The sequence below is a fragment of the Microcoleus asticus IPMA8 genome (assembly GCF_013179805.1).
GTDB classification, from domain to species: Bacteria; Cyanobacteriota; Cyanobacteriia; order Cyanobacteriales; family Microcoleaceae; genus Microcoleus; species Microcoleus asticus.
This window is the reverse complement of sequence record NZ_SRRZ01000024.1, coordinates 1-57,671: the sequence shown is the minus strand read 5'-3', so window position 1 is coordinate 57,671 and position 57,671 is coordinate 1. Positions and strand designations below refer to the sequence as shown.

At 45.0% G+C, this 57,671-nt stretch carries 37 protein-coding genes and 3 pseudogenes (1 of these 40 running past the window's edge); 23 read left to right on the top strand and 17 right to left on the bottom strand.

The window, feature by feature from the left end; all coding sequences use genetic code 11:
* The 6 genes and pseudogenes from E5S67_RS09015 to E5S67_RS08990 all read left to right on the top strand — a co-directional run.
* Nucleotides 1–3,922: the 3' portion of a CHAT domain-containing protein gene (locus tag E5S67_RS09015; RefSeq protein ID WP_172186706.1), read on the top strand. The gene continues 947 nt to the left of window position 1, outside the view; 3,922 of the gene's 4,869 nt are visible here — the last part of the coding sequence; the start codon falls outside the window, past its left edge; the stop codon is at nucleotides 3,920–3,922.
* 681 nt (nucleotides 3,923–4,603) lie between these two features.
* Entirely contained in the window at nucleotides 4,604–9,949 is a 5,346-nt protein-coding gene (locus tag E5S67_RS09010) for a trifunctional serine/threonine-protein kinase/ATP-binding protein/sensor histidine kinase (RefSeq protein ID WP_172186705.1), read from the top strand.
* Between the two features lie 43 nt (nucleotides 9,950–9,992).
* Entirely contained in the window at nucleotides 9,993–10,199 is a 207-nt protein-coding gene (locus E5S67_RS09005) for a hypothetical protein (protein ID WP_172186704.1), read from the top strand.
* A 170-nt stretch (nucleotides 10,200–10,369) separates the two neighbouring features.
* Entirely contained in the window at nucleotides 10,370–15,709 is a 5,340-nt protein-coding gene (locus E5S67_RS09000) for a trifunctional serine/threonine-protein kinase/ATP-binding protein/sensor histidine kinase (protein WP_172186703.1), read from the top strand.
* A gap of 43 nt (nucleotides 15,710–15,752) precedes the next feature.
* Nucleotides 15,753–17,291, top strand: a complete 1,539-nt coding sequence (locus E5S67_RS08995) for an ATP-binding protein (protein WP_172186702.1) — start codon at nucleotides 15,753–15,755, stop codon at nucleotides 17,289–17,291.
* 439 nt (nucleotides 17,292–17,730) lie between these two features.
* Nucleotides 17,731–18,430, top strand: a pseudogene (locus E5S67_RS08990) (IS1 family transposase).
* A gap of 92 nt (nucleotides 18,431–18,522) precedes the next feature.
* Here E5S67_RS08990 and E5S67_RS08985 read toward each other — a convergent pair.
* Nucleotides 18,523–19,215, bottom strand: a complete 693-nt coding sequence (locus tag E5S67_RS08985; RefSeq protein ID WP_172186701.1) for a hypothetical protein — start codon at nucleotides 19,213–19,215, stop codon at nucleotides 18,523–18,525.
* Nucleotides 19,216–19,244: 29 nt separating this feature from the next.
* Nucleotides 19,245–20,633: a GAF domain-containing sensor histidine kinase gene (locus E5S67_RS08980; RefSeq protein ID WP_246276695.1), complete on the bottom strand. Its 1,389-nt coding sequence runs from the start codon at nucleotides 20,631–20,633 to the stop codon at nucleotides 19,245–19,247.
* 121 nt (nucleotides 20,634–20,754) lie between these two features.
* On the opposite strand from E5S67_RS08980, the gene E5S67_RS08975 reads away from it, so the two are divergent.
* Both E5S67_RS08975 and E5S67_RS08970 read left to right on the top strand, forming a co-directional pair.
* The gene (locus E5S67_RS08975; protein WP_172186700.1) at nucleotides 20,755–20,922 is read left to right on the top strand and encodes a hypothetical protein; all 168 of its coding nucleotides are present in this window, start codon (nucleotides 20,755–20,757) and stop codon (nucleotides 20,920–20,922) included.
* Nucleotides 20,923–21,028: 106 nt separating this feature from the next.
* Nucleotides 21,029–21,352, top strand: a complete 324-nt coding sequence (locus tag E5S67_RS08970) for a DUF3155 domain-containing protein (protein ID WP_006635576.1) — start codon at nucleotides 21,029–21,031, stop codon at nucleotides 21,350–21,352.
* 326 nt (nucleotides 21,353–21,678) lie between these two features.
* Here E5S67_RS08970 and E5S67_RS08965 read toward each other — a convergent pair whose 3' ends face one another.
* From E5S67_RS08965 to E5S67_RS33975, 4 genes are all read right to left on the bottom strand, one after another.
* Nucleotides 21,679–22,212 carry a cofactor assembly of complex C subunit B gene (locus tag E5S67_RS08965; protein WP_172186699.1) on the bottom strand — a complete coding sequence of 178 codons (534 nt, stop codon included), beginning with the start codon at nucleotides 22,210–22,212 and terminating at the stop codon, nucleotides 21,679–21,681.
* Between the two features lie 312 nt (nucleotides 22,213–22,524).
* Nucleotides 22,525–22,917: a PadR family transcriptional regulator gene (locus E5S67_RS08960; RefSeq protein ID WP_172186698.1), complete on the bottom strand. Its 393-nt coding sequence runs from the start codon at nucleotides 22,915–22,917 to the stop codon at nucleotides 22,525–22,527.
* Nucleotides 22,918–23,326: 409 nt separating this feature from the next.
* Nucleotides 23,327–23,530, bottom strand: coding sequence for a DUF751 family protein (locus E5S67_RS08955; RefSeq protein ID WP_172186720.1), 204 nt, complete (start codon nucleotides 23,528–23,530; stop codon nucleotides 23,327–23,329).
* A gap of 59 nt (nucleotides 23,531–23,589) precedes the next feature.
* Nucleotides 23,590–23,718, bottom strand: a complete 129-nt coding sequence (locus E5S67_RS33975; RefSeq protein WP_281363527.1) for a hypothetical protein — start codon at nucleotides 23,716–23,718, stop codon at nucleotides 23,590–23,592.
* 82 nt (nucleotides 23,719–23,800) lie between these two features.
* Between E5S67_RS33975 and E5S67_RS08950 the strand changes: the two genes are divergently transcribed.
* A complete protein-coding gene (locus E5S67_RS08950; RefSeq protein ID WP_172186697.1) occupies nucleotides 23,801–24,676 on the top strand; it encodes a DNA adenine methylase in 876 nt (291 codons plus the stop codon).
* A gap of 88 nt (nucleotides 24,677–24,764) precedes the next feature.
* Here the strand turns inward: E5S67_RS08950 and E5S67_RS08945 are convergent, their stop codons facing one another.
* Nucleotides 24,765–25,247 (bottom strand): PD-(D/E)XK nuclease superfamily protein, encoded by a 483-nt coding sequence (locus tag E5S67_RS08945; RefSeq protein ID WP_172186696.1) that lies wholly within the window; start codon nucleotides 25,245–25,247, stop codon nucleotides 24,765–24,767.
* Nucleotides 25,248–25,274: 27 nt separating this feature from the next.
* A complete protein-coding gene (locus tag E5S67_RS08940) occupies nucleotides 25,275–26,210 on the bottom strand; it encodes a metallophosphoesterase family protein (protein WP_172186695.1) in 936 nt (311 codons plus the stop codon).
* 103 nt (nucleotides 26,211–26,313) lie between these two features.
* Between E5S67_RS08940 and E5S67_RS08935 the strand changes: the two genes are divergently transcribed.
* The 3 genes from E5S67_RS08935 (at nucleotide 26,314) to E5S67_RS08930 (ending at nucleotide 28,365) form a co-directional block, all read left to right on the top strand.
* A complete protein-coding gene (locus E5S67_RS08935) occupies nucleotides 26,314–27,345 on the top strand; it encodes a hypothetical protein (RefSeq protein WP_172186694.1) in 1,032 nt (343 codons plus the stop codon).
* A gap of 193 nt (nucleotides 27,346–27,538) precedes the next feature.
* Entirely contained in the window at nucleotides 27,539–27,841 is a 303-nt protein-coding gene (locus E5S67_RS33235) for a hypothetical protein (RefSeq protein ID WP_246276694.1), read from the top strand.
* Nucleotides 27,742–28,365: a Uma2 family endonuclease gene (locus E5S67_RS08930; protein WP_339382801.1), complete on the top strand. Its 624-nt coding sequence runs from the start codon at nucleotides 27,742–27,744 to the stop codon at nucleotides 28,363–28,365. The genes E5S67_RS33235 and E5S67_RS08930 overlap by 100 nt, the downstream gene beginning before the upstream one ends.
* Before the next feature lie 96 nt (nucleotides 28,366–28,461).
* On the opposite strand, the gene mrdA is transcribed toward E5S67_RS08930, so the two are convergent.
* Nucleotides 28,462–30,276: a penicillin-binding protein 2 gene (gene mrdA, locus E5S67_RS08925; protein ID WP_172186693.1), complete on the bottom strand. Its 1,815-nt coding sequence runs from the start codon at nucleotides 30,274–30,276 to the stop codon at nucleotides 28,462–28,464.
* A 214-nt stretch (nucleotides 30,277–30,490) separates the two neighbouring features.
* Here mrdA and E5S67_RS08920 point away from each other — a divergent pair, with 214 nt between their 5' ends.
* Nucleotides 30,491–30,850 carry a phage holin family protein gene (locus E5S67_RS08920; RefSeq protein WP_172186692.1) on the top strand — a complete coding sequence of 120 codons (360 nt, stop codon included), beginning with the start codon at nucleotides 30,491–30,493 and terminating at the stop codon, nucleotides 30,848–30,850.
* Between the two features lie 189 nt (nucleotides 30,851–31,039).
* Here E5S67_RS08920 and E5S67_RS08915 read toward each other — a convergent pair whose 3' ends face one another.
* The 3 genes from E5S67_RS08915 to E5S67_RS08905 all read right to left on the bottom strand — a co-directional run bounded on the left by E5S67_RS08915 (nucleotide 31,040) and on the right by E5S67_RS08905 (nucleotide 34,758).
* Nucleotides 31,040–31,717, bottom strand: coding sequence for an N-acetylmannosamine-6-phosphate 2-epimerase (locus E5S67_RS08915; RefSeq protein WP_172186719.1), 678 nt, complete (start codon nucleotides 31,715–31,717; stop codon nucleotides 31,040–31,042).
* A gap of 59 nt (nucleotides 31,718–31,776) precedes the next feature.
* On the bottom strand, nucleotides 31,777–32,142 hold the full coding sequence (locus tag E5S67_RS08910) for a four helix bundle protein (protein WP_172186718.1): 366 nt from the start codon (nucleotides 32,140–32,142) through the stop codon (nucleotides 31,777–31,779).
* Between the two features lie 66 nt (nucleotides 32,143–32,208).
* Complete coding sequence (locus E5S67_RS08905) at nucleotides 32,209–34,758, bottom strand: hybrid sensor histidine kinase/response regulator (protein ID WP_172186691.1); 2,550 nt, start codon at nucleotides 34,756–34,758, stop codon at nucleotides 32,209–32,211.
* A 636-nt stretch (nucleotides 34,759–35,394) separates the two neighbouring features.
* Between E5S67_RS08905 and E5S67_RS08900 the strand changes: the two genes are divergently transcribed.
* The 6 genes from E5S67_RS08900 to E5S67_RS08875 all read left to right on the top strand — a co-directional run bounded on the left by E5S67_RS08900 (nucleotide 35,395) and on the right by E5S67_RS08875 (nucleotide 44,917).
* The gene (locus E5S67_RS08900; protein ID WP_172186690.1) at nucleotides 35,395–36,681 is read left to right on the top strand and encodes a CBS domain-containing protein; all 1,287 of its coding nucleotides are present in this window, start codon (nucleotides 35,395–35,397) and stop codon (nucleotides 36,679–36,681) included.
* Between the two features lie 203 nt (nucleotides 36,682–36,884).
* Nucleotides 36,885–38,807 (top strand): response regulator, encoded by a 1,923-nt coding sequence (locus E5S67_RS08895; RefSeq protein ID WP_172186689.1) that lies wholly within the window; start codon nucleotides 36,885–36,887, stop codon nucleotides 38,805–38,807.
* 274 nt (nucleotides 38,808–39,081) lie between these two features.
* Nucleotides 39,082–42,522, top strand: coding sequence for a PAS domain S-box protein (locus E5S67_RS08890; RefSeq protein ID WP_172186688.1), 3,441 nt, complete (start codon nucleotides 39,082–39,084; stop codon nucleotides 42,520–42,522).
* A 309-nt stretch (nucleotides 42,523–42,831) separates the two neighbouring features.
* Nucleotides 42,832–43,218, top strand: coding sequence for a response regulator (locus tag E5S67_RS08885; RefSeq protein WP_172186687.1), 387 nt, complete (start codon nucleotides 42,832–42,834; stop codon nucleotides 43,216–43,218).
* 962 nt (nucleotides 43,219–44,180) lie between these two features.
* On the top strand, nucleotides 44,181–44,489 hold the full coding sequence (locus E5S67_RS08880; protein ID WP_172186686.1) for a DUF1830 domain-containing protein: 309 nt from the start codon (nucleotides 44,181–44,183) through the stop codon (nucleotides 44,487–44,489).
* Between the two features lie 77 nt (nucleotides 44,490–44,566).
* Nucleotides 44,567–44,917 (top strand): late competence development ComFB family protein, encoded by a 351-nt coding sequence (locus E5S67_RS08875; RefSeq protein WP_172186685.1) that lies wholly within the window; start codon nucleotides 44,567–44,569, stop codon nucleotides 44,915–44,917.
* Nucleotides 44,918–44,998: 81 nt separating this feature from the next.
* On the opposite strand, the gene E5S67_RS08870 is transcribed toward E5S67_RS08875, so the two are convergent.
* Both E5S67_RS08870 and E5S67_RS08865 read right to left on the bottom strand, forming a co-directional pair.
* Nucleotides 44,999–45,352 carry a DUF6464 family protein gene (locus E5S67_RS08870; RefSeq protein ID WP_172186684.1) on the bottom strand — a complete coding sequence of 118 codons (354 nt, stop codon included), beginning with the start codon at nucleotides 45,350–45,352 and terminating at the stop codon, nucleotides 44,999–45,001.
* A gap of 429 nt (nucleotides 45,353–45,781) precedes the next feature.
* Entirely contained in the window at nucleotides 45,782–46,513 is a 732-nt protein-coding gene (locus E5S67_RS08865) for a sucrose-phosphate phosphatase (RefSeq protein ID WP_172186683.1), read from the bottom strand.
* A gap of 167 nt (nucleotides 46,514–46,680) precedes the next feature.
* On the opposite strand from E5S67_RS08865, the gene E5S67_RS08860 reads away from it, so the two are divergent.
* Nucleotides 46,681–48,927 (top strand): iron uptake porin, encoded by a 2,247-nt coding sequence (locus E5S67_RS08860; protein ID WP_172186682.1) that lies wholly within the window; start codon nucleotides 46,681–46,683, stop codon nucleotides 48,925–48,927.
* Between the two features lie 266 nt (nucleotides 48,928–49,193).
* Here the strand turns inward: E5S67_RS08860 and E5S67_RS08855 are convergent, their stop codons facing one another.
* Together E5S67_RS08855 and E5S67_RS08850 are read right to left on the bottom strand one after the other, a co-directional pair.
* Complete coding sequence (locus tag E5S67_RS08855; RefSeq protein WP_172186681.1) at nucleotides 49,194–52,538, bottom strand: PAS domain S-box protein; 3,345 nt, start codon at nucleotides 52,536–52,538, stop codon at nucleotides 49,194–49,196.
* 404 nt (nucleotides 52,539–52,942) lie between these two features.
* Nucleotides 52,943–53,602: an HAD family hydrolase gene (locus tag E5S67_RS08850; protein WP_172186680.1), complete on the bottom strand. Its 660-nt coding sequence runs from the start codon at nucleotides 53,600–53,602 to the stop codon at nucleotides 52,943–52,945.
* A 111-nt stretch (nucleotides 53,603–53,713) separates the two neighbouring features.
* Here E5S67_RS08850 and E5S67_RS08845 point away from each other — a divergent pair.
* The 3 genes and pseudogenes from E5S67_RS08845 (at nucleotide 53,714) to E5S67_RS08835 (ending at nucleotide 57,249) form a co-directional block, all read left to right on the top strand.
* Nucleotides 53,714–54,477 (top strand): annotated as a pseudogene (locus E5S67_RS08845) (Uma2 family endonuclease).
* 285 nt (nucleotides 54,478–54,762) lie between these two features.
* Entirely contained in the window at nucleotides 54,763–56,571 is a 1,809-nt protein-coding gene (locus E5S67_RS08840; RefSeq protein WP_172186679.1) for an aspartate kinase, read from the top strand.
* Nucleotides 56,572–56,838: 267 nt separating this feature from the next.
* Complete coding sequence (locus E5S67_RS08835; RefSeq protein WP_172186678.1) at nucleotides 56,839–57,249, top strand: hypothetical protein; 411 nt, start codon at nucleotides 56,839–56,841, stop codon at nucleotides 57,247–57,249.
* Nucleotides 57,250–57,459: 210 nt separating this feature from the next.
* Here E5S67_RS08835 and E5S67_RS32330 read toward each other — a convergent pair.
* Nucleotides 57,460–57,671 (bottom strand): annotated as a pseudogene (locus E5S67_RS32330) (IS630 family transposase); the annotation flags it as partial.

The window sequence follows — 57,671 nt, the reverse complement described above, 5'->3', positions numbered from 1 at the left end:
TGCAAATATTGATGCTTCCGGGACGGACGGCGGAGGTACTGTGCGCGTCGGAGGCGGTTGGCGGGGGATGGAACCAGTGCCAAATGCCCAGGTAACTTATGTTAGTCCTGATTCTACGATCGCAGCAAACGCGATCGACCGCGGCAATGGCGGCACTGCGGTAATTTGGTCAGACAATATAACTCGCTTCTTGGGCAATATTACTGCTCGCGGGGGCACTGCCGCAGGTAACGGTGGCAGAGTAGAAGTTTCCGGCAAAAATGCTTTAACTTTCCAAGGAGAGGTCGATACCCGCGCGACTAACGGTGCGATCGGCAATTTGTGGCTCGATCCGGCAAATATTACAATCGTCAGCGGTAACGGCGACAGCAACGCGCGATCGACTGGCGGGGAACTCCAACCGGCACCAGCACCCAATGAAACATACATCCCAGAAGTGCAGTTGGAACAGATGACGGCCGGCAGCAACGTGGTTATAGATACCCCCGGCTACATCACCATCCAAAACTTGCCCGATAACAAACTTTCCCTGCAAGCGAGAACGGGAGACACAGTAACATTTAGATCGGGCGGAGTGTTTGTTGTCAATGACCCCAAGGACTCAATCGAGACTCAAGGTGGCAACATCAACATTTTCGCCAGCAGCCTCTCTGTTGGCGGACTTAATGCCAACAGCGGCAATATCGCTCTCACTGCTAACGGCATTGACTTGAGAGGCGGCAGCAATTCCGTTAGCAGTGCGGGGGGAACAATTCGCTTGCAGCCCAACGACAGCCGAGCAATTCGGATCGGTGGCACCGGCGATATTTTGGGCATTTTGGACTTGACGGCAACGGATCTCGGCGCTTTGGCAGGGGATTTTGGTTCGATCGCGATCGGGCGCGAAAACGGTAGCAGCGAGTCGATCGCGATCGTCGCACCCATTACCTTCAACAGCCCGCTAACACTTCAAGGCAGCTCAATCGCGATCGACAATCCCCTGAGCGCAAGCGGCAGCGCTAGCTTGACACTCGACGCGCCCCAAACCGATCTCAACGCCAACATTGCGACATCCGGCGGCGATCTCACTTTTACAGGAAACGCCTCCCTCAATGCTGACGTGGCTTTGAGCGCGGAAGCTAGGGGCAACATTCTGTTCTCCGGTAGCCTAGACGGAGATCGCGCCCTGAGACTCGACGCTCAGCGAGTGCTGTTCCGCGGTACAGTCGGTCAAGCTGCACCGCTGGCTAGTTTGAGTGTCAACGCCGGCAGTACCGAGGTTTCGGGCAATATTGCGACATCTGGCGACATGACTTTCAACAGTGCCGTCACAGTCAATCGCAGCGCCGCCCTAGCCGCCACTACCGGCAATATCGCTTTTGCCAATACCCTCGACAGCACGCCGGGCCGGGCTAATAATTTGACGCTGCGCGCTGGCGAGAACATTTCTTTTGGCGGCAGAGTCGGTCAAACTCAGAGGTTGGGCTGGCTCTCGGCTGACGCTGCTAGCGTGACGGCGGCTTCCACAATTGCAGCGCGCATTTTGAGCGTTAACGCCCGAGATTCCGCTACCTTCGGGGGGGACAGCAGGGCCGCTTTGGGAGCCAATATCAAGGCAGGGAATGTTCTCTTAGAGGGTAATTTAAGGACGGATGGCGGCAGCGTGAACCTGCAAGCAAGTCGCAAGGTTCGGACTGGCAATATTACCTCGAACGGTGGGAGCATTCGGGTTGAGGGAAATGCGATTGCTGCAGGTGCGATCGACTCGTCGTCAGTGTCGGGAACAGGAGGCGCGATCGCTCTCCAAACCAATGCCGGCTCTTTAACTGCGGGAGCTTTGAACGCTTCGGGGGCGATCGGCGGAAATATTGCTGTCACCTCGAAAGCGAGCATTTCGGCTCTCGATATCAATTCCAGCAGCACTTCAAACGGCAACGGCGGGGGCGTTTCCCTGAGCGCGACTGGTAACATTCAGTTGGGTTTTGTCAACGCTCAAGGTGGCACTGGCGGCACTGGCGGCAGCGTTGATGTTACAACCCTCGGTTTGTTTCGCTCGAACAGTGTTTTCAACGATATATCGGGCAATATTTCCAGTATTTCTACTGCCGGAGGTGCGGGGGCGGGCGCGATCGAAATTAGCCACGGAGGCGGTATCGGTCGACCTTTTGTAGTTGGCGGCGCGATCGACAATGGAACCACGGGAAGCATTAATGCTGGCGCGGGAAACGCCATTTTGCCCAGTCTTGCTTTTGGGCAAACTTACACCCAGGGAAGTTTACCAAATCAGATTTCCCTAATTACACCGGGCGCGCCCTCTGCTCCTGCACCAATTCCCGAACCAATTCCCGAACCAATTCCCGAACCAATTCCCGAACCAATTCCCGAACCAATTCCCGAACAGCCTCTAGTGACCGTAACTCCGGCTCCTGCGCTCTCACTTCCTGCGTCTTTGCAAGTAGAATTGCGATCGTCAAATCGACACAGAAATTCCCCAAATACCCAGAATATTTTCGTTCCATATCGCAGATTCGATTCGCTCGGCTCGGGAATTTTAGCATTTGAGCAAACCTTTAGTCGCGAGTACGAAAAATATCTCGACTTGCCGGCAAGAACGCCGATTAGTAATATGTCGGTAATTTACGAAACTCTTCGTAAAAATGAACAAATTACTGGGGTAAAATCTGCCATTATTTATCTTAATTGGGTCAGTGCCTCGGCAGCAGCCGCTGCCAAAGAAAATGGTTCGGTACTGGTGGCAAGTCAGGATTTATCTAATCTATTGCCTGTGAGAAAAAACCTCACCTCCGGGCCCCCTCACCCCTTAGAAGATAAGTTGGGGGAGAGGTTGTCGCCGGAGGGCAAAGAAGTTTCCGATGTTCCTAACGGGGAGCATTTAGAATTAGTGTTAGTAACAGCTAACGCTCAACCGATGCGCGTTTTAGTTCCGGCGACAACGCGGTGGCAGGTGTTGCAATTGGCTGACGCCCTGCAAACGGAAATAACTAATCCCAGAAGAAGAAGCAGCATTAGTTATTTGGATTCTGCTCAAAAACTTTATCGCTGGTTAATTGCGCCAATGACCGCAGAATTGGCAGCTTTAAATATTGACAATTTAATTGTAATTCCGGCAGCAGGTTTGCGGAGTGTGCCCTTTGCTGCTCTTCATGATGGCAAACAATTTTTAGTTGAGAAATACAGTCTTAGCGTGATGCCGAGTCTGAGTTTGACAGATATTCGCTACGACAATATTGCGGATGATGAAATTTTGGCAATGGGGGCGTCGGTATTTGAAGATAAAGCGCCATTACCAGCGGTACCGGTGGAGTTAGAGTCGATCGCGCCGCCCGATCGGGGAAAATCATTTTTGAATCAAGATTTTACTCTCGCGAATTTGCAAGCTCAGCGGGCAAATCGGCCTTTTGGAATCATTCACTTAGCAACTCACAGCGAATTCCAGCCTGGGGAACCGAAAAATTCTTACATTCAGTTGTGGGATACTAAATTGCGCATCGATCAAATGCGGCAGTTGCGATGGAATGAACCGCCGGTGAATCTGTTAGTTTTAAGCGCGTGCAGTACCGCTTTGGGCGACACAGAGGCGGAGTTAGGCTTTGCGGGTTTGGCGGTAGCTAGCGGTGCTAGATCCGCTTTGGCGAGTTTGTGGGAAGTCAGCGATGAGGGGACTTTGGGGCTGATGACTGGGTTTTACCGCCAGTTGCGGATGCCGAGAGGTGAGGGCAATTTGATGATTAAAGCCGAGGCTTTGCGGCGCGCGCAATTGGAGATGTTGCAGGGGCGCGTGCGGATTCAAGACGGGATGCTGCGAGTCGAGGGGCTTTCTATTAGTCTAACTTTGCCTCCGGAAATTGCGTCGCGGGGCGATCGAGTGCTTTCGCATCCTTATTATTGGGCCGCCTTCACAATGATTGGCAATCCTTGGTAATGGGGATGTTGAAGGAAGAAGGAAAAAGAGACATTGCTGAATCAAGGTATGAATAATGCAGGAATGGGAACATCCTGAAATTTTAGGTAATGTATTTAGGACTTATATCGTTTCCGATGCAACCGGAAATACTATCAAATGTCTCGAAACTACGATCGCCTAATACCCATCCTAAAACTCCTGACCCAAAGTGGTCAACGGCTATCCACAGCGAGATTTTGTCTGTGTTTTTTCACATAAGTCTGTAATTCATCGAGCTCACCGACTTGGGACTCATCATCAGCGATCGATTGACGATCGCATTTAACACAAATGTAGTTATGTTTTCCTTTTTTATTACCTTTTCTACGGCTATGGGTTGATTTGCACTCGCTTTCATTGCATGGTGATTCCACTTATTAATACTCTAATTATGCAACGCCCAAATCTCCTATGAAGACTAACGGCGATCGCAATTCACTCTGTCTTACCTGCTGTTGGAAGAAACTGTGGAGCGATCTGACTCCTAACCTAAATATTTATTTGTACTTTTTTGAAGAAATGTAAAAAATAATAATTTTTAGTTAAAAATTCTAATTTTGCTTAAAGTGCAGGCTAGTCTTTATATTAGAGGGTACATCTACTTAGAAAGTGATAATTGCTAAAAAAAATGTGTATTAATTATTAAAAGAGGCTGCAAGGATGATTAACTTAGCCGGCTACGAGATTACCAACCAAATTCATGAGAGTAACAATTCTTTAGTTTACCGAGGACTGAGAAAGCAAGACAACCAACCAGTCATTCTCAAATTCCTCAAGCAAGATTATCCGATGCCAGCTTCGTTAGTCAGATACAAGCAGGAATACGAAATTACACGCAATCTTAACCTAGAAAGTGTGCCTAAAACCTACAGCTTAGAAAGATATCAGAACAGTTTAGCTATTATTTTCGAGGATTGTGGTGGACAATCATTAAAGCAGGGGTTGGCTTCTCAAAAACTTACCTTAGAAGAGTTTTTGTTAACAGCTATCAAAATAACCAGAGCTTTAGCCCAAATCCATCAACATAACATTATTCATAAAGATATTAACCCCAGCAATATTATTATTAACTCGACAACAGGGCTAGTCCAAATCATAGATTTTGGCATCTCTACTGTCTTATCGCGTGAGAATCCTACCCTAAAAAATCCTAATGTTTTAGAAGGCACTCTGAGCTATATATCGCCGGAACAAACAGGTAGAATGAACCGAGCGATCGACTACCGCACGGATTTTTACTCGTTAGGAGTCACTTTTTACGAACTGCTAACGGGGCAACTGCCCTGCGATTACAGCGATGCAATGGAATTAGTCCACTGTCATATTGCTAAACAAGCAGTAGCGCCCCAGGAAATCAATCCAGAAATTCCTAAAGCGGTTTCTGATATTGTAATGAAACTGTTAGCAAAAACTGCTGAAGCCAGATACCAAAGTGCTTGGGGAATTATCGCAGATTTTGAAGAATGCCTGCAACAATTACAAACTCAGGGAAGTATTGCAGATTTTGCGATCGCCCAAAAAGATATTGCAGATAAGTTTCAAATCCCCCAAAAACTCTATGGTAGAGAACGCGAAATTGAAACCTTATTAGCAGCCTTCGGGCGCGTCAGCAATGGCACAACAGAAATTATGTTAGTGTCTGGTTACTCAGGCATTGGTAAATCAGCCTTAGTGCAAGAAATTTATAAACCGATTACTAAGGCAAGCGGTTATTTTATTGCCGGGAAATTCGACCAATTTCAACGAAATGTTCCTTATGCGGCTGTTGTCAAAGCTTTTGGGTCCTTAGTCAAGCAACTATTAACTGAAAGCGAAACGCAACTCACCACTTGGAAAGAAAAACTTTTAGCGGCGTTTGGTGATAACGGTCAAATCATTATAGATGTCATTCCCGACGTAGAACTCATTGTTGGCAAACAACCACCAGTCCAAGAATTAGGTGCTAGCGAAGCACAAAACCGCTTTAATTTAATATTTCAAAAATTTATCCGCGTGTTTTGCTCAGTTGAGCATCCTTTAGTCATCTTTTTGGACGATTTGCAATGGGCTGACTCCGCTACTCTGAAATTGCTGGAAATAATGATGGCGGATGAAGGAACAAAATATTTATTTTTAATCGGCGCGTATCGGGATAACGAAGTAAATACCAATCATCCATTAATTATAACGCTGGATTTGCTTCGGACTAAAAGTGCGATTATTAATAACATTACTCTAACTCCTTTAGCCCTGGAACACATTAGCAACCTAATTGCCGATACGCTACATACTAAGGCAGTAGGGCAGTTAGCAGAATTAGCCATCAAAAAAACTTCTGGCAATCCCTTCTTTGTCAATCAATTTTTCATAACCCTGTTTCAAGAAAACTTACTGAAGTTTATTCCTCCCTCTCAAGGCAGTCACGCCCAATGGCAATGGGACATCGATCAAATTGAGGCCATCGGAATTACTGATAATGTTGTGGAGTTAATGATTCGCAAGTTAAGAAAACTTTCTCCCGCAACCCAAAAGGTTTTGCAGTTAGCTGCTTGTGTCGGTAATACATTTAATTTACATACTCTTTCTATCATTCAAGAAACAACAGCAACCGTAACTTATTACGACCTTTTACCTGCGATTCAGGAAGGATTAGTATTGCCTATTTCTGAATGGGAAACTACACCCGAAGAAATAATAGAAGCTCGCTTAGTAATTCTTTCCTTTAAATTTCTTCATGACAGAGTGCAACAAGCGGCTTATGCCCTCATTCCCGAAGAGGAAAAAAAGGAAACTCATTTAAAAATAGGTCAATTAGTTCTCAAGGATACTGCCGAGAAAGAATTAGAAGAGAAAATCTTTGATATTATTAACCATTTGAATAGAGCTGCAGAACTCCTAACCAGTTCTAAATCAATTTATGAACTTGCAAAGTTGAATTTAATCGCTGGTAAAAAAGCTAAGGCTTCGGCAGCTTATGAACCCGCTTTAAAATATCTGACTGCGGCGATCGAAATATTGCCAGAAAATATTTGGGAGCAAGATTATCGGTTAATTTTTGAGTTATACCAAGAACAGGCAGAGTGCGAATATCTTTGTAGCAATTTTGAAAAAGCCGAAGAACTTTTCGATCTACTGTTAACTAAAGCTAAATCTAATTTAGATAAAGCAGCGATTCAAAATATGCGCTTAGTATTTTATGATAATACTGGCAAATATATAGCGAACCTTAAAGTAGGTTCAGAAGCCTTAAAAGATTTAGGGTTAAACTGGCCTAACAATAATGACGAACTGTTAGCGCAATTAGAATTAGAGTTACAGACCTATCGCACCCACCTCCAAACAATTAAAATAGCAGATTTAATTGATGCTTCTGCAATGCAAGACCTAGAAATTATGGCTTGTATGCAGATATTGATGAATATGACTGGGCCTGCTTATTTTACTGACCAAGACTTACTCGCTTTGACTACATTGAAGATGGTGAATCTCTCCATCCAATATGGCAATTCTAATGTATCTCCTCATGGCTATGCGTTCTGGGGAGTTTTAGCTGGATCGAGATTAGGGGATTATGAAGCGGGTTATCAGTTTGGTAAATTAGCGATAGAGTTGAATGAAAAACTTAATAATTTTAAGTTAATCTGTAAAGTTTCTAATTTATTTGCTGGGTTAATCGGTCACTGGCGCAGCCATTTGCAAACGAATGTATCTATTTTTAGAAAAGGTTATCAAGCCGGGATTGAAACAGGGGATATTTATGCTTGCTATATTGCGTACAATTCTATTTTGCAAAAAATTTTAATGGGAGAAGAATTAACGAGCGTTCTGGAAGAATCTTATAAATATACCGAATATTTACTAAAGATCAAAAATCAAGTCTTTGTAGAGGCACAAATGATGTGCCAGCATTTTGTCTTTAATCTACAAGGTTTGACAGCAGATAAATTCTCCTTGAGCAGCGATCGCTTTAATGAAGATGGCTGTATGCAAATGGGGCAGGAAAGTCAGTTTTCCCCCGGCATAGCATTGTACAGGACATTGAAAGCTCAACTTTTTTTCCTGTATGGAAACTATGCTGAAGGGTTGAACGCAGCTAAATTAACTGAAGAAATGCTCCCCTTTACAATCGGACTCGCTAACGAATCAGAACATTATTTTTACCATTCTTTGATTCTATTGAATGTTATTCTTCAAGCCAGCCCTATAGAAAAAGCAGAGTATTATTCAAAGCTGGCAATAAATCAAGAAAAAATGAAAATTTGGGCGGATAATTGTCCGGAGAACTATTTACATAAGTATCTGCTCGTTGAAGCAGAAATAGCGCGGGTAGCTGGGAAAGATTTAGAAGCCTTTGATTTATACGACAAAGCGATCGCTTCGGCTAGAGAAAACGACTATATCCAAAACGAAGCTTTGGCGAACGAACTAGCGGCTAAATTCTGGTTAGCTAAAGGCAAAGAAGATTTTGCCCAACTTTATATCCAAAAAGCTCACTATGGCTACCAGCTTTGGGGTGCTAAACGCAAAGTAGAGGATTTAGAGGAAAAATACCCCCAATTACTAGCTAGAACATCAGCCAAAACCATTACTAAAACAACAGTTACCCAAACAACTCAGCCTACTACCACTAGCACTAATTTAGGAGATACACTAGATTTAGCCACAGTAATGAAAGCTTCTCAAGCAATTTCAGGTGAAATAGTTTTGAGTAAGTTGCTGGAAAGGTTGATGAAGATTGCGATCGAAAATGCAGGCGCCCAAAAAGGCTTTTTAATTTTAGAAAAAGCGGGAAACTGGGCGATCGAGGCAGAAGGTTCGGTGAAGGAGGATGAAGTTAGCGTGCTGCGATCGCTTCCCCTGAATGTAGAAGCAGCTTCTGAGGAAACGCCAAAACTGGCAAGTGCGATCGCCCACTACGTCATCCGCACCCAGGAAAACGTGGTATTAAATAACGCCACCCAAGAGGGACAATTTACCCGCGATCCTTATATTGCAGCCACTCAACCGAAATCGATTCTCTGCACTCCTCTGCTGCACCAAGGCAAACTGACAGGCATTCTTTACCTAGAAAATAACTTGACAGAAGGAGCTTTTACTACAGATAGACTAGAACTGTTAAAATTGTTATCGGCCCAAATAGCCATTTCCATTGAAAATGCCCAACTCTACAATAACTTGCAGGAGTTCAATCAAAACTTAGAGCAATTAGTGAGCGATCGCACCCACGAATTATCCAACACGCTGGATGCTTTAAAAGCGACTCAAAGTAAGCTAGTGGAATCTGAAAAAATGGCCTCGCTGGGAGGATTAGTTGCTGGGGTAGCCCACGAAATTAATACTCCCATCGGCGTTGGTGTCACCGTTGCCTCAGCTTTGGCAGAACACACCACAGAATTTGCTTCTACTTATAACAGTGGCAAAATGAAGCGCTCCGAGCTAGAAGAATTTTTGGATATAGCCACCCAAAGCAGTAACGCCCTTTTAACTAATCTAAATCAGGCTGCGGCATTGATTCAGAGCTTTAAAGAAGTGGCAGTCGATCGATCGAGCGAAGAACGACGAACTTTCTTGGTAAGAGATTATCTCGATGAAATTTTAATCCAATTAAAACCCAAATTGAGAAATAGCAAACATTCGATCGAAATTAAGGGAGACACCAAAATTGCCCTAGATTCTTATCCAGGTGCATTATCACAAGTTGTCACAAATTTGCTGATGAACTCTCTGATTCACGCTTACGAACCGGGCGTTACTGGAAAGCTGGCTTTTGATTGGCAGCAAGAGGGCGATCGGCTTAGATTTGAATATTCCGATGATGGTCAAGGAATTCCCCCAGAAAATTTGAGTAAAATTTTCGAGCCCTTCTTTACTACCAAACGCGGTCAGGGTGGTAGCGGGTTGGGATTGCATATTGTCTACAATTTAGTTACCCAAAAACTTCTGGGTGAAATAGAATGTAAAAGTGAGGTCGGAGTAGGCACAAAATTTATTATTAAGCTACCCGTCCAAATCGATTCAAAACCGTAGTTTCCTAAATCTAAACATCAGTATTAAACATAGGTAAGCAGCAATGGACAATATTTACGGTTTTTCAACTAAAGAATCCTCTCAAAAAATGCTATTGGTTGAAGGATTTAACTCAGATGCGGGTATAGGCATATCTGACGATCGATCTAGTAACTATAACAAGCCGTACAAATCTCCTCTGAAGACCAAGGGCGATCGCCCTTCACTCTGTTCTGCCTGGTTTTGGAGGATGCTGCGATCGCCCTCCTAAAATGAATCTTTATTTGTATTCTTTTTAAGAAATGTTAAGAATTTTTTTTTTAGTAAATCTTAAGTTTTTCTGAAAGTGCAGAGTAAAATTAGGTATCAGAGCATACATCTACTTATAAATTGACACTTCCTCAAAAACTTGTGTATTAATTATTAAAAGAGGCTGCAAGGATGATTAACTTAGCCGGCTACGAGATTACCAACCAAATTCATGAAAGTAACAATTCTTTAGTTTACCGAGGACTGAGAAAGCAAGACAACCAACCGGTCATTCTCAAATTCCTCAAGCAAGATTATCCGATGCCAGCTTCGTTAGTCAGATACAAGCAGGAATATGAAATTACACGCAATTTTAACCTAGAAAGTGTACCTAAAACCTACAGCTTAGAAAGATATCAAAACAGTTTAGTTATTATTTTCGAGGATAGTGGTGGAGAATCACTAAAGCAGGGGTTTGCTTCTCACAAAATTACCTTAGAAGAGTTTTTGTTAACAGCTATTAAAATAACCAGGGCTTTAGGCCAAATCCATCAACATAACATTATTCATAAAGATATCAATCCCAGCAATATTATTATTAACTCGACAACAGGGGTAGTCCAAATCATAGATTTTGGCATCTCTACTGTTTTAAATCGCGAGAATCCTACCCTAAAAAATCCTAATGTTTTAGAAGGCACTCTCAGCTATATATCGCCAGAACAAACAGGCAGAATGAACCGAGCGATCGACTACCGCACTGATTTTTACTCGTTAGGAGTCACTTTTTACGAACTGCTAACGGGGCAACTGCCCTGCGATTACAGCGATGCAATGGAATTAGTGCACTGTCATATTGCTAAACAAGCAGTACCGCCTCATGAAATCAATGCAGAAATTCCTAAAGCGGTTTCTGATATTGTAGTGAAACTGTTAGAAAAAACGGCAGAAAAAAGATACCAAATTGCTTGGGGAATTATCGCAGATTTAGAAGAATGTCTGGAACAACTACAGGCTAAAGGAAGGATTGTAGATTTTGCGATCGCTCAAAAAGATATTACAGATAAGTTTCAAATACCTCAAAAACTTTATGGTAGAGAACGCGAAATAGAAACCTTATTAGCAGCCTTCGGGCGCGTCAGCAATGGCACAACAGAAATTATGTTAGTGTCGGGTTACTCTGGCATTGGCAAATCAGCCTTAGTGCAAGAAGTTTATAAACCGATTACTAAGGCAAGCGGTTATTTTATTGCCGGGAAATTCGACCAATTTCAACGCAATATTCCTTACTCAGCTATTGTTAAAGCTTTTGGGTCCTTAGTCAAGCAACTCTTAACTGAAAGCGAAACGCAACTGGGCGCCTGGAAAGAAAAACTTTTAGCGGCGTTTGGTGATAACGGTCAAATCATTATAGATGTCATTCCCGACGTAGAATTCATTGTTGGCAAACAGCCACCAGTCCAAGAGTTAAGTGCTACAGAATCGCAAAACCGTTTTAATTTAGTATTTCAAAAATTTATTCGGGTGTTTTGTTCAGTCGAACATCCCTTAGTCATTTTTCTAGACGATTTGCAATGGGCTGACTCCGCTACTCTGAAACTGCTGCAAGTAATGATGGCAGATGAGGAAACGAAATATTTATTTCTAATGGGTGCTTATCGAGATAACGAAGTGGGCCCGACGCATCCCTTAATCATGACTCTGGAGGCGCTGCAAAATCAAGGCGCGACTATTAACCACATTACCTTAACTCCCTTAGATATCGAACATATTACTAACTTGATAGCTGATACTGTACGGAGGGATAGAGGCTCAGTCATCCTCCTAGCTGAGTTAGTCGTCGGTAAAACTCAAGGCAATCCTTTTTTTGTCAATCAGTTTCTCAGAACTCTCTATGAAGAAAACCTCCTGCTTTTTAATTCTGAGCAAAGAAACTGGGATTGGAATATTTCAGAAATTGAAGCCGTAGGGATTACCGATAACGTCGTTGAGTTGATGGTCGGTAAATTGAGAAAAATGCCAGCTTCCACTCAGCAGGTTTTACGGTTAGCCGCTTGTGTGGGCAATAGTTTTGACGTAAATACTCTCTCGATTGTCAACGAAAAATCTACCGCGGAAACCTTTCAACAGCTATTGCCAGCCATCCAAGATGGATTAATTATAGCCACTTCTGAACTCGGGGTAACAGAAGAAGAAATTGTTCACTCTCATCTGGTCATTACTACTTATAAGTTTTTGCACGATCGCGTGCAACAAGCAGCTTATGCTTTGATTGAGCCAAATTCTAAAAAAACAGTTCACTTGCAAATTGGTCGCTTGCTTTGGCAAAACACCTCCTCAGAGAAACGAGCGGAAGAAATATTTGCGATCGTCGATCATTTGAATTTAGGAATTGAACTGGTTAGCGATGAATCCGAACGCACTGAAATTGCAAAACTCAATTTAATCGGAGGTCAAAAAGCCAAAGCTGCAACGGCTTATGCTGCGGCTACCGAATATTTGCAAGCAGGGCTGAGACTGTTAGTAGAAAATAGCTGGACTCATCATTACGAACTGACATTAGCGTTGCACGAGGGAGCAGCAGAGGTAGCTTTTTTGAGAGGTGATTTTGAAGGAATGCAGAGAGTTGTTGAGATAGTCCAAAACTTCGCCAAAACGCTGCTGGACAAAATAAAAGTGTACGAAGTCCAAATTCAAGCTTATATAGCTCAGAACAAGTTACTAGAAGCAGTTAATACGGCGCTACAAGTCTTAAAGCTGTTGGGAGTAGAATTTCCTTCTAAAGCGAACCCGTCAGATATTGGGCAAGCACTAGGAGAAACAGCGGCAATTTTGAACGGGAAGCGAATTGAGGATTTAGTTGACCTGCCTCAAATGATCGAGCCCTATAAATTAGCAGCCATGAGACTTATGTCAAGTATCTTTGCTGCTGCATACGTTGCTGCGCCCGAACTATTGCTTTTGACGGTGTGCAAACAAGTAAATTTATCCGTTCAATATGGTAATGCTTCCGTGTCGGCCTTTGCTTATGCCAATTATGGTTTTTTTCTTTGTGGCATTGTTGGAGATATTGATTCTGGTTATCAGTTCGGTCAATTGGCTTTAAGTCTAGTGTCCAAGTTAAATGCTAAAGAAATCCAAGCTAAGACAGTTGGCATAGTAAATATATTCATCCGACCTTGGAAAGAGCATCTTAGAGAAACCTTAGAACCTGTCGTGTCAGCTTACGCTAGCGGCATGGAGACGGGAGATTTAGAATGGGCTGCCAATAATCTACTCTTGTATTCCTATTGCGCTTACTTGAGCGGCAAAGAACTGACTACCCTGGAAAGAGAGATGGCAATCAACAGAGATGCTATTCATAAAATTAAGCAAAAAGTAGCGCTTAATTATATAGAAATCTATTGGCAGGCTACCTTAAATTTGCTCGGAAAAAGTGAAAATCCCTGTTTTCTAAAGGGTGAAGTCTGCAATGAGCTGATCAGGTTGCCATTGTACCAGCAAGCCAACGACAAAACGGGAGTTGCCTATATATATTGGAACAAACTTTTACTTAGTTACTGGTTTGAAAATTACTCAGAAGCGATTAAAAATACTGCCATAGCAGAGAAGTATTTAGACGTAGTGGTAGGATTGCCTCTTGTTCCTCTCTTCCATTTTTACGATTCTCTGGTGCGGTTGGCGGTGTATTCTGATACTCCACCGTCAGAACACCAAGGCATTCTTGACAGAGTACAAGCCAATCAAGAAAAAATGCAGAAATGGGCGCATCATGCTCCTATGAATCATCTGCATAAATTATATCTAGTAGAGGCAGAACGGCATCGCGTTTTAGACGAAAAAATAGAAGCGATTGAGATGTACGACAAGGCTATTGCCCTTGCAAAAGAAAACGAGTACATCAACGAGGAAGCACTTGCTCACGAACTCGCCGCTAAATTCTACCTCTCATGGGGTAAAGAAACGATCGCCCAAGTTTATATGCAAAACGCTCATTACAGCTACCAGGTCTGGGGCGCTATAGCTAAAGTTGAAGATTTAGAAAAGAAATACCCCCAATTACTAGCTAGAACATCAGCCAAGACAACAACTCAAACAAAAGTTAACCGAAAAACTACCACGCCTACTACCACTAGCACTAATTTGGGAGATACACTAGATTTAGCCACAGTAATGAAAGCTTCTCAAGCAATTTCAGGTGAAATCGTTTTGAGTAAGTTGCTAGAAAGATTGATGAAGATTGCGATCGAAAATGCAGGCGCCCAAAAAGGCTTTTTAATTTTAGAAAAAGCGGGAAACTGGGCGATCGAGGCAGAAGGTTCGGTGAAGGAGGATGAAGTTAGCGTGCTGCGATCGCTTCCCCTGAATGTAGAAGCAGCTTCTGAGGAAACGCCAAAACTGGCAAGTGCGATCGCCCACTACGTCATCCGCACCCAGGAAAACGTGGTATTAAATAACGCCACCCAAGAGGGACAATTTACCCGCGATCCTTATATTGCAGCCACTCAACCGAAATCGATTCTCTGCACTCCTCTGCTGCACCAAGGCAAACTGACAGGCATTCTTTACCTAGAAAATAACTTGACAGAAGGAGCTTTTACTACAGATAGACTAGAACTGTTAAAATTGTTATCGGCCCAAATAGCCATTTCCATTGAAAATGCCCAACTCTACAATAACTTGCAGGAGTTCAATCAAAACTTAGAGCAATTAGTGAGCGATCGCACCCACGAATTATCCAACACGCTGGATGCTTTAAAAGCGACTCAAAGTAAGCTAGTGGAATCTGAAAAAATGGCCTCGCTGGGAGGATTAGTTGCTGGGGTAGCCCACGAAATTAATACTCCCATCGGCGTTGGTGTCACCGTTGCCTCAGCTTTGGCAGAACACACCACAGAATTTGCTTCTACTTATAACAGTGGCAAAATGAAGCGCTCCGAGCTAGAAGAATTTTTGGATATAGCCACCCAAAGCAGTAACGCCCTTTTAACTAATCTAAATCAGGCTGCGGCATTGATTCAGAGCTTTAAAGAAGTGGCAGTCGATCGATCGAGCGAAGAACGACGAACTTTCTTGGTAAGAGATTATCTCGATGAAATTTTAATCCAATTAAAACCCAAATTGAGAAATAGCAAACATTCGATCGAAATTAAGGGAGACACCAAAATTGCCCTAGATTCTTATCCAGGTGCATTATCACAAGTTGTCACAAATTTGCTGATGAACTCTCTGATTCACGCTTACGAACCGGGCGTTACTGGAAAGCTGGCTTTTGATTGGCAGCAAGAGGGCGATCGGCTTAGATTTGAATATTCCGATGATGGTCAAGGAATTCCCCCAGAAAATTTGAGTAAAATTTTCGAGCCCTTCTTTACTACCAAACGCGGTCAGGGTGGTAGCGGGTTGGGATTGCATATTGTCTACAATTTAGTTACCCAAAAACTTCTGGGTGAAATAGAATGTAAAAGTGAGGTCGGAGTAGGCACAAAATTTATTATTAAGCTACCCGTCCAAATTGATTCAAAACCCTAGTTTCCTAAATCTAAACATCAGTAACGCAGAAAGGTGAGCAGCAATGGACAAGAATATTTACGGCTTTGTAAGTGAAAAGTCATCTGAAGAAGTCTTATTTGCGGAAGAAGTTAACTCAGATGAGGAGTTATTTTTTGCCGATGAAGTATCTGAAGAGTCCCAGACTGAAAGCTGGAAAATTTTGATTGTCGATGATGAGGCTCAAGTTCACACAGCTACTGATATTGCCTTAAGAAAGTTTGTTTATGAAAATAAACCTTTAAAAATTTTTAGTGCTTATTCCGCTAAGGAAGCTAAACAGTTAATCCAAGAACATTCTGATGTCGCTATCATCCTGCTTGATGTAATCATGGAAACGGATGATGCTGGCTTGGAGTTTGTGAAATATGTCCGCGAAGTGTTAGGCAATCAGTTAGTGCGAATTATTTTACGCACGGGTCAACCCGGTCAAGTACCAGAAAAAAGTATTATTATCAATTACGATATTAATGACTATAAAACTAAAACTGAATTAACGAGTTCAAAGCTATATACTACAGTGCTAACAGCTTTGAGAAGTTTTTGTCTGGGTCAGAAATTGCAGTCAGAAATAGAGCGGCGCGAACAAGTAGAACAAGCACTTCGTATCAGTGAAGAAAAAGAACACCAAAAAGCTCTTGCCTTAGAGCATTTTGTCAAAGAGCTGCAAGAAACACAACTCCAGCTAGTTCAAAGTGAAAAAATGTCTAGTCTCGGTCAATTAGTCGCAGGTGTAGCTCATGAAATTAACAATCCGGTTAACTTTATTTACGGCAATATCTCCTATGCTAAAGATTATATTAAAGAACTCATCTATGTGTTGAATCTCTACCAACAGCATTACCCACAACCAGAAGCAGAAATTCTCCAGGCAATAGAAGATGGAGAGTTGTCATTTATCATGGACGATTTGCCAAAATTGCTTTCTTCCATGCAGTTAGGCATTGACCGCATTCGTATGATTGTGCAGTCTCTACGCAATTTCTCGCGGGTGGATGAAACTGAAATCAAGTCAGTAGATATCCACGAAGGGATTAATAGCAGTTTGATGATCTTACAGCACCGACTAAAAGCTAGGTCAGATCGCCCTGCTATTGATGTCGTTAAAGACTATGGTCCATTGCCGCTTGTGAAGTGTTATGCAGGTCAGCTCAATCAGGTGTTTATGAACCTTTTAGCGAATGCTATAGATGCTTTAGAAGAGCGGGTAAGTAGAGAAGATGGTGCAGTTTTCCATCCCGAAATTTTGATTCGTACTGAAGTTGTACCGGGCAATTCGCATGATGGGGACAACATTAACTCTGGTTCAGGCATTCGGGTAACAATTGCTGATAATGGTGTTGGCATGACTGAGAAAGTTCGTTTAAAACTTTTCACTCCCTTTTTTACTACTAAGCCAATCGGAAAAGGTACAGGGATGGGATTGTCAATCAGCAAAAAAATTCTGCTAGAAAAACACTGCGGTCAATTGCAGTGTTTTTCTACGCCTGAGCACGGAACGCAGTTTATTATTGAGATGCCTACTATCTGTATAGCAACCAATGTCGCCGTAGTTATGCCTTAGAGAACTCATCTGGTTGAATTGATCGTATAGCGCTTTTCCGTTGCATGAAAACAGGGTAATTGCTAATTGCTAATTAATCTGAATTCTGACAGACTTTTTTCGCGCAGCACGCCCACCACCCCTTTAGGGGTTGGGATAGGCGCTGCGGCTTTAGCCACATTCTTCTAACTTAATTGTGTTGGTTTTCAATATATTTTTTAACAATCTCTTCCGAGGCATTACCAACTGTGCCGTAAAATACAGCAGATTCCATGTATAAATAGCACACTGCATTCAGTAGATCAGCGGAAAAAATGAAACTTTATTCGATCGAGTTTCGTAAAAAAATAGTTAAAGCCTATGAACCCGATGATACATCAATTAGGGCGTTGCTGAATTAGCGTATGATAAAGTTATAGTGCGATCGCCACAAAATAACACTTCACAAAACGTAGAGCTTATGCAATATCCTGAATATCAGTCAACTCATGTTAATAAAAATGGTCATAAAAAAGGTAAACAAAATTATATTTGTGTCGGTTGTGGCAGACAATTTATAGATTGCTCTCAACCTCATAAAGGTTACTCTGAAAATGTTAAATGTTAATGTCTCAAATGTAGACCAATGGTAGGGATTATTAAGCAATTGAGAGAGTCAAAAAGGTGCCTCATACAACAATAATTAATTGGCTCAAACAAGTAGGAAAACTCTTCCCATATTTTTAGCACACAGAGACAAATCCACAAGTAGGTGAATGGAATGAATGATAAACATTTGTCGGCTAAAAAATGTTTTATCTGGTTATGAACAGTAGTAGACCACTTTCAACCAGGTATTTTAGGATAGGTATTAGGCGCTCATAGTGGCTAAACTTTGAACCAATTGGTACTATTGTTAATAAATAGAAATGCTCTTTTCTTGTGACCGATGCCTGGAAAGTTTATCCTAGTTTTATTGCCGATGAAGCTCAAATCCCACCGCAAAACCTATAGGACAAGAGTTGAGGGCGAAAATACAAGATTAAGATATTATTTACCTTGTTTGAAACGAAAAACTTTTTGTTATTCTGGCATCACGCAGCAAGTTGCTCAGACATTCCCTTCGATTATTAATTCACTATCTTAAATTTGCAGATATTCCAATTCCATATCAAAATTAAAGAAACTATTTGGGTTCGATGCGGTCGCCGACATTGCTTAGTGGTACCCTAATTCACCAACGCCTTTTTTTGTTGTAATATCATCGACGCGCTCAACGCTCTTCCCTCTGCTGCAAATGTCGCCAAACTTCTTGATGACATACGTGCCAAAAATACAGGGCTAAATTCACAAGAGCTAATAATTTAGTGCCATCTTCTAACATCGCGTGTACTCCTTGGTTTGGCAACTTTAAAATATCCTCAAACCTGGAGATAGCAAACAATAGAAATGCTGCGACTAATGGCAGGTAAGGAGTGGTTTTGATGTATCGCCAAAACTTAGCTCCGTAAAGGAAAACAGCACTACCATAACATAAATAAATTAATTTTTTAGAGATTCCAAACTCAGAAAGAATCAAAGTCATCCGAAACCTGTCATCCACGTAAAAGACTCCCAGCAGTAAAGCACTAAAAAATAAGAATATCGCCGCTCGACTGCGCGGATTTTTCTGGCGCAACACTCCGAAAGTAAATGCACAAATTGCTACTGGTATGCACGCGAGGACTTCGGAAACTCCGGTTAGAATGCCTTCGTAAGGGAACCAGAAATTAAAAGGATCGCTAAACAGGCGTTCAACTCCGTCTCCCTGGTTGTTGAGTTTGGCGTATACGCTCAGCCCGCCCAAAATCAGGACAGTCAGAGTGTTTAAAGCAACTAAGAAGGGTACGCTAAAAAAGTGTTTTTGGAAAGCTTTTAAAGAATTTGACAAGCTGGGAATTTGATTGAATAAAGGCAGATGCTTCATAAATAATATCTCCAAGCAATGGGGGTTCGTTACTTATTCACCGGCAGCCAAACCACAAATGTAGTGCCGCGATCTGTTGGATATAATAAAGGAGCTGCCGCAGATGGCAGCCATTCAGGATTGACTGGGGAAAATACTTCTATTTCTCCTTGCATTTGGCGGACTAAATCGCGGGCGATCGCCAAACCTAATCCTGTGCCGGGAATTTCAGTCTGCGCTTTTTCTCCTCGGTAGTGCCGCTCAAATAAATGTTCTAAATCCTGGGGAGGAATGCCAGAACCTGTGTCGCTGACTGCAACTGCTATCGCAGGCAATTGGCTGTATCCTGCCCGATCGCCCTCCGCTGCTGTGTACCTTACTTTAATATAAATTTGGCAGCCGACCGGGGTATATTTCAAAGCATTGTCAATTAAATTGCTCAAAACTTCGCGCAAAGCTCGATCGTTCGCTGAGACTGGTGGCAAATCCGCCGGAATGTCGGCTAGCAATTTCAGATGCCTTTCAGATGCGATCGCCTCGGCGGAAATTAACAGCGGTTTTAAGACTTCTGCCACAAAACAGGATTCCTGCAAATTGACAGCAGGTGACAGCGACAAAGGAGAATGCCGGATTGATTCGACATTGGACATTGCTTTTTCTAAAGTGCCCGATGGCAGTTTTAGATGTGCTTCGCCCGTGTCAACGGTTCGATCGAACTGGCCCAGCAACTCTTGTAGGCGCTCGCTCTCTCGGACAATACTAAAAGCCACATTGCGGTTTTTGTCTTCCGGTACCAGCCGCCGCGCTAACAGCTTGCCAAAAGTTCGCAACGCTGTCAGCGGACTTTTGAACTGGTGCAGTAAATTGTGCATCGTGTCGTAAACCTGAGCTTGAATTTGCCGAGCCGAACCCAATTCCTGCTGCATCCACTGCGATCGCTGGTCTAAAATGCAGGCTAGGGCTAAGGTGCGGGAAATTTGTTGCATCTGAGCCTCCTCTCGCTCGTTCCAAGGCCTGTCTTGCCGACCGCACACCAGGAGTCCCATTACAGTTCCCTCGTGTATCAGAGGTGTCACTATTTGCATCCGCTGCTGCCACAAATTCTCCGGGCCTTGGCACTGATGGGAACTGCGCTCATTACCCGGAAGCGGTTCTGGTGCGATCGCCCCCACCGTTGATTTTTCCACAGGAAAAACTGGCGGCGCCAGCAGCCGCGGCACGGGTTTCACTGTCGAAGTTTCGGAAGATTGCAGCCTCAATCCCTGATTTTCTTCCGATTCAACTGAGGTTTCTGGGTAAAACGCGATCGGCACCAACTTTGCCTCACTGCCTTCTACCAGCTCTTGTGTCAGGTATACCGCGCTGAATGTCGCGCCCAAACTGACGGCGATCGCCACCTGCGATCGGCAAAGCTTGACAAATTCTGAACTGGCTGGCATTAACATGAGCGCCACATTAAGATATCTAACGGAATTCTCAGTAAATTACAAATGATCGGCTGCCGATTACTGATCGGAGACTTCTAAATTTCAGGTGTCTTTGCTTTGATATAAGGCAGCTATGTGGAAGGCCTTGGGCTTTCATGAACCAAAATTGCCCCGCATCCCCGTCCGGCGGGCTTCCACAATTCCCAAAGCTTTGCTTTTGCCGGAACTTGCGGCCCACAATACCACAACCGCTACACTTTTGTCGATCGGCACGAATGTTAAGATTATGTCGATATATTAAAAACAGTTGAAGTTTTGAGCGAGAACGGATATACTGACCTCGGATTTGGTAGCTATCATTACAACCTGTCTGCTCATACTGTCTGCTCACAGAGGAGGTAAAGAAATTGGCCAGGAGACGCAAACGCAAGAGTCGCCGCCGACAAGAAGGACGCAGAATTTTAGAGTGTGTGCCTCAATATAGCATCGAGAGCGGCGAAGATAAACCCGTAACAGCGGCTCGCAAGTTCATCCATGCCGAAGGCATTGCTCCCCCAGCTTTGCTGTTAGTCAAGCGTAACGAGCATACCACTGACAGATACTTCTGGGCTGAAAAAGGTTTATTTGGAGCCCAATACGTAGAAGAGAATCATTTCTTGTTCCCCAGCTTAAAGGTGATGTTGGAAGCTACCACAGAAAAAATTCCTGTGGTGTCAGCCAGCCGCGCTTAGATCGAAATGTTTAGCTCAAAACATTGACAGCAATGTTTTTCTAACTCTTTTAACAAAAGCGCGAGAGTTCTCATTGTCTGGAGAGTGCCAACTGAAATTTATGCGAAAAGTCCTTAGGAATTTGGGTATAAGGATCCATCGCAACAGGGTCGATCGCTGCAGAGGGCGATCGCCACAATTGGCACTTTCACGATAATGGTTTTTTTTTGACTGTTTTGTCGATCGAACAAACAGCCAACGAAAGAGCCGCTATTAAGTAATCGGTTTTTCAGCTCGAAGTCTAAGTACGGCATCTAGCATATCAAAAAATGTTCCGCGCCAAACTTTTAATCGAGCGGTTTCAAGTCTAAAGCTTTTTGCATAGCTGCTAGTTCATCGCGGTGAGCTCTGACAGTAACAAAGCTCTTGGTTTGGCTTCCCGACTCAGCAACAGATTCGAGTTTGAGCGAGACTTGCTCAGAGCGTCCAGCTTTTTTCCAGTAAAATACCCCCGCCAGCGGGGACAGCAGTACCAAAGCTAGGAAAATTTGACCCTGCTGGGGAACTAGCATTCCCAAAACCAGTCCCAAGCACAGAGCGCCGCCTGCACTCAGCAGAGTTAAAAAAATAGCTAGAAACCAACTCGGCCTGACAAAACCCTCAAACGTGACTTTATAGTTGGGGGCATCGACGGCTGCAACTCGGTAAGCCCTAGAAGCAAAATACTCTTGTAGCTGGGTTAACAGTGACTCTTGGGCGCTCTCGGAAGCAAGCTTGACTTGTTCGATTCTATCTTTGACCGAGGCCTTGATGAAGAAAAACAAGCCAACCGCCAGCAGCAGCGTTAGCACAAATGTTGAAGGAAGAACAGCAGTATCCATCGGTAGAAGTTTGTGTAATTGAAATTATCTACTATTACTTTACAGAAATTTACATACGAAAGCGATCGAGGACTTACGCAGACACTTTTTTACCAAAATTCGCAGAAAGCTTTGTAGCAAGGCATTTTTCTCCTCATCACCAAATTCTTATATCTCTACCTCGTCGCTAATTCTCAAGTGACCATGCGTAAGTCCTGACGCAGTGTAGATGCTTTAATGGCTGTGCGGCGATCGAGCAAAGCGAAGGCAATCGGGCAAATCGCTTTGCTAGCGCCAGCATCTCAAGGGTTTAGGCATCCGATTCAAACTCGGTTAACCCGTCTGACCAGTTTCTAATGCGTGGGAGCGACGCCCTGACGCGCCGTTTCCCTGACCGATGTACTCGTGCCAAAGACGAGCCAGGTCTTGAGCTTGGTGCCGCCACTCAGGAAGGATTTGATACATCCGGCGGGGGCGGCCGCGTCCTTCTACTTTTTTCCAGTAACCGGTGATTACAGCTTCATCTTCGAGGAATTTCAGAGCGCTGTAGAGCACGGTATCAGAAAGTCGGTAGATGGGGAATTCCCTCTCTAGTTGTCCGATGAGTTCTGTACCGTAGGAATCTCCCCGCAATAACACGGAGAGAATGTAGCACACTGCTAGTTCCTTGTTTAGATAAACAGGAGGGGGGTCTTGAAAAAATTGATAGATATGTTCAAACTTCATCTGTCTTGTCCGCTGGAAACTCTCGTGATACCGTCAGGTTAACGGGAGAGGAAAGCGGGGCGGGGGATGCCGCTTCCTAAGGATTAAGTGGGACACGGAGGAAACAGAGGTGCAGTATTTCCCCAGTGAATGTTGATAGCCCCAAACGCTTGTGCTGCACTTCGGTAATGTTTGCCTGCTCCAAGGTTGAGGAGCACTGGCCTAACTAGCGCAATTTTTTTCCTCTTCCAATCTATCGCAGCGACTCTTGTCAAGTGGGCGATCGCCTGCAAAAGTTGGCAGTTACTTCCGGAGTTGGTGTTTTAACTGAAAATTAAAAATTCGCAACTTCCCGGAGCCCTTTGTCGGCCTCGTCTCTGCGCTCTAGCTTGTCTGATTTACTGTTGATGTTTGCGCTCAAGCGCAGGCTTTAAACCAAACTCAGACCTAACATGGCGCGCAATGTAAAAGTTAGAAACACAAAAGTCGCTACGATCGAACTAATCAGGGCGATCGCAGTTGTCGGTCGATCGAGCAGGGGTCTGAGTCGCTCGAACAGGAAAAAGAAAATTCCCAGACATATCGTAATGAAAAAGCGGGGGTAGCGAGAGACGTTATTAATAAAATCTTGCATGAGCTTGGTTGGGTAAAGTGTCACAGCTCGATCTTTGACTGGTAACACTTGTGAGCGAGTTAGACAATTTTGGCACAGCCGGAGCTAAATCTGCCGATCGGGCGATCGGGCATTTTTGCCGGCGAGGCTGACATATATAATTCTAACGAAAACTTTTCGCCGATCGAGCGATGTCTGTTTAATGCCACGCAACCTCCGGTGACAACTACAGAAGTATTTCTATTGAGTTCTAGTTGTGATAAATATTATAGGGCCGTTATTTCTAGATAAATGTCTGCTTCCGCACCTTCTGAAGTCTTGCCGCGTCCCTTTTTGAAATGGGCAGGAGGCAAAAGTAGGTTGATTGGACAATATCAACCTTATTTTCCTGAAAATTTCACCACTTACTACGAGCCTTTTTTGGGCGGCGGAGCTGTATTCTTTTACTTAGCACAGCAGCACCCTTCTTTGCAAGCTATTTTAACAGATATTAATCCTGAGTTGATTAATGCCTATTGCTGTGTCAGGGATAAAGTTGAGGAGCTAATTGAGCTTTTGTTCGATCACCAGTCCGAACACAGCAAGAACAATAAAGAGTATTATTACTGGGTGCGATCGCAATCCTACAAAAAAGATACAGAAAAAGCAGCACGCCTGATTTACCTAAATAAAACTTGTTACAACGGCCTCTACAGAGAAAACTCAAAAGGTGAATTTAATGTTCCGATAGGTCGATACAAAAATCCTAACATTTGTCAAGCAGATTTATTGCGATCGGTCTCATCTTTACTCGCGCCCGCTCAAATTCAAGTCAGAAAATTCGATGAAATTTTAGATTTAGCTACAAGCAGCGAAGACTTTGTTTATTTTGACCCGCCTTATTATCCAATCAGTGCCACCAGTAACTTCACGGCTTACAGCCGGGATAATTTCAAAGAATCGGAACAGCTTAAACTGAGAGATGTTTTTGCAGAAGTTGCCGAACGGGGCGTCAAAGTTATGCTGTCTAATTCTAACTGCGATTTCATCGAAAAAATCTACAGCGATACTCACGCTTTTTCCAAAATACCTTTCCCACAACTAATTGAAATATCAGCATCCAGGGGAATTAATTCTAAGAGTTGCCAGCGCGGAAAAGTCAAGGAATTATTAATATGTTCATTTTAAGTTACACTTAAGCAAAGTCTCTAAATAAGAATATTTTATAGGAGTAATACGTGGTTGCCCCGCAGGCGGCCAAGTTGTGTAATTCCTGTTACAGATGTTTGTTTGCCCAGGTAATGAAACCTTCGAGCTTGTGCACTCCCAACAGATTTTTATTGTCAGGAACTTGTTTTTTAAACCAGTCGATCGAACCTTGCCTCATACCGTCACCGCCCACTATAACAATAGTTGGCACCCGATAGCAATTTTTAATATTTAAATTGAGGTAAGGATACTTCTCGTCTACTGAACCTTTGTCTTCTTGCCACTTGCACTCAACAATTAGACCCAGAGGAAACAAACCGGAATCAACAATATAGAAATCGACATTTATTTCAGTTTCATAGATGCTAGACCCGATATAAACCTGTTTAGCATATCGCTTGGGATTTTCAGTAGAGATTAAGAGCCAATCTCGCTTACGCTTTTTCGGCAACTGGGGACATATTTCGATATATCCGTGGCCTCTCAACGTACCTTCTACAGTGGTTTCTAAAACAAAACCAGTTTTATTGGCTCTAAAACCCCTATTCATTTTGTTGGCTCCTGAATATAATCTGAATTAAGCCGATCGCACTTCGATAGATCCCCTGTCAAAAACCCGTTTGTCAGTACCGATTGAACTGACAAACATCCGGTCTTTATAGACATCAAACGTCGCAAAACTCAGCCGGCTAGCAGAATACTCCGTCCACTCAGAACGCCCCACCTCACGAGTGCCACCGCCGGCACCGCAAATTAAATAAGTCGTACCGTTAATCGAGCGAGTGCGTTCGTAACTGTGTTCGTGTCCGTTGATATAAAGCTGCACGCCGTACTTTTTAAACAAAGGCGTCAAAGTCTTAATAAAAGGTTGATTTACTCCGTACACCCCAGAGGAATAAATCGGATGGTGGCCGAACACAACTTTCCAAGGTGCGGTGCTCTGACTCAACTCTTTTTCCAGCCAAACAAGCTGATTTTTCCAATCCGCATTGTGATTGGTATCTAAAGCAAAAAACTGTACGGGATCGCGCCGAAAAGTATAGTAGCGACCTTGCATATTAAAACCCGCATATTTAACTTGCGGGTCGCCGTTAGCAGTGCGGATGTCGTGATTTCCCAGACAAGCATAAAATTTTACGTTTTGCTGCAATAACGGCTGATAAGGCCGCTCGAAAACAGCATTAATTTTTTCAATTTCGCCGTTATTGTAGATATTGTCGCCGGCGAGAACAGCAACATTAAAAGGGTTTTCCCGGTGATATTGCGCCATCGCCTCAGCCACAGCATACTGACCTTCAGCGCCGGTACCGGTGTCGGCCACCGAAATAAAGCGTAAAATAGGCGGTGAGGCCGGCAATGGGACGATCGTCCTTTCTGCCTCAACCTTAGAAGCCACAGCAGCATCGGTGTCTGTACCCCAGGAAGTCCGAAGCTGAAACATTTTCCAGACTCCGGCAAAACCTAAGCTGCTGAGACTGCCTAAAATTAGAAAGTGACGGCGTTTGATACTCATTTTGATTCAGTTACAACTAATGAAATGATAAATTAAGGTTGAGATGGCTCAACTAAAAATTTATCGCTTTTAGATATATTTGCAACGCCCCAAGGCAGAGAAAATGTCAGAAGAACAACTAAACCAGTCAATTCCAGAACCCTCTCAATCTCCGACACCGGAGGTTGACTCGCCTGCAAAGTCTGCCCCCACTGGTAGCAAAACTCAAAATGCCAGCAGCGCTGTTCCCAAAAATCAGAGAATCAATGCTTTGATTGCCTCGATTGGGAATTTGGGCAAAAAAGGGAAAAAATTAGCAGCAGAACCCCCCTTGCAGGCGCAAAAGCCGATCGCGCCCACCGCTTCTGACTCAGCAACAGCAACTCCTCCGGCTGTTGCTGCGGAAGTTAACAGCGTGCCTCCAAAAGTTGCTGTAAAAGTTGAGAAAAAGCCTGTATCCCAACGCCCGGAAGGGAGTTTTTTAGAGAAAGTCGGTGTACTTTGGCAAAGTATTGTGCGGCTAGTGCGATCGCTACTGCCACCATCTGCGAACCAGAAGCTGTCCGATCCAATTTTAAACGCCGCCATAGCAGCAATTCTGATCGTTGCAGTGGGTTTAACTTTCAACAGTTTCTCGGCAAAACCGCCGGAGAAACTAGCAAAAGTGCCTCTCCCAGCAGCGCAGCAGTCGCCGCCAACGTTTGGCGATTTTGTGGCGCCGGGAATGCCGAAATCCCCAGAGGCGATCGCACCGTCAGCGCCAATATCTACTAAATTCAAAAGCAAGTTGCCCGATTTAGTGGCCCCGGAAAAACCGCAACCAGTAGAAATGATCCCACCGCCGCCGCTGACGCCGGAACAGTCTCTGATTGCTGCTATTCAAACTCAAGTTACTGAAATTAAGAATCGACTTGGCGGCGGTTTAGTTGAGTCTGTTCAAGCTAATTTTTCTAGCAGCATTTTGACTGTAAAAGTCGCTGAAGATTGGTACAAACTAAGCGAAGTCGAGCAAAATCAACTAGCAACTAAAATGTGGAAGGAAGCTAATTCACTCGATTTTAGCAAGCTAGAAATTGCCAATAGGGAAGGAAAGTTAATAGCTAGAAGTCCCGTTGTTGGTTCGGAAATGATTATTTTAGAGAGAGGGATTAATTAGAATTTAATTAGAATTTCAATAGTCTGTATCTGTAAACCATCAGACCAGCCTTACAGTCCAGGACGCAAAACCTAATTATGTATGGTGCGCACTGCGCACCATACTGCTGTTAATTTTTTTTAGGATATCGAACTTTTCCCAAATCCGACAGAATACTACCATTAAATTAATTAACTTTGAGGAAAATTGAAAAATGACAATTTTAACTCAAGTCGAACCAGTAGAAATTGAATATCCGAGCAGCGACGGAGAGCCGATGGCTGAAAGCGACATCACGCGCGATTACATGATTTATAGCGTTGAAGCTGTCAAGCTTTACTTTCAAGAACGTTCTGATGTTTACGTCTCAGCCAATTCTTTCATATATTATGAAGAAGGAAACAACCAGGCGCAGTTGTGGCCCCGGATGTTTATGTGGTGTTTGGAGTTGCCAACCGCAAAAGGGATAATTATAAAGTTTGGGAAGAAGGGGGAATTACTCCAGATTTTGTACTAGAAATTACATCGGAAACAACTCAAACGAAAGACCAAGAAACCAAACCGGAAATTTATCGGGCTTTGGGAGTTAGGGAATATTTTCAGTACGATCCGTCGGGAGATTATCTAAATCCGATTTTACAGGGAGTACGTCTAATAAACAATCAGTACGAGCCGATTGCAGCCAACAATATCGCTTTCGATACGCTGTGGTTGTTCAGTGAAGTGCTGGAACTCGAATTGCATATAATTGCAGGAGAATTGAGGTTTAGAGTTCCTCAAACTGGTGAGTTTTTGAAGACTCACAAGGAAGAAAACCTGGGACGACTAGCTGAGCAACAAGCACGACTGGCTGAACAACAAGCACGGCTAGCAGCGGAGTCAGCCTTTCAACAATCTGAGCAAGCACGACTGGCAGCGGAGTCAACATTGCGATCGCTCGTAACTCAACTCTTAAATTCTGGAATGAGTCTGGAACAGGTAGCGCAAATGATCAATTTATCGACCTTGGAAGTGAGACGATTGGTAGGGGAAAACTTTTGAGCGATCGCACTTTTCCAAGAGATCAGGGATAGTGCGATCGAAGTATGGGACAAAATCTGAACAGTCAACAGTCAACAGTCAACAATTAGCTAAGGACTAGAGAGGCTTATTAGTAGGTTTAAAACCTTGCTTTTGAAAATAGGTTCTAAATACCTCTTGAGCAATTGGTGCAGCCGATACAGCACCAAATCCGCCACCTTCAACTATAACTGCGATCGCAACTTCCGGTTTGTCAGCAGGAGCAAAACCCACATACATAGAATTGTCAGGATGACCGGGCATTTCCACAGTCCCAGTCTTACCTGCACTTAAAGGAATAGTACCGTCATTCATGGCGCGGCCTGTACCTTTTTTCACCACGTCAATCAATCCTTGTTTAATGACGTTTAAAGTTGCAGGCTTAATACCTGTTGAAATTTTTTTAGTAACAGGCGTATTGGTTTGAGAAGCCAATAAATGCGGCTGCACTCGCCAACCACCGTTGGCAATAGTTGACACCATCACTGCCAATTCTAAGGGAGTACAAAGTACCAAACCTTGACCGATCGCCATTGTTACTGTATCGCCAACGTACCAATCTTCCCCATACATTTTCTGTTTCTCTGCTGGTATCGGAACTTGACCGTGATTGGCGCCGTCTATCCCCAAAAGGTCTAAATTAATAGTACCGCCAATGCCCATTTTTTTAGCCCATTTCGCCATTTCTTCCGGCCCTGCAGTCATACCTACTTGATAGAAAAACGTATTGCTGCTGTAGGCTAAAGCATCGCGGAAACCGATAACGCCGTAACCGGCGCCGTGTTCGTTAAAGGAAATTCCGCCGATGTTAATTGAAGCAGAACTTACCAAAGTCGAGTCAGGAGAAAACTTGCCCGACTCCATCCCGGCTACAGAAGTGACAATCTTAAAAGTGCTGCCGACTGGATAGCCTTGAACTGCCCGATTTAAAAATGGTTTGTCTGGCCCTTGCAGCCGATCCCATTCTTTTTGACTCACCTTGCGGGTAAAAATATTGGGGTCAAATGTAGGCCAACTAGCCATTGTTAAAAGAGCTCCGGTTTTCACGTCGATCGCCACAACTGCACCCAGGCGATCGCCCAAAGCTTTTTCGGCAGTTTTCTGCATATCTAAATCTAAAGTTAGCTGCACCGGTTTGCCGGGAATAGGGTCTTTTACACCTAAATCTTGGATTTCTTCGCCCTTAGCATTTACCTCGATTAAACGGTTTCCCCAAACGCCCTCTAAAGTTGAATTGGCTAATTTTTCGACTCCCATTTGACCGACGATCATCCCCATCGGATATGCAGGATTAGCTTTTAATTGATCTAAACTAGCTTCGCCGACGTATCCCAAAAGATGAGCTGCTAATTGCTGGTTGGGATTGTCTCGGCTCGATTCTACGCGAATTTCAACTCCCCGCAAAGCATTACTTTGTTCTCCCAAAGCGACGAAAGTACCGACATCGATATCCTTACTAATTCGCACTGGCAGGGCCGATCTGTAGCCAACTCCATCGATTTTTTTGACAATTTCGGCTGCGGGAAGTTTGACGATCGGACCGAGTGTAGCTGCGATCTCTTGCCACTCCTTGGCCGATCGCTCTTTTGGCCACACATAGACCGATCGAGATACGCGGCTGGCCGCAAATATTTTGCCGCTGCGGTCTAAAATTTGACCGCGATTCGCTGCGACTGACACAGGGCGAATGCGGTTATTTTCCGCGCGCTGTCGGTTGTATGCTCCATGTACCAGTTGCAGTTCGACTAGACGAAATGTCGGCAGCGTCACCAAGGTAGTGACTAGCAGCATAAAAATCACAGCTTGGAACGATCGGCCGCCTTGCCGTGCAGGATTGTTTAAGCCTTTTTTGTCGAATCGGACTTGAGAGTTAAAAGAAAAATCGCCAGCCATATTAATTAATCTGCTCTTTTTATTCAACTAACAGGTTGATAAGGTGCCCATCCGGATTATTTTGAGGAAGATACAGCCACGATAACTTCTAACTCTTTAGTGACAGACATAAATTCTGCCGATTGGCAGACGTATCAACAGGTTTTTTTGATTAAGGTAGAGCTTGAATATCAGGTTTTTTTGACAATTCAACTGTTAAGGAGGTAGGGGCGCTGTGGAACCGATCGATTTTTTAATTGCTTGGCTGGTGACGGGCAGCAGCTTGCTGCTAATTTCTCAACTGCCGATCGGCGTAGAAATTGACAGCACACCGAAAGCAGTAATTTCCGCTGCGGTTTTGGGAATTTTGAATGTTTTAATTTTGCCAATTCTAAAAGCTGTTTTTTTCGTGCCGAACCTACTGACGCTGGGATTGCTTTCCGGTGCGTTTGCTTTTGTAATGAACGTGATTATTTTTGCCTCGGCTGCGAAGTTAGTTGAAGGATTTAGCTTGCGGATGGGTCTTTGGAGCGCGGTACTGGGGGCGATCGCCTTGGCTGTAGTTAGCAGCTTTATCAACGGCGCGCTGATTTAGCAACTTCCCCACAAAAAGGGCGATTGAAATCGCCCGATATTTCCCACCCTTACCTTGCGCCTTTCGTTTGCCTAAAAGCGATTTCAATCGCCGAATATTTATTCTCCCTTCTTCCTTCTATCCGTTACATCCGTTAAATCCGTTGCCGAACTTGCTTCTATCCGTTACATCCGTTGCCGAACTTCCTTCTTACTTCTCAATCACCGATTTATAGGCTGTCACCTTAATATCAATCCCAGTGATATCTGCGCCGACAACCACAGCCGCCGCTCCTAAATCTAATGCTTTTTTAGCCATTTCCGGTCCAGCGATCCCGCCTTCGCAGATAACCGGAACCTTAAGCTTTTCTACCATTTCCGCGAGCAAATCAAATCCCGGCGGCGAGAAATTTTCCGTCTGGGGAGTGTAGCCAAAAAGAGTAGTTGCTACAGTATCTGCGCCAGCTTGGGCAGCCGCGATCGCAGCTTCTATTGTATCTACATCCGCCATCACTAATTTACCCAATTCGCTGTGAATTTGTGCGATTAATGTCTTTAAGTCTTCGCCGCCAGCAGGACGGTTTCTCAGAGTAGCGTCAACGGCGATAATATCGGCTCCACAAGCGGCGATCGCCCGCGCGTCTTCAAAGCGAGGAGTAATGTAAATCTCGCATCCCGGCAATTGCTGCTTCCAAATCCCAATTATGGGAGCAGATACCTGTTTTCGCACCGCCGCAATGTGAGCCGGAGTGTCAATCCGCACGCCCGAGGCACCTCGATTGATGGCGGTTCGAGCCATTGCCGCAATTACGATCGGATCGTGCAGCGGCGAATCAGCAGGTGCTTGACAAGAAACAATTAATCCTGTAGGAATTTGACAATTAATCATGGCGAATTGGGAATGGGGAATTGGGCATCGGGCATCGGGCATCGGGCTTTTTTTGTAATTTATTCCCTCTGTCCTATTGAGATCAAATAAGCGTTAAGTTTTGGTAGTAATTTATCGACAATTGGTTTAAATTTGCTTACTTCTTCGCTTGTGATAAGTTGTCTAGCATAGGCTAATCTTAACCAGTTTACTATTTGGTACAAAGAGCCGATCGCAATTTTTACAAAACGCCGATTATCTTGGTCATTATAACGACCTCTTCCTTCAGCAATATTAGCACAGAAACTATCAGCAGACCGAACGATCTGTTGACCCATCGTATTTTTTGTGAAATAATCCCATTTTTTTACAATCTCTCCAATCTCATTCGCCAAACTTTCCGCCAACTTATAAACCTCTAATTCATCAAAATTAGGTCTTCCTATAATTACCTCAAAAACTCAATTATATTAAATGCGCCATCCCTCCGCTTCGCTCCGCCCAATTTCCAATTATCCATTACCAATCCCGGCCATTAAAGAAATAATTCTGTCAAGCAATTGCTCAGGGTGAATCGGTTTAGCCAAACAATCGTTAGCTCCCCCCGTCACGAAAGATATCTCATCTGCGGGAATCTCATTAGCGCTTAAAGCCAGAATTTTGATATTTTCAGTAGCGGGTTTTTGGCGCAGTTGGTGAATTATTTCGCAGCCATTCATACCAGGCAAACGCATATCCACAATCACTGCATTCGGCTGCAAAAGTTCAATTTGTTCGACTGCCGCCGAACCTTCAATCATCCACACCACTTGCAGTCCTGCGACTGTCAGGATATCGCAAATCAGCATGGCAGTTTCTTCATCTTCTTCGACGAGCACGAGGCTGCCCCGCAAGGAGGAAGAATGCAGCGGTAAAGATGAATTCGATTTTTCATATTTGAATTTGGTGGATTCATCTTTGCTTTGAGTTTGGATGGGTATAAAAACGGTAAAAGTAGAGCCGACATCAACTGTAGAGTTGACTTCGATCGCGCCGCCGTGAAGCTCTACCAACTGTTTAGTTAAAGCCAATCCCAGACCGGTGCCACCGTATTCGCGGCGGTAGGGGGAATCCAACTGCTGGAATTTTTGAAACAAAAGCGATCGCTGATGTTCGGGAATTCCAATGCCGGTATCTTTGATTTGAAAAACAGCGGTGCTGCCTGCAGGTGCAGTACCGGGCTGCCGCACTGCCGGCGTTCGATTTTTATCTTCTGTCACCCAAACTCGCAGGATGACTCGCCCGCCTTCAGGAGTAAATTTAATCGCATTTCCTAAAAGATTGAAGAGAATTTGTCTCAAGCGGCGCGGGTCAGCGGTGAAACGATCGCACTCTTGTTTTATCCGCTGTTCTTGCACCAGTTCCACGCCTTTAGCCAGAGCTTTTTCTTTGAGAGCGTGCAGGCTCTGAGAAGCTAATTTAGAAAGAGAAAATTCACTAATTTTTAATACTGCTTTTCCGGCTTCTACTTGCGATAAATCTAAAATATCGTTAATTAATTCTAATAAGTGGTCGCCACTGTCCCGGATAGTTTGCAGGTACTGTCGCTGCTTTTGCACCGGCACTTCTTTGCTGCCAACTTTGCCGTAAGACCACCGCAGCAGGGTGTCTGAAATGCCGATGACGCAGGTGAGCGGAGTCCGCAATTCGTGACTCATAGCTGCCAAAAATTCGCTCTTGGCGAGGCTGGCAGACTGGGCGGCGACCAGTGCATCGCGCAGTTCTCGCGTGCGCTCTATTACGCGCTGTTCTGAGGTGCGCTTTTGCTGTTGGACTTGTGCATAAAGTTCGGCTTGATAAATGGCGATCGCCAAATGTTCTGCTATTTGCCGCAAAAATGTTTTTTTGCTTTCTTCCCACTCCCGAAAAGTACACTGGTGGGCAATTAGCAGCCCCCACAATTCGTCTTGAACTACGATCGGCACTAGCAACTTCGCGCGCACCTTCGCCCGCCGCATCAACTCTAAAAAACAAGGCTGCGAAGAGTAAGTTTTTTCCACATCCGCGACGCACAAAGTCAAACCTTTGCGATATTTTTCTCTGTCAATGACTCCATTCGTAAAACACTGCGCGCTTTCACTAAAATTGAGTACAGACGAGATAGTATCGTTGGCTAAAGCTTCGTAGGTGACGCGACCTAAATACAAGTAAGACCCTAAATTTTCTTTGATTTTGCCTGACCCAGAAACCGCTGCAGGTATTCCTTTAGCTAACTCACCATTCTGCGGCGCTGGCACTTTTTCAAATTGATAAATTAACAGGCGATCGACCTCCAAAAACTCTCGCACTCGCTCGACTGCTTTTGACAAAATTACAGGCAATTCCAAACTCTGGCGGATTTGAGTTGTCACTTGGTTCAAAAGTCGCTCTTGTTCGAGCTGCTGCTGCAAAGCATCTTCGACTGGCTGACAAAATGAAATGCAGGGATTGGCAACTTGTAATTGATTGACGGCTTCGGCAATCTGTAGCTTTAGCGTTTCTGGAGCTATCACTTTGGGCGCGGAATTTTGCTCTATTTCTGTTTGGTGGTGTAGGGGCTGGTGACAGTTTTTTTTAGCATCTGAACCGAGAATATCCAGCAAATTGAGGGTGAATTCGCTTTGAAAAAATGCCGAGTTTGGCTGTATATTTTTAATTGCTTGTTTGAGGGCGCGAATATCAATTTGCCGCGAGGGTGCGGGCGTTATTTCTGCGAGTTTGTTTGCGAGGGGAGACAGGAAATTGGCGATCGCCCCGGGATCGAAAGTCAACTGCACATTCAATTCCGAAGTAAGATTTTTTTCGCTGTGTTGGCGTCGGTTTGTTGCGAACTCATCTAATAGCTTGCCCCGCAGCAGCCCGCTAAAATGATCTGATACCACTGCTGCAAACCTTTCCGACGAGTTTTCCAGATTTTGATAATCAGCGATCGCATCGTCGGCCAGCCAAATCGCCCCGGGAAGTTCAGCCATTTGCTGTAACAACTGGTAAGCAGCCTCAAAGGTTGCTAGCGGCAAAGTCCGATTTAAGGTTTTTGGTTTCAATCTAGATATTTTCCCGGTTGTTTTAAAGAACAAAATATGAACGCCCCTTTTGTGGGGACGGAACCAGGGGCGCAGCAGGCGCGGCCGCTCCAAGAGACTTGAGATGAAAGTAGTCAGAAGGCGGGCTCTCGTCAGAGCCAGGAGCCAGAAACCTTATTTCTCCCTATAGTTGTCATCTTTCTTCGCCGCGAGTTACCCCACTATAGCTGTAAGAGCGCGAAAGCGGTGGGAGGAAATGGGGGGCACGGATACGGCTGAAGAATCGATCGGTTCTGGTCGTGTTTGTGAACCGGGTTTTTTATGGAAACTAAGGAATTTCACTCCCATTGCTGGGGTCAAGTTAGCACGGGCCTTTGTTGTAGGTCGGTACTTTGCCAAACACACTGCCTCCCAAATGGCTGTTTAATGCTTTCGTTACAGATATCTTAACTAGCTACAGATTCCGGGCGTGTGAACTTCAACACTTGCCCACAACTCCTGTCAGTTAAGATTTAGACTGGTAAACTAGGACTCTTTCAAGCCCCCACTAAATCGGTATGCCGGTGAGTGGTGGGTTCTTGACTACTTTAAAAAATCTTATTCCAGTATAATATCAATATATAATTTGTTAACTTCTACTTAACACGATCCGGGTAAATGAGCAATCCAACTCAACTCACCCCCGATTTCACTATCGGACATCTGCCTTGTCACGACTTTCAAGTGAGTGCTGCAACTCCAGGACAGGTAGTGGCTGAAAGATTCGAGCAAGAACCAGACTTGCCGGGAGTCATTATTACCCACGAATCACAGGTATTGGGCATGATTTCTCGCGTCAAGTTTCGAGAGCAAATGAGTCTTCCCGATCGCTTAGCAGTTTACGGGCAGCAACCGATTCGCTGCTTGTTAGATTTTATTAGAATTCCGCCTTTGCTGCTTTCGGAAAACTGGAAAGTAGAGGATGCGGTGCAAGCGTCTTTCAACAGGCACAAAGACTTGATTTATGAACCCATTGTTGTAGTAATGGCAAACCGGACTTACCGCATTTTGGACGTTCAGACTCTGGTAATTGCCCAGTCGAAACTTTTAGCGCAAGCTAACAAAGTTATTCAAAAATACCGAGTAGAAAGGCACAAATATCTGGCGGTTATTCAACAAGAACAGGCGAGATTCCACGAATGTAATGAGCTTTTAAAATCCCAACAGCGTCAAACAGAAAAATCGAATAATACTCCCAGTTCCCAGGAAGTGGCACTGGTAAAACAAGCTGAAGAAATTGCTCAAATGAATCAGCGATTTGTGAGAATTGCGAAACTGATTTCCTCGGAAGGTCGCCAAGCATTTCAAGCTACTTTTCAAGGTGCTAATTCTATTTGCAACAATACAGAGAAAATTTTGGGCGTTGGCAAAGCAATAGCTAATGATTTAGAAACGGTTAACCGCACTTCCCGAACCATCCGGGAGGCGATCGAACAAGTCAGGCATTTAGCAGTGCAGGTGGCTGTAGTTACCAATCAAATGGGAAATCAGCCCAGCGGTCTGAGCCAAGTGAGTCTGGAAATTGGCAGACTGGCGAGTAAAACTTTTGAATTAGGGACTCAAATGGAGCAAATTGCCAGCCGGTTTAAACTTCGCGTTCATGAACTCACGCAGGCAGCAAGAGCGGGTGCTAATGTGGCTAAATCTGTGACCATCAAGATCGATCGCGCAGAAATGGCGCTGTTAGAGTTGGAGGAATTAATAGCGGAAAAAGATTTCAATTCACAGACCGCTATCAAACAACCTTTGGGAGTCAGACAAAGTGTTACCGCTGATTCTTTAGTTAAAGAGATAAAAAACGCTGAAGTCGCGGTTTCGGAGTTGGAAAACTTAGTTAAGCATCAAGATTCATCGCAATATCTGATTCAAAAAATTCAGCAGGCGCTGAAGTCAAAAAAGCCATAAAGTCCCCCGGAAAATCAGATGAAACATTGGGAGAGGTAAAAAAAGTCCCAAGAAAAATTTACCCTTTTACTATATTCAAGAATACTATTTGTTAGACTGAGGGTGGGAAAATTTCAAATAAACTCGGAAAAAGGTTATTTAACTATCCCCATAATTCGCTAAGAATTCAGTCACTAAAACAGATCAAATAACAGGTTACGTTTATGAAAATTCTGCTGGTAGAAGATGACACAATTACAGTCAGTTTGCTTACCCAAGCGCTGAACTCTCACAATTACAATGTGAATGCGGCAGCAGACGGTGAAACAGCCTTGCAGTTGGTGCAGGCATACGATTACGACCTGATTGTTTTGGATGTGCTGATTCCTAAACTCGACGGCATTAGTTTGTGTCGGAAATTGCGCTCGTCCGGCTGCCAAATGCCGATTTTACTGCTAACAGCACTAGATAGCAGCAACGATCGAGTCCAAGGTTTAGAGGCGGGTGCAGACGATTATGTGGTCAAACCCTTTAATCTCGAAGAATTAATCGCTCGAATTCGCGCTTTGCTGCGCCGGGGTAAGGCAACTTTGTCGAGTACAAATTTGACCTGGGAAAAACTGCAAGTCAACCCGGACACTACAGAAGTAATTTATGCCGAAAAAGTGCTGCACTTGACTCCGAAAGAGTACAATTTGCTGGAACTTTTCCTGAGAAATCCCCGCCGCATTTTCAGCCGCAGCGCCATCCTCGATCGCATTTGGTCGGCCGGCGAATTTCCTCAGGAAGAAGCCGTTACCGCTCACATCAAGGGGCTGCGGCAGAAGCTGAAAGCAGCCGGGATGACTGTAGATTTAGTGGAAACCGTGTACGGACTGGGCTATCGGCTCAAAAGTCTGCAAGAGGATATTGAGAGCCAAAAAGTTGCGCGGGAAACGGCAGAAACTGCTAAAAGTCAAGAGACTTTATCTGCTGAATCCAGCGGGTCGAGCCAGGAATTAAACAATGACGACCGCCACCTCAAAGTCCAGAATGTGGTTGCCAAAATGCGGGAAAATTTAAAAGCCAATTTTATAGACAAGGTGGCGATATTCGATCGCGCGATCGCTCAACTGAAAAGCGGAACCTTGGAGGGCGAACTGCGCCAGGAAGCCCAGGCTCAAGCTCACAAATTAGTCGGTTCTTTGGGAACTTTAGGGCTGCCCAAAGGTTCGGAAGTTGCGCGCAAAATAGAACATTTGTTCAAAACTGAAAACATCTTAAAACCGGAGACGGCTCAGCAGATTGAGGGATTTCTGGATAAGCTCAAACAGATATTCGATCGCCCGTCGCCCGAAGCAGAAGGCGATTTGGTTCCTGCGGTTTCCCAAAAGCGCCGAATGCTGATTGTTGATGATGATACTTTTGGGAGCGATCAACTGAAAATAGTAGCATCCGCTTTCGGCTTCCAGATGGAAGTCGCCAACTCTCCGCAAGCGGCAAGAAGTGCGATTTCTCAACAGCCTCCCGACGCGGTTTTGCTGGATTTGACATTTTCCAGAACTGAGGAAAACGGACTTTCTTTCCTAGCCGAACTCCGCAGTGAAAAACCCGAAATTCCCGTGATAGTTTTTAGCGAGCACAATCAATTGAGCGATCGAATAGAAGTTGCTCGTTTGGGAGCTTCCGGCTTTTTACACAAATCTATCCCCCCAGCAGATATACTCAAAGCAGTCGCCCAAGTTCTCGACCAGACCGGTCCTGCTGAAGCTAAAGTTATGGTGGTAGACGATGACGTGCATCTATTGGCTGCACTGCAAGTGATTCTACAACCTTGGGGATTTCAAGTAACAACATTGGACGATCCCGAAAAGTTCTGGGAGGTACTCGAAACCACTTGTCCGGATTTGCTAATTTTAGATGTTGAGATGCCCGGTTACAGCGGTATCGAGCTGTGTTTGGCAGTGCGCAACGATTTGCGCTGGAGCAGGCTCCCCGTGCTATTTTTGACGGCTCATTCCGAGTCGGAAACAGTGCGCCAAATGTTTGTCGCAGGTGCTGACGACTACGTGAACAAGCCGATCGTGAAACCGGAATTGATTGCCCGCCTCCTGAATCGTTTGGAGCGGACTCAACTAAGGCACAAACTGGCTCAGGCACAACACTAATACCATTTTAGATTAAAAGATTAAAGAATTAAATAACTGAAGGATTGGGAATGACTGATGAAACTTCTGGTTTCGATCACCTGCCTCCAGTTGTATTCTTTTTTTAAACTGGTATAACTAGGAGGAAATATCCAATAATGCGTGTCCGAAACGAATCAGGAAGCCTTAGCCAAGAATTGGGATTCTCTGGTTGTGCGATTCGGACGCGGTGCCGTTGATGGATGTTGGCCCGCTGCTCCAGAACTATAGACTAATTTAGAGAAGTATTAATCATATGAAAGCAAGGATATTGCCCTCAGACACAGGCACTCTCAATGATAGCGACTACGAACTAATTTACTCGCCGGCTTCGATTCAACCTCATGGCATCCTTTTGGTGCTGGAATCTCCTGTGTTGAAAATTTTGCAAGTTAGCAACAATATTTTTGAGGTGCTCGGCATTTACCCGGAAGAACTTTTGGGCAAATTTTTACATGAATTTGTCGAGACTGAGGAAATTGAGGCTATAGAAAAAGCTTTATCTGAAAACAGTCATCAATCTAACAATATCAGATTATCATTCAAAAGTAAAAACCGCCAGTCTGTTTTTGAGGGGACGCTCCATCAATCTAGTTCAGCATTAATTTTTGAGCTAGAGCCGATTGTTTCCCCACAAGCTAGCGATTCTTTGAATGGTTATCATTTAGTCCAAGAGCCGATCGACAAAATCCACAAAACACCAAATCTGCAAGTGCTGTGTCAGACAGCAGTTGAACAAGTGCGGAGGATGATCGGTTTCGATCGAGCGCTAGTCTATCAATTTGATGCCACCGGTGCGGGGGAAGTTGTCGCCGAAGACAAAGTAGAAAGTTTGGCTCCTTTATTGGGACTGCACTATCCAGCTACCGATATTCCCCCCCAGGCAAGAAAACAGTTCAACATGAATTTAATTCGGTTTATTCCCGATATTAACTGTCAGCCTGTAGAACTAATTCCTCACTGCAATCCGCTGACTGGTCGCCCTGTGGATCTGGGAGGCTCTTTGTTGAGAGCAGTTTCCCCTTGCCACGTTCAATATCTCAAAAATATGAACGTTGCCGCTAGCATGACCCTGACATTAATCAAAGATAAAAAAGTCTGGGGATTGATCGCCTGTCACCACCCAACACGAAAGTATGTCAACTACGAAACAAGAACGGCTTGCGAAATGCTAGCAAAGTTTGTGAATCTCGAACTCAGCTACAAACAAGATAGCGAAAACTGGGAATATGGTATTTATTTAAAACAAAATTGCCATAAATTTATTAAAGAAATTTCTCAAAAAAACAGCTTTGTAGAAGGTTTGCTGACATTCCGAGATGAATTGCTGACCTTAGTGGACGCTACCGGTGCAGTTGTGTGTGCCAATGAAAATTTAACAACCATCGGCCAAACCCCGGAATTGGTAGCAATCGAAAACTTAATTGCTTGGATAAAAAGTAAAAAAAATAATGATATTTTTCATACAGATTCTCTCTCAAAGCTGTATCCGCCCTCCGAGAAGTTTAAAGAAGTGGCTAGCGGTTTGCTGATACTTGCCATGTCCGAGATGCAAAATTATTACATTTTGTGGTTCCGTCCCGAAGTAATTCAAACTGTCAACTGGGCAGGTGAACCAGAGTGGTCAATTGAATTAAAGCCGGATGGCAGCAGGCAGATGTCTCCTCGCAATTCCTTTGAGTTGTGGCAAGAAACTGTGAGGTTAAAATCTTTGCCTTGGCAGCAGTGCGAAATTGAAATAGTCCGAGAACTTCGAGTTGCTATTACTAGCATGGAGTTGCGGAAAACCAATCAGCAGCTCAGCTTAGCTTTGTCGGCTACCAAAATCGGATTTTGGGACTGGGACGTGCAGAAAAATAGCATTATTTGGTCGAGGGAACACGAAGAGTTGTATGGGTTGACCCCGGGAACTTTTGGCGGAACTTATCAAAGTTTTGCAGCTTGCGTTCACCCAGAAGATTTAAACAGTATTCAGAATGCTATAGATCAGGCGATCGCCCAGCGAGGAGATTTCTGTAACGAATACCGCGTGGTTTGGCCGGACGGCAGCATTCACTGGATTGAAGGGAAAGGTAAGTTTTTTTACAACGAAGCAGGCGATGCAGTGCGGATGGTGGGGACAGTTACAGAAATTACCGATCGCAAAGCTAGAGAATTACAGTTGCGCCTGTTGGAATCAGCAGTCACCACTACTAACGACGCCGTGTTAATTACGGAAGCTGAACCGATTGACGAACCGGGCCCGCGAATTCTTTATGTCAACCCAGCTTTCACGCGGATGACTGGCTATACGTTAGAAGAAGTTTTGGGCAAAACCCCGCGCTTTTTGCAAGGAGAAAAAACAGACCGCGCCAGTCTCGATCGAGTTCGGACAGCTTTGGAAACCTGGCAGCCGATGCGGGTTGACTTGATCAATTATCGCAAAGACGGGACGGAATTTTGGATAGAAATGAGCATTGTGCCGATCGCTGACGAAACAGGTGGGTTTACCCATTGGGTATCGGTACACCGCGATATTACTGAGCGCAAACAAGCTGAAGCCGCCCTCCAACAGCTCAACGAACAGTTAGAAATGCGAGTTTTGCAGCGAACCCGAGAACTAGAAAGCTCTCAAGCAGAACTCCGAGAAAGCGAAGCTTTGTTTCGCTCTTTGAGCGAAAGTTCGCCCGTCGGGATTTTTAAAATCGATCCTGAGGGGAAATGTACCTATACAAATCCCCGCTGTCAAGCAATTGGCGGCTTCGCACCGGCAGCAGCTTTAGGAAACCGCTGGATGCGGTTTATTCACCCCGAAGACATCAAACTAATTCTGTCTAAGTGGTCGGAATCACAATCGCTTGATGGGGAATTTTCCTGCGAATTCCGCCACATCCAGCGAGACGGAACAATCCGGTTTTGCCGGCTTAAAACTGCTCCGATTTTTTCCGACAGAACTCAACTAATCGGTCACGTCGGCACAGTCACAGATATCACAGAAAGTCGGGCAATTGAAAAAATGAAAAATGAGTTTATTTCCATTGTCAGCCACGAACTGCGAACGCCGCTTGCTTCAATTCGCGGTTCTTTAGGTTTGCTGGCAGCGGGCGTACTGAAAGATCAACCGGAAACCGCCAAACAGATGTTAGAAATTGCGTCTAGCGATACCGAACGGTTAGTGCGTTTGGTCAACGATATTCTAGACTTAGAGCGGCTCGATGCGAGCCAGGTTATCCTCGTCAAGCAGTGGTGCGATGCCGCTGTTTTGATGCGGAAGTCTGCGGAAGCTGTGCTTTCTGTGGCTGCTGAGAATCACGTTAATTTGTCGATTTTGCCCGAAACGGCAAAAATTTGGGCTGACCCGGACAGGATCGTTCAACTGCTGGTAAATTTGTTGAGCAATGCGATTAAATTCTCTGCCCCGGAGAGTACAGTAAGTTTAAGGGTTGAAGATTTGGGCGATCGGGTTTTATTTGAAGTCAAAGATCGAGGGCGGGGGATTCCTGCTGATAAACTAGAAACTATCTTTGGACGGTTTCAACAGGTCGATGCTTCTGACTCCCGCCAAAAAGGAGGTACCGGTTTGGGTTTGGCTATCTGTCGCAGCATCGTGCAGCAGCACGGCGGCAGAATTTGGGCCGAAAGCGTTGTCTCAGAAGGAAGCAGTTTCTATTTCACAGTGCCTGCACAGTTAGAAGGCGAAGGGGGAAAAAGTTTTTAGTTTTGAGATTGCTTTCATCGGAGATGGGGAAAGCTAACGTTCCTCGCAACGCACGCGGGGAGAATGAGTTTGCGAGGCCTATATATCGATTTTTATGTTCTCGGTTTAAGTAGGTGAGCGGCAAAATATAGCAACCGCCAAGATTATTAGGACGTTCTTAATTTCTGAAACAGTTAATTTTATTGCTGATTGCTTCTTCCGTCTTGCTTCTTCTTTCTGCTATATCTACTAACAAACCGGGTTGATGAGGCACCCTGCGGAAGTCCTCTTTCGGTTTACCACGATCAATTGAAAATTAGAGTTTTAATTATGTCAGCAAAGCGCATTTTGGTAATCGATGATGAAAAAAACCTCTGCAGCGTGATTCAGGCGTGTCTGGAACATTTAGGCGGCTGGACGGTAGTGAGCGCGCTCAGCAGCAGCGAAGGAAGGCTTTTAGCTGAAACTCAACTCCCTGACGCTATTCTGCTAGATGTGATGATGCCGGATATGGACGGAGTTGCTCTGTTTGGTTTGCTGCAAAACAATGCGGCTACTCGGGAGATCCCGGTGATTTTCCTGACTGCTAAGGTGCAGGCGATGGATTTGAACGAATTTGCTGATTTGGGGGTAGCGGGGGTGATTCCCAAGCCTTTCGATCCTTTGAGTTTGGCACAGCAAGTTGCGGAAATTCTCGGTTGGGAACCGTTGTCTTAAACTCGGAGAAAATGCGATCGCGTCATTTGTTATACCAATTCCAAAATATCTTGCTACAATTTTCAATTGTATATGAATTATTAAAAGTCGCATATCTCTCTCTAAAGACAAGGCATTTCCTTGTCCCTACAGATGCTCGCAGACAATCTATTTGTAGCCTTATTTTTAGAAATTGGTATTGCTTTCAACTCTGATTCCCTAGAAGTTGCAGAGACGAGCTCACGGAGTCGGTTTTTTTTGTTACCAGCAAAGCCGATGGGCTATCAGCGTATTTACAGGCAGAATAACTCCTCCAGAAGTTAGGCAGACTTGCCTCAAGAACGGGTTTTTTTAACGCGAAATCACAGATGTAGCGAATTTTTTTGGTAAAAAACCCGGTTTCTGCCTGCGTAACTCTTCTATTAGCAGGCAGAAACCGATTTTTTTAACGCGAAATCACAGATGTAGCGAATTTTTTTGGTAAAAAACCCGGTTTTTACCTAAGTCTTGTAATCCCTGCTTCGGCAAAAGTATATTTATCAAAAAAGATGATTGTCTTCATAATTTCCTCATATTTTTTAGATAAAGTTTACTCCAAGCTCTAGATATGAAGGTCGATCGCAATCTCAGCACCATTCCGCTGCCTAAGAACGAACCTGTTGCAGGAGAGTTCGGGTCAGTGACGGTACTTTCGATTAACTGGTGCTACAGTACAACCAGCCTGAATAAGTCAGGAGTTAGGCCCTGCATACTACAAAAACCGGGTTTTTTAACCGAAAAAAACCCGGTTTCTGCACCAGTCCTCTAAGTGGGGGCAGGAGACTCAATGGTAAAAAAATTTAATAACTGAAGATGTGATTTGCGCTCTCGAATAACACCCCAAAAATAAGTCGGTCGTTTGGTCGAGAGCCCAACTCGCAATTGCCACTAACAGGCAAAGCCAAGTCTCAGTAAGTTGTTGAAAGAGTGTGGAGATTTTTCCAATGTCATATCAGCTACCTTCTAAAGGTAACAACCAGATTCTGTGCTATTACGCAAATGTTAGCAACCTAGTTCAGGTGCTGCGGATTGGGAATATTCCTAATTGGCACTTTGAAAGAGTGGTGTTTCCGGGACAGCGACTGATGTTTGAAGCTGCATCAGAAGCCGTCTTAGAAATTCATACGGGTACGGTGGCAAGTGCTATTTTATCGGACAAGATTCCCTGCTACGTCTTGCGGGTTATAGAAGAGGTAAGTTCCGAGATAGAGCTGGTGAGTCCCGAAGGACAATGTGCGGTATTAGCCCGCTAAGATTCAGCAGAAATCACACGATTATCTCGATATCGGCAACAAAAATATTAGTTAACGAGTGTTTGGGGACGGTAAAAATGCAGAAAAATCTTGTCAATATTACCTTGGCGGTAGTCACAGAGGAAGTAGAAATTATCTTGGAGTCTTATCCGACGCATCCCTACCAACAAGCTTTTTCGGCATCTGGCTTGCGACAGGATTTAATTGCTTACGTGCTCAGCAGAATTCCTAATAGATATACTGCGATCGACTCCGGCGAGTCTGTGTCAAACCAAACACTCCAGGTTCGCTGTTCTTCAGAGCAGTTGCTGCACATAGAAAATTTGATTCATACTGGCATTCGCGACGTGCTGCACAGCTATCAGAAGATAGATTACGGCCTTCCTGAAGAACTTAAATTCGGTTCCAGAGTTGCTGGTTGGTTTTGATAGTTTGTCGTAAATGAGGGAGACGCCCAGATCCTAGGCACTCTCGGTTGGGAAGCTGGAATTGTGTACTGGCTCGATGGTTCAAGACTTTTCGTAATCGCAGCAGCGATCGCACGGGCCATTGGGATTGACAGCACAGCGCAGAATTTCCGATCGAGCATTAAAGCGGCAGCTAGCATCTCCGATAACCCAGATGCCGCTTACAAAAGTTCTTTCCCTCGGCGGTGTAGCAGACTGCACGTAGAGGGCAATTTTTTGCAATCGGTAGCGGCCGGATTTGAGTTGATAGCGGTGGTGGCGTTCCAAAACAGCGTAGGTTTGTCCCTCTAAATCTAGATAGTTCCCCGGTTGTGGCGTCCAATCCAGCCGAATGCTGCCTAAGGATTGGCGGGGGTGAGAGAGAATCACCTCTATGGGTAAAGTATTTTGTTCCATCTGGCGGTGTGTGAGCGAGCTTAACTAAATGGGCAAATAGTTGACTAAACCTACATCTTCTTCATCTAGAAAGATAAGTTCTTTTAGAGAGAGTAATTCAGGTTGAGGCGCTAAACTTAACTATATAACCTTTGGCGATCGGGGGATCGCCGGCTTATCTTGGGATAGCAGACTACCCAAAAGCCTAGGAAATAAACTTCAACTGGCTTTAGGTAACTAAAGTTAAGTTCGATTAGGTAGTATAAAGCAGTACACGCTGATGGTATCGTAACTCGCAGGTTCGATCGGTATGCGGTTGAGATTGCTGAACAGATTTTAAGGGTTTGCGGGACTTGGGGTGCTTGGGGTGCGTTTGTAGGGACGACTTCAGTCCTTTAATTTTTATGAGGGCTTTAGTCCTCACTACAAACCAAACCGGATTTTAAGCAATCAAAATTCCCAAAAATATGCCATTCCTTCCATGATTCCCCAAGCGCAATCAGAACCTGCTAAATAATGATTTTCAGTGCCGTATTCGCGATGCCAATCTAAGAGTTCTGACAGAGCATTGGCTACGATTACTCCCCGGACATCCTGTTCAAACATACTGATGTCATTGCCAGAATCACCGCAAACTAATGTTGCCTCCGATGGAATTTGCAGGCGCTTTTGTAAATAAGTAAGGGCATTGCCTTTATTGCTAGTATGCGGTAAAATATCCACATCGCGATTGCTGCTAAAAATGATTTGAGCTGCCAGTCTCGATTGAGTTAATTTTTGCTGCAATTCCTGGAGAGTCGAGCTGTTTTCGGCTGTTGGTTCCAGACAATAACTGATTTTCCAAGGATTTTGTTCTTTTAAAGATTGGGATTTAAGCTGGGAAAACTGCTTAGCTAAAGAGGCGATCGCCATTTTATCCCAGTCTTGAGAAAGATATTCCGCCCAATCTAAGTCGAGGGCTCCGTTTTGGTAAATTTCGCTGCCTACACCTGCAATCAAATAGTCAGGTTCTAGCAGTTGCTTTTGGGCAATTAATTCGCAAGTTGAAGCATGAGAACGCCCGGTAGAGTAAACCAAACAAATTTGCGATCGCTTTGAGTGCAAGCGCTGATTTAAAACTTGAGTTGCTTCGTCATCTCCCACTAGCGTGTGGTCTAAATCTGTAACTAATAAAAACTTCATTTTGGGAATTAGTCAGTAGTCATCCGTGATTAGTGATTAGGAAGCGATCGATTCCTAACATAATTTTAACTATTTATAAGATTTTGTTAAACAAAATACATTTATAAGCAAGCTGATCGTTTAAGATTGGCCCACTTTAATTTTCAACAAGTGGTGTGAGTGTTTTTGTGAATAATTCAACCTCCGTTAAAGCTTTTTGGCTGTCTTTCCTGATTTCTGGTGTAGCGGTGCCTTTGGAGCCGATCGCAGCAACAGCTCAAATTCAGGATACCTCAACTCCAGAAGTTGCGCTAGAAGGTAGTGCCGTTCCTGCGGCTACCCCAGACGCAGCGCTGCCAGCAGGTAAGATTGAGATACCGCAGTTAGCGGCGATAACCGCAGAGACTAACTCAGCAGTCGATCGCGCTTTAACCGAAACTGATACAGCATGGGTGAACCGTGCTTTACCCGAAACAGATGCAGCCACAGTCGATCGCGCTTTACCCGAAACAGATACAGCATGGGTGGATCGTGCTTTACCCGAAACAGATACAGCCAGAGTCGATCGCGCTTTACCCGAAACTGATGCAGCATGGGTGGATCGAGCTTTACCCCAACGTAATACAGTAACAGTCGATCGCCCTTTACCCAAACAAGATAAAGCAACAGAGGATCTCGCAGCAACAGCCCCACAAATAACGGGGGCAATTCGCGAATTGCCCCCCCAGGAGTTAGAAATTGCCAACTCTCCTCAGTCTCAAAACGTTGCTGAAGCCAGCAAAGTTGCCGATATTAGCAGCGAGACTGGCACCGCTGATGACCTCAGCATACAAGAAGACGCAGCACAAGTCACCTCTGTTTCCCAACTGTCCGACGTGCGGCCTACAGATTGGGCTTTTCAAGCCTTGCAATCCCTAGTAGAAAGATACGGCTGTATTGCAGGATATCCAGACGGCACATTCCGAGGCAATCGGGCAATGACTCGCTACGAATTCGCCGCCGGATTAAACGCTTGTTTGGATCAAATTACCAAACAACTTGGCGGTTCTACTGGTAATTTAGTCAAGCGAGAAGATTTACTTGCGTTGCAAAGATTGCAAGAAGAATTTGCGGCAGAATTAGCTACATTGCGCGGTAGAGTAGATGCTTTAGAAGCTCGAACGGCTGAATTGGAAGCCAACCAATTTTCAACTACTACTAAACTCAACGGATTTGCTTGGTTTAACCTGAGTGGAGCTTTTGCGGGCAAGCGAGTCCGAGTTGAAGCAATAAATGGAAATGCTGCTCCGCTCGATCGAGTAGCCGGACGCGATCCTGTCACCAACCGACCAATTGTGCAGAAAGTGGACGACCCAGAAATCACTTTCAGCCAGTTAGTTTGGTTGACTCTCACTACTTCCTTTACAGGGAAAGACGAATTGATTACACAGCTAGCTGTAGGTAACGGCAATTCCCCAGCCAACCAGTTTACTTCGGTGGGTTTTTTCAATACATTCGGCACTCCTTTTCTCGATCAAACTGCGGGAGTAAATCCCAATGAAGTTGTCCTGAGGGAACTTTCCTATCGGTTCCCGCTTAGCAACAGCTTGCAAGTAGTAGTCGGGCCGAGGATTAATTTCTACCGCTACTTTGACAACAATAGGTTTAACTTTTTCGTGAACGGTGTCAGCAGCTTTGATTCTAACAACAGCCCTTTGTTAAGCGCTACCAAACGCGGTGCCGGTGCTTTGGTTTTGTGGGATATCGGCCGCGCATTGAAACTGCGTTTTGGCTATTTGGGCGAGAGTGCGGAATTTTTGCCGAATTCCGTGTTTAATTCCGCTTCCAATCCGTCTCAAGGCTTGTTTGGCGGCACGAATACGACTACAGCAGAATTAACATTCAGTCCGAGCGATCGGGCTAATTTGCGCTTTCTGTACAGCCGTTCCAACATCCAGCAAATCGGTGGCTTAATTGGATCTCCTAACAGCATGCCGTTGACCGGTGTGGCAGATGACGGTTTCGGCGGCCGCCTGGGAAATGCGACTGCGAATACTTATAGTTTCAATTTCGATTGGTTAGTCACTCCCCGCTTTGGTCTTTTCGGCCGCTACGGCTACGCCGAAACCAATATATTTCCCAAGACTAACCGACCCGACGGCACGATCAAAAATCAATCTTATCAGTTAGGACTTGCATTTCCCGATTTGTTCAAAGAAGGAGCTTTGCTTACTGTGTCATTTGTAGTACCTTTTGACTTTACTGGCGGTCGGAGGTTTCTGGTTTCTGGCGGAGGGAATGGCGGCACGCAGTACGACATTGAGGCAGCTTATTATTTGCCTCTCACCGACCATATTTCCATCGTGCCGGCATTTTATGCGATCGCCAATGCCAATAATTTCGATAACAACCCGACAATTTTTGTGGGCAATTTGCGGACGCAGTTTAGCTTTTAATTCCACGCACGGGAACCCAGAAACCGGGTTTTTTCACAAAAATATTGCGTTGTAGCCCGCACCCAAGGTAAAAAACCCGGTTTCTAAGTATGGGCGGGGCCGGTTTATATAATTTGTCGATAATTATCAAAAATATAGGCGAACCCGGCCCTACACAATTTAACCTCATACAAGTCCGAATCAAACGGACATGACATGAATTGACACACACTCAATAATTAATCCGTGTATTCATGTTCATCCGTTTAGTGCCTTCCTGATTCCTTCTACTTAATTGGAATTTCGATGATAAATTCGGTACCTTTACCAGGTTCCGAGAGACACTGCAATTTGCCGTTGTGTTTTTCAACGACAATTTGGTGCGAAATTGATAAACCCAAACCGGTGCCTTTGCCTACTGGTTTTGTGGTAAAAAACGGGTCAAACAAACGCACGATCTGATCTTCGGGAATGCCCGAGCCGTTGTCTTTAATCCGAATACAAATGCGATTGTTATCAATCATTTCAGTTTGAATCGTAATTGTAGGAAAGATAGTATCGGCTGTATTTTTTGCTTTGATGCTGCTTTCTTCCAAGGCGTCGATCGCATTGGCCAATAGATTCATAAAAACCTGATTTAACAGTCCGGGATGGCATTGTATTTGCGGCAGTTCTCCGTATTTCTTAATCACTTCAATGCCCTGCCAGTTTGCCTTGGCTTTCAGCCGGCTGTTCAACATTAACAAGGTACTTTCTAAACCTTCGTGAATGTCGGCAGTCTTGATTTTCGCTTCGTCCGCCCGCGAGAAATTGCGCAGAGTTTGAATAATTTCTACAATTCGCTCGCATCCTATCTGCATCGAATTGAGCAATTTTGGCAGGTCTTTTGCTAGAAATTCTAAGTCTATATCCTCGGCTTGTTGCTGAATTTTTGCAGGGGAATCTGGGTACTCTGCTTGATACACTTGCACGATTTCTAACAAGTCGAGAACGTAGTCTCGGACATGGCAGAGGTTGCCGGCGACAAAGCCCACTGGGTTGTTAATTTCGTGGGCAATTCCTGCTAGCACCTGTCCGAGGGAAGACATTTTTTCGGTTTGTACTAACTGCATTTGAGTTTGCTGCAATTCGTGCAAAGCTGTTTGCAGTTCTTGGGATTTTTGGCGATCGCGATCGGCGGCGGCGGCCCGTTCTTCCTCAACTCCGATCGCCCCGGCAATAATTCCGATCAGCTTGCAGTCGGCTTCTGTGGGCGCGATCGGCTCAGTGTAGAGAACGCACAGCGCACCCACGTAATTGTCGCCCAGCCGCACTGCTTGTCCCAGATAGCTTCGCAGTTGGTAGCGGATGACAGCGGGATCGATTTTGCCGTAGATCGTGTTCTGCAAGTCAGGAATGGCCACAGCCCGATCGCTTCCTTTGCTGCATACGTCGGTGCAGATGTGGCCCTCGGCGCGATCGACCAGCGGGTAGTCCGGCGGCGGTTGCCAAGTCGCGATCGCGCGCAGCAGACCGCCACCGAGGCGGCTGTAGATAGCGCAACTTCCGCCCAAAAGCTCGCCGGCTAAGGATGTCAGGCGCTGGATGTTGTCACTGGCGTCGGTGGTGAATCCCAAAAAGCACTCGTTAATTTTGCTGAGGCGGTACTCTGCTTGCCTGCGCGCCGTCATGTCGCGGGAGTTGATTACAATTCCGCTCACAGCGGGGTCTGCTAGCAAGTTGATGCCGACGCCTTCGAGAAAACACCAAGAACCGTCAGCGCGCCGGAACCGACCTTCTAGGGCGATCGGATCGCCTGGATTTGCGATCATTTTTTCGCCGTCGGACATCAGCGAGGGCAGGTCGTCTGGGTGGATGAAATCGACGGCAATTTGACGGGCGAGTTCCTCAGGTTCGTAGCCCAAAACTGTTTCTACAGAAGGGCTTTCGTAAACAATGCGACCGCTGGCGTCGAGAATAGTAATCATGTCGGAACTGTTGAGAATCAGCGATCGCCATTTAGCCTCATTTTGCAACAAAGCTGACTCGGCTTGTTTGCGATCGGTAATATCCTCTACCATTTGCAAAATAAACTGCGGCTTTCCCTGACTGCTGTCGAGCGCAGATGCGCTGAGGCGTCCCCACCGGATGCTGCCGTCTGGGCGGAGGTAGCGCTTCTCGATTTGGTAAGCTTCGCGCGAACCCGCCGCCAACTGTTGGCGCAACTCGCGCGAAGCTTGTACGTCTTCCGGGTGCGTGCATTCGTCCAGGCCCGCACCCCGCAGTTGAGCTTCCGATCGCCCCAGCATAGCTTGAAATGCCGGATTAGTGGCGATCGCCATACCTTCGAGGGTAGCGACTACCATGCCGATCGCAGCGCGTTCAAAAATTGCCCGAAACCGCTGTTCGCTGTCTCGCAAAGCTGCATCCGCTTCCACTTCCTGGGTGATGTCCCGCCCCGCGACTGCCAAACCTTTGCGCGAACCGTCGGGGTTGAACAGCGGCACTTTCCGCACTTCAAACAAATTGCTGCCGCCTGTGGGCAAGGGGACAATTTGGCGGCTAGAGGTGAGAGTGCCTGCTTGCCAGGTTGTTTCGTCGGTTTCCTGCCAATTTAGCAGGATTTCTCTGACTCTGGGATCGGCGGCGGCAGCGAGTTCGGCAGTAGTTTTACCCTGGTAGTCTGCGGTTTCCCAGCCCAAAAGTTTGAGGGCGCAGTCGTTGGCAATCAGCCAGCGCCCCTCGCTGTCTGTGAGGTTGATCGCGTCGGGCACGGCGTCGATCGCGGTTTTCAGCCAGTATTCTTGATTTCGCAGGGCTGCTTCGGCTTGTTTGCGGGCGGCGATTTCGGCGACGGTTCCTTCGTAGTAAAGGAGTTCGCCGCCTGCGCCGCGGACTTCGCGCACGTTTTCCGAGATCCAGGTAGTGCTGCCGTCTTTGCGGTGGACGCAGGATTCAAACTCTTTCAGGGAACCGTTTTTGCTGATTTCGGCAATGAAGGAAGCGCGGCGGGTGCGATCGGCGTAAAGGTTTTTTGCCGAACATTTTGCGATCAGTTCTGACGGGGAATCGTAGCCGTACATTCGGGCGAGTGCCTGGTTGGCGCTGAGGTAGCACCCGTCTGGGGCGGTTTGAAATATGCCTTCGGTGGCGTTTTCAAAGATGCTGCGGTATTTTGCCTCGGCTTGTTTGAGGGCTTCTTCTGCTTGGAAGCGATCGGTGATATCAGATTGGACGCCGATGAAGTGGGTGACGATCCCGCTGCTGTCGCGCACGGGCGAGATGGTGAGTTCGTTCCAGAAGGGGGTGCCGTCTTTGCGGTAGTTTTTCAGAACTACTTTGCAGTCGTGTTGTTCTTTCAGGGCCGCGCGGATTCGATCGACGGCAGCGCGATCGGTATCCGGGCCTTGCAGGAAGCGGCAGTTGTGCCCGATTATTTCGCTGCGATCGTAGCCTGTAATCCGCTCGAAAGCCTGGTTGCAGTAGACTATGGGCTTGTCCGGCCGGGTAGCGTCCGCGATCGAGATGCCGTTGCTGGTAGCTCCCAGGGCGCGATCGTACAGCCGAAATACTTCTTCTATTAAATTCGGTGGATTGCCGCCAGTGCGAGTCGGCGATAGCGTTTCAGAAGGAATGCTTATATCGATCTGCATGAGTTTCTATAAATTGAGTTTATTGTCTATCCCGACTGGCCGCACCCTAGATTTTAACAGAATTTCCTGTTTGCCGAAGGCAGAAGTTAGAAGGCTCTTATGCAGAATTTTGGCTGTAAATTTTACCTAGAAAAAATCTGGCTTCCCTCGTTTTTTTCTTTCTGCCTTTTGCTTTCTGCTTTCTACCTTCTCAAGAATCCTAATTGTTAATTTATAATAACTGTTACCGCGATAACTCTATCTTTGGTATGGTTTATTGGGCAGCCTTTGGGTGGCTTACAGGTTCGGGGATTTATTTTTTCACTTCAATCAAAAAAATAGAGCGTCCGGCTATATTAAAATATTTCTTAGTTAATGTCTTTTACTTAAATGATTCAAACTCTTCTGAAAAAAATAATGAAAAATTAATTTTTAACGAACACAGCAAGTTCCGAAATATCGTCGATCGCGAAAGTCGGTTCTAGGGCGAGACACTGAGCGCGATCGCCATATCCGTAAGCCGCCCAACAAACATCTATCCCAGCATTTTTAGCAAACAGCAAATCAATCGCTGTATCGCCAATCATTAAAATTTGACTGTTATCCAATTCCGGGAACAGCGGTTTAATAATCGAGTGAAAAACAGCCGAATTTGGTTTCAGAATTATTTGTCCGTTATCACCTAAAATTAAATCAAAAAAACTGTGAATTTTAAAATTTTTTAATAATAAATTAACAAAACTAACGTGTTTGTTGCTGAAAACTCCCAGGCTCAATCCCGACTGGCGCGCCAACTGCAAGACTTGCTTTGTCCCCGGAAATAAATCTACCTGCTTTTCACCTTCCGTCCGATAATAAGAGCGGTAAGTTTCAACCCATTCGGGAATTGCGCTTTCCTCGATCGCCGGATGGAGGATTTTAAAACTATTTGGTAAATTGATGCCGATCGTACCTATAATAGTATCAGCAGCAGGCGGGGTAATATTGAAAGTTTCAAAAGTTTTTGTAAAGCAAAATACAATAGCTTTGTGAGTAATTGCCAAAGTGCCGTCGAAGTCAAAAATAATTAACTTGTACTGACTCATATTTATGAAAATTTTATACATAGCAACCGCAGACTTCCAATGACATAATAGCATTATTCATCTCTAAGTCACCAATTATAACTATAATTTTTTAACATTCAAGAGGTCAACATGAGTGTCGCCGAAAAACCAGAAATTATAGCAACAGATTTCCCCGACCACACTCAATTACCAGACTCCAATGGTACTTTTGTAAAAAAATTCCAAGAACATTCTCAAAGCATCCTGTTAACAACATCAATTCGACCCATTTTAGACCAAATTCATCCCGACGGACAATACTGCATCGGTCAAGATTCCGGTATTTATTGGCGAGTGTCCCGGCCCCCGGAACCGCCAGAAAGAGGAGCCGCAGCACCTGATTGGTTTTACGTGTCCGACGTGCCGCCAACTCTTGACGGAAATCTTCGCCGCTCCTGTGTAATGTGGCAGGAATTAATGCCGCCTCTGATTGTACTTGAATTTGTTTCTGGCGATGGCAGTGAAGAAAGAGATAGGACTTCTCGCCAGGGCAAATTCTAGATTTACGATCGGATAATTAGACTTGCTTTTTACGGCATTTATGAAGTCAAAAAAGCGCAAGTTGAAGTGTATCATTTGGTAGAGGATCGGTTCGAGTTAGTCCCACAAAATAAGCGCGGACATTACCCGATCGCACAAATACGAGTGGAATTAGGCATTTGGCAAGGGGTCGATCGGGGCGTAGAACTGCCTTGGCTGCGCTGGTGGGTGCTTCCGGGAATTTGCTGCAGGCTGCCGAGGAACGGGCAGAACAAGCCGAATTGGCTGCTGAACGAGAACGACAAAGGCGCACAGAAGCTGAGCTGCGAATTCAAGCTTTGGAAGCGCGTTTGCGAGAGTTAGAAGGCGAGTAATTCGATTTTAGATTTTAGATTTTAGATTTTAGATTGGGGATGACTGATGATTATCGGGGTTGGGTTCTTCATAAGTCATTGGCAATTCTTAAATCAAAAACTTAAATTCGCATAAGTCGCAGATGCCGGTAGAGACACGGCAATTCAGTGTCCCTAGGAATATCATGTGCTGTAAAAATGCGATCGCCTAGCAGCCTCCTCAGAAACGATATAAACATTCATCGGTTATTATCAAAAATTTGCGTATATTAGCTTAAGTATTGCATCACTTTTTGTGTAAGTCCTATGGCACTAATTGTTCAGAAATATGGCGGAACCTCGGTTGGTACAGTCGATCGCATTCTGGAAGTAGCCCGACGAGTTGTAAAAACAGCACAGCTTGGCAACTCTTTGGTTGTCGTACTTTCGGCGATGGGCAAAACCACCGACGGTTTAGTTAAACTCGCCAAGGAAATTTCCGCAAATCCCAACAAGCGGGAAATGGATATGTTGCTTTCCACTGGGGAACAAGTCTCGATCGCACTTTTGAGCATGGCATTGCAGGAAATGGGACAGCCCGCAATTTCCCTCACCGGCGCCCAAGTTGGCATTGTCACCGAAGCCGCCCACACCCGCGCCCGGATTTTGCGAATCGACCCGAATCGGCTTGAAACCCAGTTAAAAAGCGGTAAAGTCGTTGTGGTTGCGGGTTTCCAAGGCATCGCCAATGCCGGAGAATTGGAAATTACCACCTTGGGGCGCGGCGGTTCCGACACAACAGCAGTAGCCCTCGCCGCAGCGCTGCGGGCCGACAGGTGCGAAATTTATACCGACGTGCCCGGAATTCTGACTACAGATCCGCGCTTGGTTGCCGACGCCCAATTGATGGACGAAATCACTTGCGACGAAATGCTGGAATTGGCGAGTTTGGGCGCAAAAGTCCTCCACCCGCGCGCTGTAGAAATTGCCAAGAATTACGGCGTGCCCCTGGTAGTGCTTTCTAGCTGGAGTGACGCCCCCGGTACGCGGGTAGTGTCGCCTCCCGCGCAATCCCGGCCTTTGGAGGGCTTGGAGCTCGCAAAAGCGGTGGATGCGGTGGAATTTGACTTGGATCAGGCGGGGGTGTCGCTGTTGCGTTTGCCCGATCGCCCCGGCGTAGCAGCGCGGTTGTTTGGTGCGATCGCGCAACAAAACCTCGATGTAGACTTAATTATCCAGTCAATTCACGAAGGAAATACTAACGATATTGCCTTTACAGTGAGGCGAAATTCCCTCAATCAAGCTGTCGCCGTTGCAGATGCGATCGTGCCCACCCTCGGCAAGAATTCTCGCCCAGAATTGGGAGAACCGGAAGTGAAAGCAGAAGAAAAGCCGATCGCTAAAGTTAGCATTGCGGGTGCGGGAATGATCGGTCGTCCGAGGGTAGCGGCGCAGATGTTTAAGACTTTAGCGGATGCAGGAATTAACATTCAAATGATTTCCACTTCCGAGGTAAAAGTTAGTTGTGCGATCGATGCCGAAGATTGCGATCGGGCCGTTGCCGAACTCTGCAAAGCATTTGATGTCGCCAACTCCCCTATTGGGCGGCGTTCATCATCCCAAAAACCGCCCGCAGTCCGCGCCGTTGCGTTGGATATCAATCAAGCGCGTCTAGCAATTCGCCAATTGCCCGATCGACCCGGAGTAGCAGCAAAAATGTTCGGACTTTTAGCCGAGGAAAATATCAGCGTAGACACGATCATTCAGTCGCAGCGCTGCCACAATATCGACGGCATATTAACTCGCGACATTGCCTTTACCGTAGCACAAATTGACGCCGAAGCTGCTAAAGACGCCCTCAAAAAAGCCGCCCCCGAATTCGGATGGGGCGAAGTAGCTGTCGATACACAAATTGCCAAAGTTAGCGTTGTCGGTTCCGGGATGGTAGCGCATCCGGGAGTAGCGGCAAAGATGTTTGAAGCGCTTTCTCGCCAGCAAATCAACATTCAAATGATTGCCACTTCCGAGATTAAAATTAGCTGCGTTGTGGATGAGGAACAAGGTGTAACTGCTTTGAAAGCAATACACGCAGCCTTTGAACTTGCCGGCACCGAAAAAATCCAAGTTCCCGCCTAATACAGGTTTGTAATCGGGAATTAAGATTGCGTCCGATCGGTTCTTGTATGGCGGTTTTCGGTAGGGACACGGCACTGCCGTGTCCTTGCAAATATCGGGGACACAGCAGTGCTGTATCCCTACAAATATATTCGGATTTGGACAAGGCAATGCTTTGTCCTTGCAAATATCGATCGACGGTCAATAATGGGAGTTTTGAGTGCAAATTTCACAGCATGAGGCTGTGTTAAAATGAAACTGGCGATCGCCTAAAAGGGATTGAATCTTATGACTGTAGCGAAAGAACAGATTACTGATAGCAGTAGCAATAGCGGTTTATTGAATTTCCGAATCACTGTTGAACGTCTGATCGAACTTTTAGATTTAGAAGAAGAGGATGAGTACGGGATTTTGAGACCGACTGAATATGCTTTCAGGACAGCGATGAAGTTAGTTGTAGAAGCCTACGATAGCATGGGAAACAGTTTTCCAAAATGCTCTACAGGTACAGATGACAGAGGCAGTATTACACTAGATTGGACAAGCTTAGAACCAGAGCGTACAGTTCGCCTATTTTGTCCGTTCAGTGCAGAGCAACCAGTTGATATTTATCACCATGCAAAAAATGAAAATGCGGTCGAAGATATCGCTTCATCATCAACATTAGTTTACTGGTTGCAGTGGTTTAACAAAATATGATAGAACCGTCTTCAGGGAGTGCGTCAGAGTTTGAAACATTACCGGATCTTACACTTGTTTACCGAGCTCTCCGAAAAGGATGGATAGATCGGGATAGATCGATCGTCAAATCGGACGCCTACTATTTGCGCCAACGTATAAACAAACAGGGTATTTCTGTTAATTTTTCCCTATAGCAATCCTAAATGATTTTCTATATCTAGAGCAATCCTAAATGATTTTCTTTGTGTAAGTATATTGACGTATTTTGGGGAAATCAAATTTATGTTCGTTAGTAAAAAACTCAAATAAAAATTTGACAATCTTAAAAGACCTACATAGATACCAATACTTTCTTAAAAAGTTTTTAGCTTGTAACCAAATATCTTCAACGGGATTCTGTTGGGGAGCATTGGGAGCAAATAAAATACAAGTAATTGACC

Coding starts and splice junctions, on each gene's coding strand:
- E5S67_RS08955 (WP_172186720.1), bottom strand. CDS start 23,530: ATGCAAGATTTTATTAATAACGTCTCTCGCTACCCCCGCTTTTTCATT.
- E5S67_RS08885 (WP_172186687.1), top strand. CDS start 42,832: ATGTCAGCAAAGCGCATTTTGGTAATCGATGATGAAAAAAACCTCTGC.
- E5S67_RS33235 (WP_246276694.1), top strand. CDS start 27,539: ATGACAATTTTAACTCAAGTCGAACCAGTAGAAATTGAATATCCGAGC.
- E5S67_RS08870 (WP_172186684.1), bottom strand. CDS start 45,352: ATGGAACAAAATACTTTACCCATAGAGGTGATTCTCTCTCACCCCCGC.
- E5S67_RS08975 (WP_172186700.1), top strand. CDS start 20,755: ATGTGGAAGGCCTTGGGCTTTCATGAACCAAAATTGCCCCGCATCCCC.
- E5S67_RS08840 (WP_172186679.1), top strand. CDS start 54,763: ATGGCACTAATTGTTCAGAAATATGGCGGAACCTCGGTTGGTACAGTC.
- E5S67_RS08895 (WP_172186689.1), top strand. CDS start 36,885: ATGAAAATTCTGCTGGTAGAAGATGACACAATTACAGTCAGTTTGCTT.
- E5S67_RS08950 (WP_172186697.1), top strand. CDS start 23,801: ATGTCTGCTTCCGCACCTTCTGAAGTCTTGCCGCGTCCCTTTTTGAAA.
- E5S67_RS08935 (WP_172186694.1), top strand. CDS start 26,314: ATGTCAGAAGAACAACTAAACCAGTCAATTCCAGAACCCTCTCAATCT.
- E5S67_RS08835 (WP_172186678.1), top strand. CDS start 56,839: ATGACTGTAGCGAAAGAACAGATTACTGATAGCAGTAGCAATAGCGGT.
- E5S67_RS08915 (WP_172186719.1), bottom strand. CDS start 31,717: ATGATTAATTGTCAAATTCCTACAGGATTAATTGTTTCTTGTCAAGCA.
- E5S67_RS09000 (WP_172186703.1), top strand. CDS start 10,370: ATGATTAACTTAGCCGGCTACGAGATTACCAACCAAATTCATGAAAGT.
- E5S67_RS08965 (WP_172186699.1), bottom strand. CDS start 22,212: ATGGATACTGCTGTTCTTCCTTCAACATTTGTGCTAACGCTGCTGCTG.
- mrdA (WP_172186693.1), bottom strand. CDS start 30,276: ATGGCTGGCGATTTTTCTTTTAACTCTCAAGTCCGATTCGACAAAAAA.
- E5S67_RS09010 (WP_172186705.1), top strand. CDS start 4,604: ATGATTAACTTAGCCGGCTACGAGATTACCAACCAAATTCATGAGAGT.
- E5S67_RS08865 (WP_172186683.1), bottom strand. CDS start 46,513: ATGAAGTTTTTATTAGTTACAGATTTAGACCACACGCTAGTGGGAGAT.
- E5S67_RS08945 (WP_172186696.1), bottom strand. CDS start 25,247: ATGAATAGGGGTTTTAGAGCCAATAAAACTGGTTTTGTTTTAGAAACC.
- E5S67_RS08855 (WP_172186681.1), bottom strand. CDS start 52,538: ATGCAGATCGATATAAGCATTCCTTCTGAAACGCTATCGCCGACTCGC.
- E5S67_RS08995 (WP_172186702.1), top strand. CDS start 15,753: ATGGACAAGAATATTTACGGCTTTGTAAGTGAAAAGTCATCTGAAGAA.
- E5S67_RS08940 (WP_172186695.1), bottom strand. CDS start 26,210: ATGAGTATCAAACGCCGTCACTTTCTAATTTTAGGCAGTCTCAGCAGC.
- E5S67_RS08850 (WP_172186680.1), bottom strand. CDS start 53,602: ATGAGTCAGTACAAGTTAATTATTTTTGACTTCGACGGCACTTTGGCA.
- E5S67_RS09005 (WP_172186704.1), top strand. CDS start 9,993: ATGGACAATATTTACGGTTTTTCAACTAAAGAATCCTCTCAAAAAATG.
- E5S67_RS08890 (WP_172186688.1), top strand. CDS start 39,082: ATGAAAGCAAGGATATTGCCCTCAGACACAGGCACTCTCAATGATAGC.
- E5S67_RS08985 (WP_172186701.1), bottom strand. CDS start 19,215: ATGAAGCATCTGCCTTTATTCAATCAAATTCCCAGCTTGTCAAATTCT.
- E5S67_RS08880 (WP_172186686.1), top strand. CDS start 44,181: ATGTCATATCAGCTACCTTCTAAAGGTAACAACCAGATTCTGTGCTAT.
- E5S67_RS08960 (WP_172186698.1), bottom strand. CDS start 22,917: ATGAAGTTTGAACATATCTATCAATTTTTTCAAGACCCCCCTCCTGTT.
- E5S67_RS08875 (WP_172186685.1), top strand. CDS start 44,567: ATGCAGAAAAATCTTGTCAATATTACCTTGGCGGTAGTCACAGAGGAA.
- E5S67_RS08980 (WP_246276695.1), bottom strand. CDS start 20,633: ATGCCAGCCAGTTCAGAATTTGTCAAGCTTTGCCGATCGCAGGTGGCG.
- E5S67_RS08900 (WP_172186690.1), top strand. CDS start 35,395: ATGAGCAATCCAACTCAACTCACCCCCGATTTCACTATCGGACATCTG.